A 45,994-nucleotide genomic window follows, 5' to 3' on the forward strand; every position below is an offset into this window, starting at 1 on the left:
CCCCTGCGTGACAGGCAGGTATTCTAACCAGCTGAACTACCGCTCCGTGGTGGGTGATACTGGGCTCGAACCAGTGACCCTCGCCTTGTAAGGGCGATGCTCTCCCAACTGAGCTAATCACCCAATTAAGCCGCTTGGCAGGCCTTTCGGCTTGTCGTTATCGCTGTGCTTAATTGATGTGGCGTATTATAGGTTGTTGGGAGAAGTTGTCAATTAAATTTATCTGTTTTTTACAAATTTTTGACAGATTTTAATTAACGGCATCTTTTAGAGCTTTACCAGCAGAGAATTTAGGAACTTTAGCCGCTGGAATTTGCATTTCAGCACCAGTTTGAGGGTTACGACCAGTACGTGCAGAACGCTCACCAACCTTAAAAGTACCGAAACCGATGATCGCTACAGAATCACCTTTGCTTAACGCACCAGTGATAGCAGAAACAGTCGCATCCAATGCACGAGCTGCATCAGCTTTTGTTAAACCAGCTTCTTCTGCAATTGCACTTACTAATTCAGATTTATTCATTTGTTTAATCTCCATGAGTACCATTTATTTTGTTTGATTCTAGCGCCAGTCAAGGGCTAGCAACATTTATAGCAATCCTTGCTTCACAGTGTCAAGTAAAAAACCGTGAATTTACGAATTAATGTCGTTTTGTGCCCTTTTCTGTCGTTTTAACCTTCTCGGTCCCCGAAAACGCCGCTATATCATTACTTTCCTTTATGGGGCTAGGTAAAGATTCTAATGCGGCTGCAAACACTTCTTCAACCCATTGAACCGGACGAATATCGAGCTGTTTTTTAACCTCTTCAGGAACGTCAGCCAAATCGCGAACATTATCATGTGGTATCAATACGGTTTTAATTCCGCCACGTAATGCCGCCAATAATTTTTCCTTAAGGCCACCGATTGGAAGCACTTCACCACGTAAAGTAATCTCACCGGTCATGGCAACATCTGCCCGAACCGGAATTTTAGTCAATACGGATGTAATGGCGGTACAAATCGCAATACCCGCACTCGGTCCGTCTTTTTTGATTGCACCCTCAGGAAAATGTAAATGCAGATCTAGATTCTCATAAAAATCTTCACTGAGACCCAAACTGGCAGAACGGCTACGAATCACACTCATGGCCGTATCTACGGACTCTTTCATGACACTGCCCAATTGACCGGTACTGGAGTATTTACCCTTACCAGGCATAGCCGTCGCTTCGATACGCAGCAGATCACCACCGACACGTGTCCAGGCCAAACCGGCCACCTGTCCGACACGGTTCATCTCATCCGCCAAACCGATGCGGTAACGTGCCACACCTAAATAAGACTCTAATTCATCCGGAGTAATGACAATCTTGCCGCTGACTTCTTCCGTCACCAATTTCTTAACCGCTTTACGGCAAATCTTAGCCAACTCACGTGCCAATAGACGTACGCCCGCTTCGCGCGTGTAGGTTTCGATAATGGCTTTAAGCGCCTCTTCGGTAATTTCGAGCTCACCGGCCTTTAAGCCATGATCCTTCTCAGCTCTCGGCAACAAGTGCTGACGAGCAATATTCAACTTCTCAGGCTCGGTATACCCTGAAAGGTTAATCACCTCCATACGGTCAAGCAACGCTTCCGGAATATCCATCGAGTTAGAAGTCGCAACAAACATCACATCCGACAAGTCATAATCGACTTCAAGATAGTGATCGTTAAAGGTACTGTTCTGTTCGGGATCCAAGACCTCCAACAAAGCACTGGCCGGATCACCGCGCATATCACTCGACATTTTATCGATCTCATCCAACAGGAATAGCGGATTTCTGGTGCCGGCCGTACTCATCTTTTGAATGATCTTACCCGGCAAGGCGCCGATATAAGTCTTACGGTGACCGCGAATCTCGGCTTCGTCACGCACACCGCCTAAAGACATACGTACGTATTTACGGTTCGTCGCTTCGGCAATAGAGCGTGCCAAAGAGGTTTTACCAACCCCCGGAGGCCCAACCAGACACAAAATAGGCCCTTTCATCTTACGTACACGCTTCTGAACGGCCAGATATTCGACAATACGCTCTTTAACCTTCTCCAAGCCGTAGTGTTGACTGTCTAGAATGTCCTCGGCCTTATGCAAGTCTTTGGAAACTCGGCTACGCTTTTTCCAAGGAATATCCAACAACCAATCCAGGTAGTTTCTCACCACGGTCGCTTCGGAAGACTGCGCAGGCATCATCTTAAGCTTCTTCAACTCGGCTTTCGCTTTGGTTTTCGCTTCTTCAGTTAAGCCGACTTCTTCAATCTTCTCTGAAATCTGATCGAATTCACTGACCGTCTCTTCATCATCACCGGCCAACTCACTGTGAATCGCCTTAATCTTTTCGTTTAGATAATACTCACGCTGAGTTTTATCCATCTGTTTCTTAATACGTGTCGTAATACGCTTTTCGGATTCCAACAACTCTCTTTCTGTTTCAACCACCGTCAACATTCTTTCCAGACGCTCGTTGACCGCCGCCAATTCCAACAAAGCCTGCTTTTCGCTGACTTTGAGATTCACATTAGCCGAAACCAGATCGACCAAACGATCTGCATCCTCTTCCTTCTTAACCGAACTGATGACTTCGGACGGAATCTTCTTCTTAAGTTCGCCGTATTTAACGAAACTGTCTTTCAATGCACGCATCAATACCACGGTATCGGCTTCGTTTTCTTCTACGGACATAAATTCGGAAATATCGCCCATCAGCACATTGGTTTCATGATTCAGACTTAATAATCTAAAACGCTGCACCCCTTCCACCAGCACCTTCACCGTGCCGTCCGGCAACTTTAGCAACTGCAAAATATTCGCCATCGTTCCGACGGAATATAAATCTTCCATACTCGGGACATCCAGTTCCGCACTTTTTTGCGTCACTAGAAAAATTTGCTTATCCCCTTCCATCGCTTCATTCAGTGCTTGAATCGATTTCTCACGCCCGACAAAAAGCGGCATCACGTTGCCGGGAAACACCACTACATCACGTAGCGGAAGCACTAATACATTCATTTTCATTGTTACTTGGTCGAGTTCCATGTTTTTCCTTCCTATAAAAGGGTAAGCACCAAAAAAAATACCCAGCCAAGCTGGGTATTTTTAAAAGATGTTTTTGCCGTTTGCTAATAGTAAATCGTTATTCACTAGAGGCTTTTTTAGGCTCATCTTCCTTAAACACCATCATTGGGGGTTTCTTACCTTGAATCACTGCTTTATTAATAACGACTTTCTCGACATTTTTCAAGCTTGGTAAGTCATACATTGTGTCTAGCAACAACTGCTCCATAATCGAACGTAATCCACGCGCACCGGTTTTACGCTCAATTGCAAGCTTGGCAATTTCCAATAAAGCATCTTTTCTGAACTGCAATTCAGCCCCTTCCAACTCGAACATTTTCTGGAACTGCTTCACCAATGCATTCTTAGGCTCGGTCAAAATTTGCACCAATGCCTCTTCATTCAACTCTTCCAAAGCGGAAATCATCGGCAAACGTCCGACAAATTCCGGAATCAAACCGAACTTGATCAAATCTTCCGGTTCGATACTCTGGAATTTCTCGGAAATCGTCTTCTTCTTATCCGCAGATTTCACTTCTGCCGCAAAGCCGATACCCAAATTGGTTTCCATGCGCTGATCGATGATCTTATCCAAACCTTCGAACGCCCCACCGACGATAAACAGAATCTTGGAAGTATCGACTTGGATCATGTCCTGATTCGGATGTTTACGCCCACCCTGAGGAGGAACTGATGCTTGGGTACCTTCGATCAACTTTAGCAATGCCTGCTGAACACCTTCACCGGAAACGTCACGGGTAATCGACGGATTTTCGGATTTTCGGGTAATCTTATCGATCTCATCGATATAGATGATACCGCGCTCGGCCTTTTCCGGATCGTTATCACAACGTTGCAGCAACTTAAGTACGATACTTTCAACGTCCTCACCAACGTAACCGGCTTCGGTCAAAGTTGTTGCATCGGCAATTGCAAAAGGAACGTCCAACAGACGCGCCAAGGTTTGCGCCAACAAAGTTTTACCCGAACCGGTCGGCCCGATTAAAAGGATGTTACTCTTAGTCAGTTCGACGTCGTCTTTAACATGAGAGTTCTGCAAACGTTTGTAGTGGTTATAAACCGCTACCGAAAGTACCTTCTTTGCGGAATGCTGCCCGATAACATAATCGTCCAAAATCTTGCTGATCTCGTGAGGCGTCGGCAAATTCTCAAGTTCGAAGTGCGATAACTCTTCGCCGCCGAACTCTTCTTGCAAAATATCATTACAAAGCTCGACACATTCATCACAGATATACACCGAAGGACCGGCTATGAGTTTACGAACCTCATCTTGCCCTTTTCCGCAAAATGAACAATATAATGTCTTTTCATCACTCATCAATCTAATCCTATCGTTGTGTCAATACTTGATCTACCAAACCATACTCAAGCGCTTGTTGCGCACTCATGAAATTATCACGATCCGTATCTTTTTCGATGGTTTTTAAGCTTTGACCGGTATGATCCGCCAAAGCTCTATTTAAGGTATCTTTGATTTTCATGATTTCCTGAGCGTGGATCTGGATATCACTCGCCTGCCCCTGGAACCCGCCTAAAGGCTGATGAATCATGACTCGTGAATTCGGCAACGCGTAACGCTTACCTTTAGCACCGGCGGAAAGTAAGAAAGACCCCATACTGGCTGCCTGACCGATACACATCGTACTGACATCCGGTTTAATGAAACGCATGGTGTCATAAATCGCCATACCTGCGGTCACACTTCCACCCGGAGAGTTAATGTATAAATGGATGTCTTTATCCGGATTCTCTGATTCCAAAAACAGCATCTGCGCCACAATCAAATTAGCCATATGGTCTTCGACCTGACCGACCATAAAAATAACGCGTTCTTTTAATAAACGAGAGTAAATATCGTAGGAACGCTCCCCGCGACTCGTTTGTTCAATAACCATTGGGATTAAAGCGTTTTGAACCAAATTACTATCCATTCTGTATACCATGCCTCGTTTATTTCAATTATTGATATTCTTTATGAGGTATCTTAGCCTTTTCTTAAGCAAAAAAAAACTTAACCCCGAAGACAAATTAAAAATTTCCCTCGGCAGGTTAAGTTTTCTTTACAGCCGGAACCGAAAAGTTCCGGCAAAACTTGCTCAAAAGTTCGATTAAGCAGCCGTATTAACGACTTCCTCAAATGACTTCTTCACTTCTTTCACTTTGGCTTCGGAAAGCACTTTCTCAGCAACCGCATTTTCAACGATAATCGCTTTGATTTCGTTTAGAGCCTGAGGATTCTGCTTATACCAGTTAACCACTTCAGAAGGATCTTCGTAAGAAGAAGCCTGTTCCTGGATGAATGCATCTACGTCGGCATCAGAAGCTTCGATGTTGTTGGCACGAATAACGTCACCCATGATCAAACCTAACTTAACGCGTTTTTCAGCATCTGCCTGGAAATGATCCGCAGAAATATTAACGTCTTCTGGCTTCATACCTTGCTGCTGCAATCTCTGAACCATGTTGTTCATCAAGTTTTGAACTTCCTGGTCAACCAATGCTTTAGGAAGTTGAACATCAACGATTTCCTGTAGTGCATCTAATGCAGAAGTACGGTTCTGGTTTTGAACGGCACGCGCCAACTCTTTTTCCATGTTGTCTTTGATTTCATTGCGAAGCGCTTCTTCAGTTCCTTCTTCGATACCGAAAGACTTAACAAACTCTTCATCGATCTCAGGAAGCTCTTTAGTCGAAACCGAGTGAACGGTAATGTCGAAAGTCGCAGTCTTACCTTTTAGCGCTTCTGCCTGATAATCTTCAGGGAATGTCACTTCAATCGTCTTTTCTTCGCCTTTCTTCATGCCGATGATACCGTCTTCAAAACCAGGAATCATACGACCGCTACCTAGTTCCAAAGGAACGTTTTCGGCAGAACCACCTTCAAAAACTTCTCCATCGATCTTACCGACGAAATCCATAATGACCTGCTCACCTTTCTTAGCTTTCTTAGCAGCGCTCTTAGAAGGTTTCCAAGCCATGCGCTGTTCGCGAAGGCGAGTAATCATGTCTTCTACGTCTTTGTCCGTTACTTCAGCAACGATTTTTTCAGCCTTGGCACCAGAAAACTCAGGAATAGTGATTTCCGGATAAACTTCGAAACGAGCAGTGAATGTAATTGAACCGTCTTTATCGTCCAACTCGTCAAACATTGGGTAACCAGCCACCTTCAAAGACTCTTGTGCAACCGCATCGTAGAATGTCTGCTGGATTTTCTCACCCATCACTTCCTGCTTAACCTGTGCACCGTGGCGTTTTTTGACAACGTTCAACGGCACTTTACCAGGACGAAAACCATCCATTTTCACGGTACGACGGATTTCGTTTAAACGCTTCTCGACTTGACTGTTTAATTCATCAGATGGGAATGTGACAGTAATTTTATGCTCAAGACCTTGTTCTGGCTTTTCTACAGTTACTTGCATGTTCTTTTCTCAAAGTTGGTTATTAAAATAAGCTACCGTGTATTCAAACACAGTAGCTAGAAATAAGGTGCAAAATTATACTTTTTTATTGGAAAAAATTAAAGAAAAACAAAGAAAAACAACAAGAAATATTTCTAAGCTCTTTGTCCGGCACAAAAAAAGTGCTAGAATTTTGATAATTTTTTTGTATAGACCAATTAGATATTTTTTAATTTTATATAAAAATATCTGCAAGATTCAAGGACATAACATGAATATTGAAAGAATCGTTTTACTCGTTGCCGGAACCATGGTGTTAGGCAGTGCCATTCTTAGTGTTTACCACACACCTGAATGGATCTACCTAACCGGTTTCGTGGGTGCCAACCTGGTATTTTCCGGCATCACCGGCTTCTGCCCGATGGTTAAAATCCTACGTAAATTTGGATTGAAACACGGTTTGGCGTTTACAAAGTAAGCATTTAAAACTTACTCGACACCAATAAAAAGGCCTGAACTTCAGGCCTTTTTTATTCTCCGAACATATTATTCAAGCTTCATCCTGCTCATCGAACTGTTTTGTAATCTGCTCGATCTGCTCCTGCAGCTCCAACCACTCCATTTCACTCTCTTCACTCAGTTTTTCATATTCGGCCTGCAGCTTGATCGCTTCGGTTAATTTAGCCTTATTTTCCGCCTCATAAAGCGAACTGTCTTCCATCAACTCATGCAGTTTAGCCAATTCGGCCTGCGCCCTATCCATTTGTTTTTCAACTTTCTTCAACGCTTGGTTATAAGGTTTCAACTGAACATCAAGTTGTTTACGACGTTGGGCATTTTGCTGTCGCTGCTGTTTTTTGTTCTGAACCGGTCTGTCGGATTTGCTCTTCAGCGCTTCCTGTGACTGCTTCAAGGTTTTCAGGCGTGTCTGCAGATAAGACTCCAAATCACCGTGATACAGCGTAATCTTACCTTCATGCACCCACCAGAATTGATCGGCGATACTCGCCAACAAATGCTTATCGTGCGTTACCAGAATCAATGCGCCGCCAAATTCCTGCAACGCCATATCCAACGCATCTCGAGTATCCATATCCAAATGGTTCGTCGGCTCGTCGAGGATAATCAGGTTCGGTTTTAGGTATACGATCATCGCAAGCGCAAGGCGCGCTTTCTCACCACCGGAAAAGGTTCTTACCGGCGTCAAAGTCTGCTCGTTTGAAAACCCGAACTGTCCTAAAAAGTCTCGTGCCTGCTGATCAGAGATTTCATCGCTCAGCGCCAACATGTGCTGCAAAGGACTGTGATCCAACTCCAGTGCCTCAAGCTGATGTTGAGCGAAGTAACCGATACTGACGCCCTTGCTCATCTGAATAAGACCCGAACTCGGCTTAACCTCACCTACCAACAACTTGATTAAAGTCGTCTTACCCGATCCGTTCACGCCCACCAATCCGATTCGATCGCCGGCACGCAACACCAGACTGGCATCCTCTAAAATGACCTTATCGCCATACCCGAAACTCACACCTTCCACTTTCACCATCGGATCGGGCTGGTGCTTCGGTTCGAAAAATTCGAAATGAAACGGATTGGTCGCCTGCACGGCCGCCACCTGCTCCATGCGCTCCAATGCTTTCACACGACTCTGTGCCTGCTTCGCTTTACTCGCCTTGGCTTTGAAGCGCTCGATGAACGTTTTAAGGTGCTGCATCTGCTGCTTTTGCTTTTCATGCAAGGCTTGCTGCTGCATCAATTGCTCGTTGCGCTGTCTTTCAAACGCCGCAAAGTTACCGGAATAGTAATTGATTTTTTGTTGTTGAATATGGGCAATACCTTGCACCACCTGATCCAGAAAGTCACGGTCGTGAGAAATGATCAGAACCGCACCCTGATAAGACTTAAGCCATTGAATCAACCAAGCGACCGCTTCGATATCCAAGTGGTTGGTCGGCTCGTCCAGCAGCAACAGGTCAGAACGCTGCATCAACGCGCGCCCCAACTTCAAACGAACCTGCCAACCACCGGAAAACGCCTGAATCGGCTTGGTAAGATCTTCAACGGAAAAGCCCAATCCGGCCAACAACTGCTGAGCTTTTTGAGACACTTCGTAGCCCGCGATTCGATCCATCTCATCATACGCCTTCACTAAGGCATCATGATCGCCCGATTCTTGGGCTTGATGAATTTTTTCAGTCAACAAAGCATATTGCGTATCACCGAAGCAGACATAATCCAAAGCACACAGATCGGAATCGGCCACTTCCTGTTCAACGTAACCGATCAACCAGTTTGCCGGAATCGAAATCTGACCGGCTTCCAAGGGTATTTCCCCCATAATCGCTTTAAACAACGTCGTTTTACCCACGCCGTTCTGACCGATCAGACCGATCTTTTGCCCGGGATGAATCGTTAAACTCGCATTTTCAAACAACGGCTTCAAGCCGGCACGAATCGACACACTTTGAATGGCTAACATGAAATCAAAATCCTATTCGACCAACTGCAACCGACCGTCTAACAAATTAAACTGACGATCCATTCGCTTAGCCAACTCCAAATCGTGCGTTACGATCAACAAAGCCGTCTGTAATTCCTGATTGAGTTCCAACATCAACTCAAACACCTGTTCGGCGGTTTCATGATCCAAATTCCCGGTCGGTTCGTCGGCCAGAATAATCGCCGGACGGGTAATCAACGCCCTGGCAATCGAAACTCGCTGACGCTCACCACCCGATAACTCGCCCGGCTTGTGATCAACTCGATCCGCCAAACCGACTCGTTTCAACAAAGCTTCCGCCTTTTGTTGAGCCGAACGCGGCGATTCCCGTCGAATTCGCAAAGGCACCATGACATTTTCCAACGCGGTCAATTCCGGCAACAGATGATGAAACTGGTAGATAAACCCCATATGACTATTGCGCATTTGACCGCGCTTAACCGCACTCAAACTTGAAAAAGGCTGCGACATCAAAGACACATCCCCTGCTGACGGCTGATCCAGCCCGGCCAATAGATGCAATAACGTGCTCTTACCCGAACCCGATGCACCGATAATTGCGGCCTTTTCGCCGGCTGCAATATTCAGATCGACGTGCGTAAGCACTTGAGTGGATATGGACCCTTCCTGATAGATTTTCTGTATTCCTTGCGCGGACAGTACCATCTTGTTTAATTCCTCACTCATAACGCAATGCCTCCGCAGGGTGAACCTTGGCGGCTTTTCTGGCCGGGTACAACGTAGCAAACAAGGTCAATAAAAACGCCAGTCCGGTTATATACCATACATCGCTCCATTCCAGCTTGGACGGAACTTGGCTGATGTAATACACATCCGCGGGGAAGAACTTAAAGCCAAGCAGGTTCTCGATAAACGGAACGATCACATCGATATTCAATGATAGCGCCACGCCGCTTAACAGACCCAAAATCGCACCGGTCAGACCGATCACCAGACCTTGAATAATAAAAATCGATTGGATGCTGTTCGGAGTCGCTCCCAACGTTCTCAATACCGCAATATCCCCCTGCTTATCGGTCACCACCATGACCATGGTGGAAACAATATTAAAGGCCGCCACCATAATAATCAGAGCCAGAACGATAAACATCATGCGCTTCTCCATCTCGATCGCCTTGAAGAAGTTCGCATGCTGTTGCGTCCAGTCGCGCACATACATCGGTCGATCCAAATGTTGGGCGATTTCATGGCGAACCGAATGTACGTCAAACATATTCTTAATTCGCAACTGCAAACCGCCGACTGCATCTTTATATTTGAAAACCTTCTGGGCGTCTTCGATATGAATGATCGCCAAGCCGCTGTCGTACTCGTGCATTCCGGCCTTAAACAGCCCTACAATGGTAAAACGTTTAATTCTAGGAACCATTCCCACGGGGGAAAACGTCCCCTGCGGTGCGATCAACGTCACCTTGTCGCCGACCGAAACACCGAGACTGCCCGCCAGTTCGGAACCTAGGATCATGCCGTACTCTTTAGGGTGCAGATCCGACAATTTTCCGAATAGCATTTTACTGTCGATATCGGCAACCTGATCTTCATAATCCGGATTGATACCGCGAATTGCGACTCCCTTGACTTCGTCGCCGCTGGTCAACATCCCCTGCTCCATAATATTGGGGGCAGCACCGACAACATCAGGCTGGGTGATGACGGTTTGATACAACTTCTCCCAGTCATACAGTCTTGAATCGCTTCCGGTCAAAGTCAAATGCGCCGTCATCCCAAGAATACGATCACGCAACTCCTGCTGAAAACCATTCATGATCGACAAAACCGTAATCAATGCCATCACACCTAAGGCGATACCGATAATGGAAGAAAGAGAGATAAACGAAATAAAACCGTTACGCCGTTTGGCTTTGGTATAACGCAGTCCTAAAAACAGTTCGTAAGGCAGTTTAAACATAATCAGTTCGCAGTTCCGTTTGATAGGGCTCAGTCATGATCGCCACGATGAACAGGGTTAAAGATAGGTAAGCTATAGTTGTATACAATAGCCGAAATTCTCATAATCAAGACAACTAAAATGGAGATGGTGATTGCCAATTCCTGACTCTCGATGTTTTGCATCAACAGGAGCAAAACACTTGCTCCCATAAAGGATGCGGTCGCATAAATCTCTTTACGGAAAATCAGCGGCACTTCGCCCACCAATACGTCGCGGATGACCCCGCCGGCTGCACCGGTCATAATCCCGGTCATAATCACGATCGGGTCGCTCAACCCCAAAGCCAGGGCTTTTTGAGCACCGATAACGGTAAACACCGCCAACCCCAACGCATCCAAAAACAATAGCAGTCGCATCGGCACGGGTCTGAAGCGCGCATAGAAAAACATAAACAGTGCAGATAAGACAATTACATAGATGTAAACAGGCTGGGTTAACCAGAAGACCGGCTGCCCCAAAATGACGTCACGCAAAGTACCGCCCCCAATGGCCGTGACCATTGCGATTACGATTGCACCGAACAGATCCAATTGCTTACGGCTTGCCGCCAAAAGGCCGGTAAACGCAAACACCACGGTTCCGAGCAGATCTAAATAATGTAGGGATAGGGCAAAACTCATGCGCGTATTATAAAGCAAATAAAAAAAAACACCCTCAAAGTTGAGGGTGCTTTACGGAAGAATCAAATAACTATTTCATTTGATTCTGTTTTTGGATAATCAACCGATTTTACTTATCGGATTTAAGACGGTTAATACCCAACATCTTCATGATGTATTTTTGGTAAATCGGTTCAGAGTTACCGGCTTTCATATTGCGGATGAAGTATTTTTCGAACGCAATTTTCGCCAAGTGTACCCACTTACCTTTTTTCGCCCAGGTCAGGTTACGCGGAGGAATCTGAGGTAAGGCAACAAACGCCGCACCCGAATCACCCATATCCGCCAAACACACCGTGTTCCAAGTCGGCTCTTCATGAGGTTCTTTACCTTCAAGATTCGCTTCGATGTTATGACAGATCGCCGTGACCATCGACTCGATCATCAAACCGGTTTTAGGCGTACCGCAAGGAACCGGACACTTAGTATCGACAGGAGGAATCGCAATCCCCACACCTAACGCATAAATATTGTGATAAGTCGGGTTACGGCTGAACTTGTCTACTTTTACAAAACCACGTGGGTTCACAAGAGGACCACCCATTTTCTCAGGATCCGAATCAACCATCTCTTGCAAGAATTTTGAGCCTTTGAACGCCGGCAACATCATAGAATATTTGAACGGTAGTTCGTGCTGGTTAATCACTTCGCCCTGATTGTTGTGCTCGTCCACATACATCATACCTTCTTCGATCTTGGTCACTTTCGCGTTACAGATCCAGTTGATGTGGCGCGCACGCATTTCAGATTCCATCAATCCTTTAGAATCACCGACACCGCCAAGACCCAAGTGACCGATATAAGGCTCAGCCGTAACGAATGTCATCGGAACCTGACTACGAATTTTACGCTTACGCAAATCCGTTTCCATGATCATGGCAAATTCATAAGCCGGACCGAAACAAGACGCCCCTTGAACGGCACCCACGATAATCGGCCCCGGATCCTTACAGAACTCTTCCCATTGCTCGTAGGCTTCCAATGCATGCGGCGTCGTACAAACCGAAACGGTGTTACCGCCGTGACTCTTAGGACCAAATCCTTCTACTTCATCAAAAGCCAAAGCCGGACCGGTCGACAGGATAAGATAGTCGTATTCCATTTCGGAACCATCGTCCAGAGTGATTTTGTTATTTTCCGGATCCAAACCAGTACAAGTCTGGTGATAAAACTCAATCCCTTTGCGAGTTAGATACGGTTCAAGTTTAAAAGAGATGTCTTCCGCCTTTCTCCAGCCCACTGCGACCCAAGGGTTCGAAGGGACGAAATTGAACTCGTCAATCGCATTAACTACTTTTACTGTGTGTCCTTTATCTAAATGCTTACGAATATCGTAAGACATTGGTAATCCACCTGTACTCGATCCAACCACAACCACTGTTGCCATGCTTCTTTCCTTTCTGATTTTTACGTTGTCTAGTTTCGCTATATATTTTGATTATATTTTTTATTTTCGTTATACATTCTTTTAATAGTAGTCAATTAAGCTTACTTATTGATAAGCACTACTTAACTACAGTTAGTGCATGATGGACTAAAGCCGGGCAAATTAAAAATAAAATTTACATATCACTTATATTAACTAAGTTAATTAATGAACAAATATTATCTTTATAGCCCTACTCGTTCGACAAAGTAACTGGGAAAAGCCTGCTAACGTGCCCGAGCAAGCAAATAAGACGGCAACAAAAAGAGGGTTACGAACGTTGCAATAATCAGAGACGACATTGTCATCAGACTGGCTTGTTGAATCAACGTTTGATCGCTAAACGATAAAACCAACAATCCCAACATCATAATCCAGCTGGTCATCCAGATAGGACGCCCCACACTGGCCATCGAGTAACGAACGGCCGATGCCGGATCGGAAAACACCCCCTGCTGCGCACGCACGTAACGTGAAAAGAAATGAATACCGTCATCTACAATCAGCCCCATAGGCATCATGATCAACAACAAAGAAAGAGACGAATACGGTACCAACAGCACAAACGCCAATATAGAACAGGTCAGCGCCAACAAATTCGCCAGCGTATTCAGCAAGGCCAACTTGATGCTTCCCCAAAACAGCGTAAACAGCACCAATAAAAAAACGACCATACCCAAAAGACTGTTCAATAAAGACAAAGCATCTTGCTGCCACCATAATAAACCGACAAACAATATCGCAAAGACGATCGAAATGCCCTTGGCCAACTTAGGAGAATCCTGAATCCATTGCGCGACAAACACGTAACCATAACGGTCATTGCTATTACCGACACGAAACTCGAGCAACCAAGTCAATAAAATTACCGGCAACAGGGTTAAAGTCGCGACATAACTCATCAACGCCCCGACGCCGACAATCCACGCCATTGCGCTTAACTGCGGTTCATACCAGGCAGCAAAAGCAAATCCGAGCATAGAGGTAAAATTCGACAGAAAAATCGGCGAATTGTTTAACTTCAACGCCTCAGCGACCGCATCAAATTGAAACAGTCCACGCGCCATCTCGCGAAGCAATGTACTTAAAATATGAATTAAATTGCTGGTCATGATCGTGACCAATACCACCAACCCGAGTACACTGCTTCCGTCCAAAGATTGATGCAACCAACCCAACGCGCCCAAACTCATCGCCAGAATATAAAGGCTCAGCCCCACTTGCAACAAAGCGGTCTTCAAGGAGTCCATGAACTTAGCCACGGCCGCCCCCATCAAAACGACACTGAAAACCAACAACCCCCAAGACTGCATCGAAACTTGCTGTTCAAGCCGAAATATTCCGCCGACGACCGCAAGGCTGAACAGTCCCCAAAGGACGGCAAACACCATTTTATTGTGAGCGATTATCTGCACCCAGTTGAAAGCCCAATTACCGTACATATCGTTCCTTATGTGTTTGTTTTGACGACTCGCCGCATGAAAAAAACCGTTCGCAAGCCACTCTATTGATGGAGAAACGCAATTCAGTCCCCACGTCCAAGACGGGTAGTTTAAAATATTGTGCTTTACTATTTTTACAGAATTGATTGTTAAACATGAAATCATCGAGACGTTTACTGGCTTTAGACCCGATTCCACTTAAAGGAAACCGTTCCCACTGGGCGGCCTTGAATCCTTCGGAACAATCTCTCACGATCGCCAATCAAAGTCTAAACTCGGAAGGCTTGGTCGTCGTACTTACCGCCGACTCGCAAACCGCTAGCCGTCTCATGGAAGAACTGAAGTTTTTCACCCAAGGCACACAGCCGTTATTGACGTTCCCCGAATGGGAAACCTTGCCTTACGATCAATTCTCGCCGCATCAAGACATCATTTCGGAACGTTTGAAAACGCTCTATCAACTGCCCGACACCCAGAGCGGTATCTTGATTTTACCGATCGCCACCTTGATGCAACGGGTCGTACCCCACGAATATATCCAAAAATTCACGTTTCTGTTGTCGGTCGGCGAACGCCTGAACATCGAATCGTTTGCCCAAAAGCTTGAATCCGGCGGTTACCAACGTGTCAGTCAGGTTATGGAACACGGCGAATTCGCCATCCGCGGTTCGATCGTCGATCTCTATCCTATGGGAAGTAAACTCCCCTACCGCATCGATCTATTCGACGACGAGATCGAATCCATCCGCAGCTTCGATCCGGAAACCCAACGCTCCATCGGACAGATCGAAAACATTCAGCTGCTTCCGGCCAAAGAATACAACTTCACCCAGGAAGGCATCGACCTGTTCCGCCAGAAGTTCAGACAGGCGTTCGGAGATGACAGCCGTACTTCGCAACTCTATCAAGCCGTCAGTGATTCCAATACCGTCAGCGGACTCGAATATTACCTGCCGTTATTCCATGAGCAGTTAACCTCGTTATTCGATTACCTGCCTGAAAACACCCTCTTCTTCGATTTCGAGCAAGTTGAAACGACACTCGACCAAGTTCGCCACGATTACGAAGAACGCTACGAAATCGGCCAACACAACCCCGATTACCCGATTTTAAAACCGGATGAACTCATCCTCTCAAAAACCGAGTTTCTGTCCGCACTCAAACCGTACCACCGTATTAGCCTGCAAACCGAAAAAACCGACAAGACCACGACGGAATTCGACACGCTCAATCTGCCGCCACTCAACGTACAGACTGACAGCGAATACCCGCTGGCGCGTTTAAACGCTTTTTGCGACCAATACCAAGGTCGGGTGATTTACAGTGCCGAAAGTACCGGGCGACGCGAAACCCTGATGACCTTACTGGGCAAACACAAGCAACACCCGGAAATCGTTCACAACTGGTCGGAAGCGCTTGAATCCAAACAGCCGTACAGCATTGTCGTCAGCCCGTTGGAATACTCGATTCATACGCCGGAACTCAGCGTCATCTGCGAAGCGCAGATTTTCGGGCAAACCGTCGTTCAAAAACGTCGCCGCAAACGTAAACACAGCGATTTCGACGCCGCCATTAACAACCTGATCGAACTCGACATCGGCAGCCCGATCGTGCATATCGATCACGGTGTCGGTCGTTACCAAGGATTGGAAACACTCGAAATCCAAGGCGAATCCCGAGAGTTTCTGATGATCGAATACGCCGGCGAAGCCAAGTTGTATGTACCGGTCACCTCCTTACACCTGATCAGCCGTTATACCGGCGCCACACCGGAAAGTGCACCTCTGCATAAACTCGGCAGCGACAAATGGGAAAAAGCCAAACGCAAGGCGGCGGAAAAAGTGCACGACGTCGCGGCGGAACTGCTCGACATCTACGCACAACGCGAAGCGCGTCCGGGTTATGCATTCCAGACTCCGGAAGAGGCTTACCAACGCTTCGCCGCCAGTTTCCCGTTTGAAGAAACGCCGGATCAACAGCAGGCCATTGAAGCGGTTATTCACGACATGCACTCCAGCCGCCCGATGGATCGCCTGGTATGCGGTGACGTCGGTTTCGGTAAAACCGAAGTCGCCATGCGTGCCGCTTTTGTCGCCGCTTACGACGGTAAACAGGTTGCCATGCTGGTGCCAACAACCCTTTTGGCGCAACAGCATCTTGAAAACTTCCGCAACCGTTTCTCGGATTGGCCGGTGCGTATCGAAGTGTTATCCCGCTTTCAAACCGCTAAAGAGCAGAAACAGGTATTGGCTGATTTGGAAGCCGGCAAAGTCGACATCATCATCGGAACCCACAAACTGATTCAAAAAGACGTCAAATACGCCAATATCGGCTTGATTATCATCGACGAAGAACACCGATTCGGCGTTCGTCAGAAAGAACAGCTGAAGAAGTTGCGAACCGAAGTCGACGTCCTTACCATGACCGCCACTCCGATTCCTCGAACGTTAAACATGGCGATGAACGACCTGCGCGACCTGTCCATCATCGCCACACCGCCTGCCAAACGTCTGGCAGTACAGACTTTCGTTCAGGAATGGAACGAAGATACCGTTCGCGAAGCCTGTCTTCGTGAGATTCGTCGCGGCGGTCAGATCTACCTGCTTTATAACAACGTCGACAAAATCGAACGTATGGTCGAAGAGATGCAGGCACTGATTCCAGAAGCCAAGGTGGATTACGCTCACGGCCAGATGAACGAACGCGAACTGGAAACGGTGATGGAAAACTTCTACCACCGCCGCTTCAACATTCTGGTTTGTACGACAATTATCGAGACCGGGATCGACATCCCGACCGCCAACACCATTCTGATTCACCGTGCCGATAAATTCGGGCTGGCGCAATTGCACCAGTTACGCGGACGCGTCGGGCGTTCCCACCATAAGGCTTACGCATACCTGTTTACCGCAGGCAAGGCACTCTTGACCAGCGATGCCGAAAAACGCCTGACCGCCATCGCCAAACACGACACGCTCGGTGCCGGTTTTATGCTGGCCAGCCACGACCTAGAAATTCGAGGTGCGGGAGAACTGTTGGGCGACGGTCAATCCGGCCAGATTCAGGAGATTGGTTTCGGTCTTTACAGCGAACTATTGGACCGTGCCGTCAAAGCCCTTAAGTCCGGCAAACAACCGGAACTTAACACCACTTTGCATACCGGCTCGGAAGTCGATCTCGGTGTACCCGCACTCATTCCAGAAGATTACTTGCCGGACATCCATACCCGTTTAGTGTTCTACAAGCGCATCGCCAGCGCGCAGTCTGAAAATGCGCTACGCGAACTTGAAGTGGAAATGATCGACCGTTTCGGCCTGTTGCCGCAACAAGTCAAAAACCTGTTTGCGGTCACCCAGATTAAACTGGTTATCGAACCGATCGGCATCATCAAACTCGATGCGTCGGAAGCGATGATTCGAGTGCAATTCAACCAGCAACCTAATATCGACCCGATGAAACTGATTAAACTGATTCAGGCCTACCCTAAAAACTACCAACTAAAAGGCCAGACCGAATTGAAGTTTTTCGATACAATGCCAACAATGGAATCCAGAATTTCCGCAATCGAATTGATGATTAAATCGATCAAAAGCGAATAAAATACGATGACTTTTTTTAACCTTTTAGATTCAACAGGCCTGCTCAAAATGCAAAACCGCTTGGTTAAATTCCTAAACGTTTCTCTCATTACTGTACTGTTCATGTTCAACGGCCTCTTTTCAACCGCTCAAGCCGACGAAGAGACCCCGAACTACTCCATAGAAGTCATCATCTTCGAAACTTTCGCATTGAAAAGCTGGACAGAAGAATATTGGCCGGAAGAGATCGAAACCCCCGATATCGAAAATGCGTTGGATTTACAAGGCCTGCTTAACGGCAGCGTCGACAGCGGCAAGCTGAACGTCAAAGCACAAGCGAACGAACTTCAAGCCGAAGCGGCCAAGCTGACCCCTCAAAAAGGTTATCGAATCCTATACCACCAAACTTGGTCGCAAGATACTTTTGACGATCAAACCATGCCTAAGCTAATAATCGACAACAGTAACCAGGATGGTGCCGGTTCTCTGGTTAACGGTACCGTCAAACTGTATAAGAGCCGTTACGCCCACGTTGATTTCGACTTGGAATTTGAACGCAGAATTCCCGACCGTGTAAAAGAAGACTTTATTCAAAATCAAAAATTGACCGGGCCGGAAGACATCGTTCCCGAAACCTGGCATTTCAAAATTAAGGAATCGCGCAAGATCAGACCGAATCAGTTGCACTACATCGATCATCCGATGTTCGGCATTCTGGTTCAAATGCGCTATAACGGACCGGCCTCAAGCAGCACTCCGAACTGACCTTAAACAACTCAATAAAAAAGCCCTTAACGGGCTTTTTTCTTTTAGGGGTCAGGAAACGCCGATAAAACGTTATTTCTATGGTTTACAACGGTATATGTCGAAAACCATCTGACCGTCTTTTACCGGCGCACGCGGAACAATAGTATCGCCCCCCATTACCGCTGCTTCATTCTTAGCCAAAATAATCAGCTCTTCGGTCATCTTTTCCGCATCACGTTCGATAAAACCGATCTTATCCTTTACCAAAGAGCGCGTGTAACCCAACTTCTTACACATCGTCACTTCTTCGTAACCACGTAACACCACCTGATTTCCCTCTTCTGTGACTTTCACCCAGCTACACGCCGTCAAACTGACCGCTGCAATCAATAGCAATACGCTTCGAACAAACATAACCTCTCCTTATCGGTTTAAAAACACCCGTCAATACGATTAGAATAACAACCTTATTTAACATGACATTTAATCACGATGCAAAAACCTTACGCCCAATCCAGTGAAGAGAACAAACAAGTCATCCTTGAAGCCATTCAGCCCTTGTTAAAAAATCGACAAGACGTGCTTGAAATAGGCAGCGGAACCGGACAACATGCCGTTTATTTTGGCAAACAAATGCCACACTTGATCTGGCAAACTTCGGAACTTGCGGAAAACCATCCCGGCATCCTGCTTTGGCTTGAAGAGGCGGGACTAGACAATGTCCTCCCGCCGTTGGCACTAAACGTTTCCGGAAACGACTGGCCGGAAAAAACCTATGATGCACTCTTCACGGCCAACACATTTCACATCATGGGCCGTCAAAATGTCAGCGACTTATTTGCAAACATTTCAAACCTACTCAATTCACAAGGCTTAGTGCTGGTTTACGGTCCGTTCAACTTTAACGGCGATTTCACCAGCGACAGCAACCGACAATTCGACCAATTTCTGAAAAACCGCGACCCGAACAGCGGTATCAAGGATTTCGAATGGCTAAACGAGCTGGCTGCCGATGCCGGATTGATGTTCAAGCAAGATATTGCCATGCCGCAGAATAACCGCATTCTTTGCTGGCAAAAACCTTAAGAGAAAAGGGGCAGGCATGGCTCGTTGGTTTATTCTCGCCGGAATCGCGCTCATCGGAATCGGCTTGATTCTCCACTTCACGCCTTGGATGTTCAATTGGTTCGGTCGACTGCCCGGCGATATTAACGTCCAAACCGAAAACAGCCGAATTTTCATTCCGATTACCTCAATGATTATCATCAGTCTCGTACTGACGGTCATCATCAACCTATTCAAACACTAGGCGCAAACACTTAGCGCGATCTGGACGAAAATAATCAAAATACCCACGTCATCGTCACGGATGCGAAATGAAAACTCTCTTCAGGTTGAAGACGGTACACCTGACCGATGGCATTACCGCTCAATGTCATCGCAAAATCACCGTAAGAAAATCCAATTCCGTACTCTACTGCAGGAATCCAATGATAACGGTTGAGGATCGGTTTATCATCCCCCAAGATCCGACCGTCGATCAACGCACTGTAGGCTAAATAACTAACCCCGATACTCCCAAAATAAAAATAACCTAACGTGGGCGATTCAGAGCGGACATAACTCAGTTGATTATTCAAAAATACCGGATCGATGTTTTTCTTTCTAATCAATCCCGCACCTAAATACGCCTGAGTATTCGGACTACCGACTTTTAACCAAGCGGATTGATATAAGGACCAATCGTTCGACTTCCATTTCACGGCGCTCCAGTCCACATTCAACTGCGCAGTGGGCTGATCCGGCAAGTGATGATCCCAACCGTCTACCTTTGAATTACCGATAAGTTTGTGCAAATCATCTTGAAGATACCTACCGGGACTATTCGGCCCTAACCAACCGAAACTCAGACCCACGGAAGTATTGTATTGCTTTGATCGGTAAAAACGACGCAAATCGACATGCGTCCAGGCTTCGTTAAGAACATGAACAATACGGTCGTTTTCCGCCAATTTGGTTAAAGTAAACGCTTCGACGGAGAGTTCGATCTGGTCGCTAAAAGGGATTAAATTAAACGGGGTAAGGAAGTCATCGACTCCCTTAAATATCGATCGGTTGAATTCGAATTCATCTCGGCTTAATTTGAATTTGAAGCCGCCGGTATACTCACGATCGGTTCCATAGAGCAGATCGTTATCGACATGAACAGTCAACCATGACGGTTGAGCGGCAACCCCCTGCGAAGAACTCCACAAGACCACCGCCAACAAAAGCCGCTTTTTGTCATGAAAAGCAACACGACTTAGTATTTTATGAAAAACGGCTCTCATATCCGTCAACCGCCTTAAATTAAGACTTCAACGGCTTGACGTTCAGCAAAGATACAAACAGTGACAGGACGATTGTACCGAAAGCGAAACAGAACATTCCCTGTACCGACACCAATAGCCAGGTGGTTACGTTTGCCGGGTCAAATGGTCCCGAAAGCGTAAAATGGATATTCACGGCCTCAATAAAACCGATTAAATGCAGACCGCCAAGCAGATAATCCGGCACTTCCTCAAACACACCGATGATCTGATATACGGTCGAGAACAACAACATCGCCGTGAAGTAATTGATGATTGCCAATACAATCACCCTGCCGGTCGCGGAAATGGCCGGACCTTCCGTGATTTTGCAGATACCGAATAGAATGACCCCGACCTCTTTATTAATGATTCCGAGAATACGAAACATCGCCAAAACCGCAATCCAGACAGGCAGATGAAAAAAGAAGGTGGAAACCAATAAAGCCCCCGACAGCAATAACCAACCGACCACATACATTTCGGACATATTCAGACGTTTGTCCCTCAAAGCCTGCCATTCAATGGAATTTGGAAGGTAATTGAATTCAAGTTGCTTAAAGTGTCTATCCACCCAATAATAAGGCGATAGCGCATAAACAAATCGAATTAAATTTTTCACCGTTTCGGTAATGTTCACAACCTCTCCTTTAAAAGGTTATCTGTTCAGTTTTCTGCTCAGTTATCTATCAGCTTAATACAATCCGGTCGCCTTTCCATAACAGTGGCAACCCGTTTAATTTACTTTCTTTAACTTGCGGTTCGTTGAGGCCGTGCCCCAATATATATCGCCCGCATCCCAGCCATGGAAGCACCTCTTCAAAACCGGCGTGCCATTGATTCGGCTTAGGCCTGGCGTCCATAATAAACACTTCGGCCCGATCCAATCGATCGTAAAGCTCCGGTTCCAAAGACGTATCACCGCTATAGGCCAACAGTGGCGTACCGTTACGGCTGATCATAAATCCGCAACTGAATTCAGAATGGTGTCCGGGATAAAAAACGATCTCCAAACCGTAGTCCAGCTCGACCGTTTCGGCTGTCTGCGGCGATTTCCAATCCGCCAGTTCTTCCGCACTGATTGACTGCAAATGCTCTGCAATCCTATGCTGTTTAAGGCGTTTAGCCACTTCGTTGTGGGAAATTACCTCAATTTTCCGACCTTGAGCCTGTTCCACTCGTAACACCACCGGCAACTCGCCGGCATGATCACTGTGATTATGAGTAATAATCACTCGCCCGGGAAAGCCGCCGAAGTTCGCCAAAACCTGCTGCCCGACGCCCAAACCCAAATCAACCAGACAAAAAGGTTCGCCGTCGACCAACAGCATGAAACTGCTACTCGGCAAGGCGTTATAGACTGCAGAATCTCCTGCACCGCTGCCCAGCACTAAAATTTCAAGTTTAACATTCTTCAAGTTATTGATTACTCGATTAAATATTCACTTCAACCCTTCTAATAATATAGAAGAGTTTTATCATAAATTACGCGAATTCGTCACGAATTCAAGACTATTTATGACGCAGATCGTTTCAAGACCGCCTATTTTAGACAACAACGCCGCTTTAAACACAAAAATTTAAACACAGCCATACATAAAAAAACCCGCTTATTTGCGGGCTCTAAATAGATTAAGACCGAATCAACTCAAAGCATTTCCAATCTATCTTCAAATTTTTCGAGTGCCTCAACCACACAAGCTTCGTCCTTTTCACCGCCCAGAGCGCCGCTTACACCAATCGCACCGATGCGTACCCCGCCACTGACGATCGGAACCGCACCCACCATCATCAATACACCGTTCACATGGTTTAGCTCAGGTCGGATATCACCACGCATTTCACGAAACTGGCCGGACTTAAGCCCAGACATGATTGTTGCGTTGGCCTTCTCTTCGGCGATCTGTAAGGTAAATTTTGAGGCATAATCATCGCGCAATGCCACACGCTGATTACCATGACGATCGACGACAACCGCACTCACGGAAAACCCGTTTTGACGGCAGGCAATAATCGCTTCGCTTGCAATATCGCGCGCTAATTCCATGCCGATATTCTTCTCTTGCAACACGTCTTCCGCTTGCGCGGAAAAAGCCAAAGATCCCATCAAAATCGCCAACCCAACCTGCTTCAATCCAGTCATCGTTTCATCTCCACTTTGCGCTTAATTAAATGAATCATTTTCATTTTAAATCAGAAATAGATTTTATCGAATAAACTATACACCATTGAACTTAAACCGCGTCATCGATACCGACTTACATTTTACACTCCGCCCCGTTAGCCGTTGATCAATAACCATACTTATTCCCAGTATATTTGTATGGCTCCAACATGTTAGTATTTGCATTTCATTTAAGAACTTCTCGACCGGTGCCTTACAAGCCGTTCGTCTAACGTTTTATCACTTCATAGGGGACAACCATGGAACACTCTTATCCGCATTTATTTTCTCCGCTGAAACTCGGGGCTATAGAACTACCCAATCGCATCGTCATGGCCCCTTTAACCCGAGCGCGAGCCGGAATCGAACACCTTCCGAACGACTTAATGGCCGAACACTATTCTCAGCGTGCCAGCGGCGGTCTACTCATTGCCGAGGCGACTATGGCCATGGAAGGCTGCAGTGCTTTTTGGAAAGAACCTGGAATTTACTCCAAAGAACAGATCGACGGCTGGAAAAAAGTCACCGATGCGGTTCATGCCAAAAGCGGACGTATCTTCCTGCAAATATGGCACGGCGGCCGCGCCTGTCACCCTGCACTGAATGATGGCAAGGTCCCTGTCGCGCCTAGCGCCATCGCCATCGAAGACGAAGTCCACACTCCGGAAGGTAAGCTGCCATACACCGTACCGCGCGAACTGGCTCTGGAAGAAATCCCGACCATCATCGAGGGGTTCAAACAAGCCGCAATCAATGCCAAAGAAGCCGGTTTCGACGGTGTCGAAGTTCACGGTGCAAACGGTTATCTATTGGATCAATTCCTGCGCGACGGCAGCAATAAACGTACTGACGCTTACGGCGGACCGATCGAAAACCGCGCTCGATTGATGCTGGAAGTACTTGAGGTGGTGTGTGATGTTTGGGGTAGCGACCGAGTGGGATTGCGAATCTCTCCCGTAAACAGCTTCAATAGTATGCGCGACAGTGATCCTTTGACTTTGAGCAAATGGGTAAGTGAAAAACTAAACGAATTTGATTTGGCTTACCTACACGTCATGCGCAGTGACTTTTTCGGGGTACAGAAAGAGGATGTGCTCTCTGTATGCGAACAGAACTACCAAGGTAACCTGATCGGAAACATGGGCTATACAGCCGAAGAAGCCGAAGCGGCAATTGCCGGCGGTGACCTGGAAGCCGTTGCTTTCGGTGTCCCTTATCTTGCCAATCCGGATTTACCGGAACGCCTTAAAGCAGGTGCGCCGCTGAACGAAGCGGATCCTAATACGTTCTACACAGAAGGACCGGAAGGTTATAACGATTATCCGTTTATGGACAAATAAACCTTTCAAGCCATTAAGACGGCCGATGCTTTTAAGTGTCTGCCGTTTTGTTCACACGAAGCCGGACAGGCCAGTCCGGTTTTTAGACTCTGATAAAACTCGATTGATTATCGAGACCCTGCCCCTTTCACCACCAAGTAGAGCGCAAACGCCAACTCGGCGATCAACGGAATCAGATAAACCGGTTCCATCACGGCCGAATAGTCCGGCAACACGAAACGTACAAAGCTACCTGCCAGATAGACCACGCCTGCAGCAATCAGACCGTAACCCAGCCAGCTTGGAAAATAGCCGGACTTGATCAACAAATACCCCAAAATCAGGTTGGAAAGCCCGAAGAACACCAAGCCCAGATCGTAACCGTGGCTGTGTAGATCCAGAAACAATGACGCCAAAGCATGCAGTTGCGCCGGTTCAAAACCGCCTACATAAACAGTTCCGTTCAACAGTAAGGCCGCTGCATAGTAATTGATCAGGTTAAAGCCGAGAATCGATGCCTGTGTCAGCCGGAACGCCGCCGCCATCAAAGCCAACGTATTGCTGACCGGTTTGAATAGAACATAAAAAAGTACTGCGATGGCCACGTCGCTCAACAGCATGATTGAGTCGGCGACAAAACCGAAACGGAACAGCGAATCAGACGCTAGAATATTCGATGCCGTCGCCATGGCATCACCCTCGACAATCAGGCTGGAGCGAATGAAAACTTCACTGCCGATACCGCAGACGATGATAACCAGATACAACCAGCCCGCGACTCTCGCATAAGACGATAAGGATCCTACATTGATGTTTTGTCCCGACATTCCAATTCGCTCCAATTATCTTTAGGTTGTACTAAAATAAAATGAAACTCATTGAAAAACAACAAAATATATAATCAATACCATGCAAAACCCAAACAGACGAAAGAGGATGTTATGAATACGCGAGTACAACCGGCCAAGCCTTCAGGCATCAAAGCCCTATTGCTCGATCTTAGCGGCGTTCTCTACGAGGGAGACAACCGCATACCCGGTGCCGACACAACCTTGCAATGGTTGCGGAATCAAGGCTATGTGGTGCGTTTCGTCACCAATACGGCCACCGAATCGCATAGGCAGATTCTAAATAAACTCAAAGACATGGGACTGGACATTCAAGAGCCGGAGCTCTTTACCGCTCCGCAAGCCGCCAAGAATTACCTAACCGCGCACAATATGAGACCTTATTGCATCCTGCATCCCAACCTGGAAGAGGAATTCTCCGACCTATGCGGTGGCGAACCCGACTGCGTGCTGCTTGGCGATGCACAGGACGGATTGAGTTACGCCAACCTCAACCAGGCTTTCAGGTTTCTGGAACAAGGCATGCCGCTTTTCGGCATCGGCAAGAACAAATATTTCATGAACCACGACGGCTTGAAACTGGATGCCGGCGCTTTCCTGCACGCCCTTGAATGGGCCAGCGGCACCGAAGCCGTCATCATGGGCAAACCCGATGCTCACTTCTTTGCCGAAGCGGTGCGTTCGACCGGCTTTGAAATGCATGAATGCCTCATGGTCGGCGACGATGTCGAAAGCGACGTACAAGGCGCCGTCAACGCTGGCCTGTATGCGAGCTTGGTGAGAACCGGAAAATTCAAGGAAGCGGATCAACAGAAGTTGCCCGAACAAGCCTACTTGATCGATTCGATCAAAGCCCTACCCGACTTACTCACTTCTTAATCCTTTATATTTTAAGCCGAACAAGCCTGTTCGGTTCTGAAGCATTCGCGAACTTAAGTTCTAGGTATTCCTTTGAAATCGCCCCGCTTCCAGCGCCACGCATACAGCACCATCAATCCGGCGATATTGGAATACCAGACCCAAGGATTGCTCCAGGCAACACCGTCGTAAATCACATCGGAAACCGGCCAGAAAAGTTGTGTCGGAAAGAATTCCGCCGTATGGAACGGAATATCCAACAAAATATGAAACGGCCACGCCAGCATGACGAAGGCAATCTCCTTACGCCAGAGGGCCACCAGACCGATGATTGCAAAAGCGACGATCAGACTGTGGGAGATGTTGTAGTTGATACTTACCCAATCGGGAATGACGGCAAGATCGGGCTTGCCGAATTCAAAGCCGTTGGCAACTACCTGAGCGGGAAGCCACAAACCGAACGACACCAAATCGGGCAAAGCCCCGAAGAACATCGCCAGCATAAAGGTGCCGCGCCTGCCGAACAGGCCGCCACCCCACAAGGTATGACTCAAGGTATCCATACATACCCACCGGTTAGACCGGAATGACTTTCCCCGAACTTTCCGAAGACTTGAGAACCACGGCCTGAGCGGCAATGACTTCTTTACCGTTGAACGTCAAAGCCGGAGACCCGTACAGTTCATACCCTTCCTCAAGCAGCTTGGATATTCTCTCGCAAAAGGTCGAATCGTCCGGACCGGTGATCAGTTTGTAACCCATTTGTTTTTCCATAGAGTTTGATTCCTTATCTATTATTTTGATGATTATCGTTTCGACTCAAGCATGACCAACCTGGATTAAGCGACGGCTTGCAATATATTGTTCGCCCCGCACTCAACCAAAGGTAATAAACGGGAGTCCTGAACCGCTGCAGTTCTATGCCCCATTCCTGCCAGGTATTCTTCGTGCGATGCAAATGCCACAAAACTTTCGAGCGAACTCTGCTTGATCAACATCACCAGATCCCAATGCTCGTCTTCAGGCCCGATGAAAAACGGGCCGCCATCGCCTAAAAACGTCACTTCGCCGCCGCTCTGTTTCAAAAACGGCATCGTATGGTCTATGTACTTCTGAAACGCCTCCCTGCCGGAAATCGGCAGCAGTGGCGCAATCTCCGGACAGGCCGAATAATCGGCAATATCCCGAAATCTTAGCATATTCAGCATAATCACTTCACCCGAAAGGTGACGCCTGAACAAAGCCGCACCCGACGCTTGAGTGGGTTCGATATAGGTCTTTTCCATCTTTTAAAACACCTTTGAATACAGTTCGATTATTTTCGATTTCTGAGACTCGCTTAAACCACCTACCAGTTCCTTGGAAACCTGCTCAAAACTTGCCTTGGCGTCCTGATAAAGTTGTTGGCCTGACTTGGACAGTTTTACCAGACTCTGTCGGGCATCACGCGGATTCACCACTTTTTCGATGACGCCGTTCTTTTCCATCGGTGCAATCAGCCTGGTAATACCGGACGCGCTCATGCCCATCGATTCGGCCAACTCAATCCGAGTCGTTGCCTCACACCCAGAATTCGCAAGATAATCCATAACCAGATATTCGGTGAAACTGATGCCATGGATACTCAAACGGCCACCTACCCGCTTGGATAAATTGGACGCCAGCAGTGCATTTTTGATGACCAGAGTGGCATCAAGAGATTCATTAGACATGAATTTTCCTTAAAATATATTTGACTAATCAAGTATATTTCAAGTTTAACTCAAATACAAACATAAAATTCAGGCACAAAAAAACCCGCTAAAAAGCGGGTAACAAACTCATGATATGGTTTTATCAATCAAACTAACGAGCTTTAAAGGTACCGGCCTGAAGTTAGTGAGAGACAAACAAAGCCGGAACTACCCGTTTACACACCGTACGCCGCCCCTGAAGATAGGTATTACTGCGTACTTGATGTGTGCGTGCAGAATAACAGAGAAAGAAACCAAAAACAACTCTCTCATCAAATTAATCGGCGTTTTAAACGGATGAAATAATGATTCGGCCTGTTTATGCTAAAATCCCCCCTTTTACTAGTAACTCAAAAGGACGACAGCAATGTCAGAAAAATATACTACTTCGGCTGATATCGTCAGCTACAGCCTTGGACGTCAAATGGGCGACCAGTTCGCGGCCGATCCTTTCGAAGGCATCAACCCAAGTGCGATTGCCGAAGGTGTAATCGACTCACTAACAGGCAAGCCAAGTTCGGTCAGCCAAGAAGCTTTGCAGCAGGCTTTCCAAGAAATCAACGACATCATGCAGGCTAAAGAAGCCGAAAAAGCGCAAAAAGCGGCGGCTGAAGGCGAAGCTTTCTTGGCTGAAAACGCTAAAAAAGAAGGTGTTGTCGTGACTGAATCCGGCCTTCAGTACGAAATCATCGAAGAAGGAACTGGCGAAAAACCGGGAGCGGAATCTGTCGTCTCAACCCACTATCACGGTACTTTGATCGACGGTACGGTTTTCGATAGTTCGGTAGAACGCGGCCAGCCGGCTCAATTCCCTGTCAACCGCGTTATCGCCGGTTGGACCGAAGCGCTTCAAATGATGCCGACCGGTTCGAAATGGCGTTTGTACATCCCGCATAACCTGGCTTACGGCCCACAAGGTTCCGGCGGTAAAATCGCGCCTTACTCCGCATTGGTTTTTGATGTAGAGCTTTTGGAAATCGTTTCCTAATAAAGCGCCATACCTATGCAGAGTTCTATTTATGGGCTCTGCGTTATTGCCGGCAATCCACTTTTTAATCTATTTCCTGCCAGTTCAGACCCATAAAACTTACCTTTCAAAAAATCACCTACTCTTTTATTTATTCATTACTTCCGTTCATTCAGACCTTAAGGTAACTTTTAGTCTACTTCCCATATTCCAATACATTATTTACCTTTTAGAGCCCTTAATTTCACTCTCCTTTTTTATTCAAATTGACGAAGACAACAATCAATCCTTTTCATCCAATTTTAAATCCCTCTTAATTTAATAGGTAACATTACTAACTTAATGGTATTATACTCTACCAACTAAGTAATGAATCGAGGGGTTGGTCGTTTATAACGACCATAATGTACAGAATCCGATGCACTTAAATTTGCCCATATTCTTAAGATCGATTCAGACTTGACCCTGTATTAAGTTTTCCAATCACAATGGTGTGATCATTATGTTTATATTTAAAAGCTTGTTTTCCAGAGTGCTCTCAATCATGGCGACTTTATTATTATTGCTCGTGATATTGAATACTCTTTATACCAATGGCGCCTTCAATAGTTTGGTCTCAAAGATGTCCGGCGACATCAATCAACTTACCGAAAAAAACTTAGAAGAAGATCTCAATCGACAACTGATCTACAGTGCCCGCATAACCAATGCAACTTACGACGGCCTGATACTGAATGTAAAATTGATTTACCATCTCATCGAATACATGATGCCTCTGGAGAATTTCGAATTTACCGGGGAACAAATTGAAACGGCAGGTAAAATGCTGCCTTTGATTAGCTTCAACGGCGAAGCGTTAAACAAAAACTTTAGGGTTGTCGACGAATTCACCAAAATGTCTGGAGGCAGTGTCGCTACGGTTTTCGCACGTGACGGGGAAGATTTTGTTCGTATTACCACCTCGCTTAAAAAAGAAGATGGCAGCCGTGCGTTTGGTACTAGCTTAAGCCGCACTCACCCCGCTTATCAAATGTTGAAGGATGGAAAAACCTATACCGGTTTAGCTACTTTATTCGGCAAAAAGTATATGACGTACTATGAGCCGATCGTTAGAAACGGACAAACGGTCGCAATCTTGTTCGTCGGTTACGACGCCAGTAAAGAATTTGAAAATATCGCCGAGCAATTGAAATCGATCACGATCGGTAAAACCGGTTATTTATTTGCCGTAAACGGCAAAGGCGATGCCGTTGTCCACCCCTCTTTAGAAGGTAAAAACCTCAAGCAAGAGCAGGATGCGAACGGTGTCAACTTCATACAAGAACAGCTGAAACAAGCCAATCCCGATCATGCCACTTTCTTGCACTACAAAGACAAAGGTAGTTCAACCGATAATCTTGCAGCCTTTATCAGTGTGCCAAATTTCGGCTGGATTCTTTCTTCGGTCGTTCATCCAGCCGAATTTACCGCCGAGTTTGAAAAAACGAAATCCGGACTTGAAAACGCCCTGATGACAGTGGAATATTATTCTATTGCCTTGCTATTCATTGCCGGCCTATTCACGTTTATCATCAGTTATTTTGTACTTAAAAATTCATTAAAATCCTTAAGTAAGCTATCCGCAACCATGAAACAAATCGTTTCCACAGGCAGCTTATCGCAACGTGCTCCAATAAATGGCGTTACGGAAGCCAACTTGGTTGCTGCAGAATTCAATTCGTTACTGCAAAGCATCGACCAATCCATTACCGAGGCCAATAAAGTGGTTGGCGCCATCGCCAATGCTGACTTTACCCAACGTATGAACGGTCAATTTGCTGGCGATCTAAACACTCTAAAGCTCGGTGTTAACGGTTCTGCCGAATCCGTATCATTTATGATGGGTGAACTTGAAAAAGTCATGCGCGGTTTGAATAACGGTAAATTCGACGTACGCATGGACACGAAAGTTCCCCAAGCATTCCGAAACTTAGTGGAAACGGCTTTAAGCAGTATTGATTCGATTATTTCCGACATTAATCAAGTCATGTTACGCATGAACGACGGCGACTTTAGTGCGCGAGTTAATGCGGAAGCCCGCGGTGATATGCTGTCGATGAAAATGTGTGTTAACGAATCGATGGAACGTCTTTCTATCGCCATGGATGGCATCACTAAACTAGTCATTGATCAATCAAACGGGGATTTAACCAAAACCCTTGATGCAGAACTACGCGGACAACTTAAAGACCTACAACAGGCAATTAACAGCTCAGCTACGAAACTCAACGAGATCGTCACGCAAGCGGTTAATGCGGCATCGATTGTAAACGACGCTTCCAACCAAGTCTCTCAAGGAGCGGCAGACCTATCATCACGCGTACAGCAACAAGCCATAGCCTTAGAAAAAACAACGTCGAATATGAACCAGATGACGACAGCCGTTCAAGCCAACAGCCAAAACGCCAGAAAAGTCGCCGACTTAACCATCGACGTTCAACATAAAGCCAACAACGGTGTTCAAGTTATGCAGAATACGGTTGGCGCTATGCAGTCAATCCGAGAATCAAGCGATCAAATAGCAGACATTGTTACTCTGATCGATTCAATTGCTTTCCAGACTAATTTATTGGCCTTAAATGCTGCGGTTGAAGCGGCACGCGCCGGCGAGCACGGTCGCGGCTTTGCCGTAGTTGCCTCAGAAGTACGCGCATTGGCAGGTAAGTCCGCCGATGCAGCAAAAGACATTAAAACCTTAATTGACGATAGCGTTAATCGTATCCATAACGGAACCAATCTCGTCGACGAATCCGGCGAAATGTTAAGCGATATAGCGACATCCATTGAACATGTTGTCCAAATGGCAGAAGAAATCTCTTATGCTTCAAACGAACAGAATGAAGGGATTAATCAAGTCAATCAGGCCATTTCAAATATTGAACGTATGACCCAAGAAAATGCAGGACTAGTCGAACAGACTACTTCTGCTGCTGGAAGCCTAAACAGTGAAGCCAACCAACTTCGTTCCAGCATGAATTTCTTCAAGATCGATCATCATTGAACGCCCAGGCACTAACATTGTAGGATCGCATTCTAAAAAATAAAAAAGCAGGGTTAATTTAAGTGACCCTGCTTTTTTTATTCTTCTCAACGCAGCCACTTCAAATGTTCATACATCAGTAAAAATCATTTTTAACCCGGTTTCCCGGCACGCCTTCAACAAACGTTCCGCCGTTTTCTCATCGGATAAAGATCCGGCCAGTGCGACACCGCCCACCATCAATGCCGACAATACCAATGCCTGATCGCTGTAGGAAGGGTTGGACATCAATTTATCCATATAAAGCACAAACCTTTTATAGACCTTGGTGTAACTGTCTCTTACGCAATCGTTCTTGTTGGCAACGTCAGTCGCTAGAAATGCCAGCGGGCACGACGGGTGCTCCGGTTTAAGGTGATCCATATCGAGATAAGCCTCTACCAGATGGGACAAGAGCGCTAAATCACTTTCCGAATTATCGGGCATTTTATAGGCAACACTCATACGAGAAGCGGTCTGGATCGCTTCTGCGTACAGCGCCTCTTTGGAATCAAAGTGAGCATAAAAACCGCCGTGGGTCAGACCTGCATTTTCCATCACGTCACCAATAGAAACCTGATCAAACCCTTTACTGGTAAACAGTTGAGCGGCACTCTCCAGAATTCTCCGGCGCGTTTGCAATCGTTTTTCAGCCGGCCAAGCCATAATGTCTGTCTCCCCTCTCTAAAATATTATCTTGAACATATTGTGATCCCATCTAGCATGAATAGGCAAATAAATTCCAATTCAACAAAGGATGTAACATGACTAAAGAGATGATTCTGTACCCGCTTCTGGCAATAGTGATACTGACTTTTTTCGTCGGTTTTTTATTACTGAGACTCCGCTTTAAAGCTGTAAAACAAGACAGTTTAAACCCACGCCACTTTCTTCTTAATAAAGGTGGAAAAGCACCTGAATACATGGTTAAAACAGAACAACACTACCTGAACCTGTTTGAACTTCCAGTTTTGTTTTATCTACTGGTAGTCGCACTTTACGTAACCCAACGGGTCGATATGGTTCAACTGGTGTTGGCGTGGGTATTCGTATTCAGCCGCGTAATTCACACCGCGATTCATCTCACGATCAACCGACTGGTATGGCGAATGCGGGCTTTCGTCAGTGGCGCAGTATTGCTGCTGCTAGCTTGGATTTATTTCGGATGGAACCTGATCACTTCACCGTAAAAAAGTTCAATGAAGCATAAAAGAAAAAACCCGCGGAATGCGGGTTAATCATGGAGGAAAACAGATAGGCCTGTTCGGATTCTTGCTCCTTAGAAACCGGAGGCTTTCTGATTAGAATGTAAGCTCTAGCAACCTAGGGTCGGTACGAACACCACTAAGTCTTGATATATAGATTAATGATTTCCCCACCAGATTACCAATCAAAATAATTTTTATTAGAACTTAATAAACAGTTGATATAAAAAGAAAAACAAAACACCTAGAAAGCCCTTTAAGTCATAGGGTTCTTCATTTTTAACTAACCGGTAAACGCTTCAGTTGATGATAAGTATTCCTTTTCATCCACCGTATTTTCCCGCCCCAAAATTGCGTTCCGGTGAGGGAAACGTCCGAACCTGCGAATAAGTTCACGATGATGACGGGCAAACCGTAAATTACCCTCTAATTCAGACGCCCCGAACAGGCGTACCGATTCTTCCTGGTCGTCCAGATTTTCACTGTGCATCAAAGGCATATACAAGAAAGCGCGGCGCTCGGCAGACAATTGAAGATCCAGTCCGTTGGCGACCGAATACTTGCTCACCGCCACCGCCTTCTCTTCCGTGGCAAAACTTTTCGCTTCGCCTCTAAACATATTCAACGGAAATTGATCTAAAACAATACACAATGCCAAACAGCCCTCCGCAGTCTGTTTCCAATCGTCCAATTCACCGTTTGCCGCCTTTTCCCACAACGATTCATAACGAGCACGAATCTGCGCATCAATCCCGGGCGTGGAACGAAACCAGTGTTTGGGCATCGGGGGTGTATACCAATAATCGATAATCTCAGTGGCAGTCGTCATTTACATTTATCTCAAAATATTCAGGCATGGAATTAAACTTACTCGAAAACCCGGCCTAACGTGAAATTAATCCCGATTTTTATTATAAAAACCGGGTATAAAAAAACCGAGTACGATTGACTCGGTTTTAGCATGTATTCTTAAAGACCTATGGGGCTGTCGGAAATTATTAACGTACCGTTCTCTTCGTCGATTGCGTCTTGATTACCACACTCCCGCCGCCGTCCCGAACAAGCGGCATTGAGTCATCCCAAACACACGCTTGATTACGCCCCGCTGCTTTAGCTGCGTACAATGCGGTGTCAACGCGGTTAATTGTTTCCTCAATACTGACATTCGGGTCCAGCGCGGTAATCCCAAACGAGGCGGTGACCGTAATCTCTATTGATTCGTCCTCGCCGATTGCAACCTTAGTGAATCCGTTGCGTATGCGTTGGACTATATCCTGAACATACTGCAGAGTCGTATTAGGAAAGGAAATCAGGAATTCCTCACCTCCATAACGATACACACTGTCATAAGTTCTCAGGTTCTGCTTAATGTAATGTACCCAAGCGACAAGCACCTGATCGCCGGCAGGATGACCATAAATGTCATTGACCCTCTTAAAATGATCCAGATCCATAAGTACGATGCTACATTTCTGAACATCACGTTTAACGAATTCATGCAACTCACGCAACCTGGTAAGCATACTGATGCGGTTCTCGGCCCCCGTCAATGCATCTCGGTTATAGAGTTGCTCTTCCAGATCTTTCTTGAGTGAGAATATTTCCAAATGAAGCATGTCGAGGGAGTGCGAGAAACTATCAAAATTTTTGGTACAGTTTTCACCCTCGTCTTCCATAGCGATCAGTAACTGTGCTCCAACCTCATGCATTCGGCGGTGTGCGACTTCAATCGCCACGAACGCAGGATGACTGTTAAGTGCTTCAGGTCGATTGCTTTCGTCGTAATACCACTGGCCAAAAAGACAATGACGATGTGCATCCTTTGCTACGTCGCACTCATTATAGGGAAGTTGGCAGATAACGGTACGGTTGACCTCCTTGAGCCACAGATCATGATTATGAATCGCCTGATCCAATTGTTGTAATGTTGCAATCAGCTCTGACTTTTCAACTCTATACATCGGTACTGCCCCAAGGGTTTTAGAATGATTACCGCACATCCTAAATTAGACAGAATACGTATGTCAATCATTGTTAACATTAAGATTTCATTTAAAAATTTGCGTTATGTCTTACTCACATCTTGCATATGAAAAGAGACATTTCGTTATTCATGGATTAACGCAAATGAAAACCCATCCAGGGGAAATACAGAAGGCATACGGATCAGACAATTACGACTTGGTTCTTACCGTTTTTCTTGGCCGCATACAACGCGCTGTCCACACGCTGCAAAGTATCTTTGCTATTTTTGTCAGTAGGTTTGAAGGCAGTAACTCCGATACTGGCAGTGACAAGGGTGTCATCAACACAAAAGCGTTGAAGTCCCTGTTTGAAATTCTCCACCAGCCTATCGGAGAATTGAACAGCTTGTTCCAAATCGGTACCGGGCAGAACGATGATGAACTCGTCTCCGCCATAACGGCATATAAGATCGGTTTTTCTCAACAGGAACTGGCAAATGCTGGCAATCGTACGGATGGCTTCGTCTCCGACATGGTGGCCGAATCGATCATTGATCTGTTTCAGGTTATCCAGATCAAACATCAAAACAGAAGTCGGGATTAAGTGCCTTGAAAAGGCTTCGAAATGCAGTGAGAGTTCATGATCCAGCCTTCTCCTGTTATAGACGCTAGTTAGCTGATCGGTGTCGCTCAACTCGCGAAGTTTAACCTCCAGCTTGTGACGTTCGGAAATATTGCTCGCCACCCATAAAACGACTTCCTCGTCGTCGACTAGAAAATCCAACGCCTGAATACGTCCCTCAAACCAAAGTGGTTCTTGCGGTCCTTCATCCGGCAACCCCTTCACATCCTTGTTACTGAGTTCGTACTCCTCTATTAACAATTTTTTGGATTGCAAAGCCTCTTCAATTTTTCCGATAAACCAATTCGCTTTTTCCGCTTCGATCAAATCGGCAATATACAATCCGACCAAACCGCTTCCGTCATGGTAATAGCGGTTATCGCGGCCACCGAAAACGGCCACGTATTTACCGCTTTTTGAAAATACAAAAGCCGGATCGGGCAAGGCATTTAGAACCGCAGGCATCTGCTCAAGAGTAATCATGGATACTTTCTTTGAAATTGATTTGCGGAATTTAAAAATGGTGTCAAAACGTTTGATCACGCCCGACCAACCAAAATAAAAATTCAATTACTATCAATCAGTTACCGCTAACAATTAAAGCATGGTCAACGGTTAAATCAACTAATTACAAAAGCAATAATAACACGAATTGTTTACATTCATTATCAATTTGTTCTTTTGCCTTTACCCTCTTTTGGGTAGTAAACAATCAATTTCAGTGCCTACTTGGGCTAGTCAATCTATAGATATTTCCCGAATCGGTTCCCACATAAATCCGTCCGGTAACATCAACGGCCAAGCTGCGAATGCGTTGGTGCAGGTCTTGCAAATACCGGTGTTCACCGATCGCCAGAAGCTGGCCGTTCAAAGTGATTCGGTTAAGATGCTGAAGCTTCAAGGCACCGGTTAAAAGATTACTCTCCCAGTCCGGGAATTCCCGACCGTGATACACCATCAAGTCGCAGGGGGCGATGGAGGGAATGTAAACCTTAACCGGTTCTTCCATACCCTGCTTATGCTTCACACCCACGTCAGTGCTGGAAAAGTATTCCTTACCCTGGGAAACAATCGGCCAGCCGTAGTTCTTGCCTTTCTGGATAAGGTTGATTTCGTCACCGCCTTGCGGACCGTGTTCAATCTCCCAAAGCCGGTCGGTTTTCTGATCGTAATACAGACCTTGCGGATTGCGATGACCGTAACTCCAGATTTCATCACGTGCTTTTGAATTGCCCACAAACGGATTGTCTTTCGGCACACTGCCATCCATATTCAAACGAATGACCGATCCGGCGTGATTAGTTAAATTCTGGGCGTTTGAACGCTCGCCGCGATCTCCAATCGAAAAAAACACATGGCCTTTGCCGTCGAACGCAATGCGACTGCCGAAATGAATATTCCTGAAACTGGCGGAATCGCTGACCAGCAGATCCTGCCAATCGATCAGTGAGGTTTTTTGAAGTTTGGCTCTCGCCAAAGTGGTCTGTGCTTGAAGCAAATCCGGCTTGCTGTAAGTGAAGTAAATCCAGCCCGTTTCGGCATAGTTCGGAGGAATCGCCACATCCAACAAACCGCCCTGACCTTCCGCATGCACTTCCGGCACGCCGGAAATCCAAGTCACCCGGTTGTTGGACAAATCCAACAGGCCGACCCTGCCTTCTCTCTGCGTGAAAATGATCCTGTCGGCATCGACAAAATCCATGCCCCAAACCACGCCCAGATTTCCGGCGAGTTTCTCGATATTGAACGGCTGCTTGCTGGCGAATACAGGCTGAGTTAAGAAAATGAAAAGTAAAAGAAAAGACTGAACGAAACGCATGACTCACTCCTTTAATAAGAGGCTCTTTATCATCCTAACATTTTGAAAACTAACAAGAACGTAAATAATAAAGAGCAAGTGATACGTCGAATTGGAAAGTCACAACAAGGTTAATTCAACGCAGTGTAAGTCTCTTTCAGGCTGATATAGAGTTCGTCACCGGAAAAGCTCGGCATTCGTGCGATGATTTCAAACATCACCACATTGTCTTCCTTACCGTTCCATTCTTTAATGTAGGTGCCCTCTTTATAGCCGTGATCTTGTCTGAATTTATTCAGGACGTTCTTCGCCATATAGATTTGATAAAGCTGCTCGAAATCCAGTTCGGCCACTTTGCAGGAATTAAAAAACGCTTCCGCCAACGCCGACAAATACTCGCCCGAAACGGTCTCTCTCTGCAAAGCGATGGACATCATCATTTCATGGATACGAACCTGCTCGATCACAGTCAGCTTATCCAGTTGAAATTCAGGTTCTCCACTGTCCATCAAAGCCTTGCTCAACAACTCCGCCGCCTGTTCCTGCTCAAAATGCTCCAGCGCAAGACTTAAAAGGAAGTGCCAGATATCCACCAGTTCGACACGTACATTTTCCATGTCCGTTTGAGCATCCACACTCTTCCAATGCTTCCACGGATAACTGTCAATCAACTCTGCGGATTCCATCACGATACAACGACGCCAATCAATTTCCTTACCCAACAGCGTCACGCCGGAACGCCAATCGGTTCCATTGGTCGCTTCGTTGAGTGCGTTTTGCATAGAAAGCATTTCATTGATCGAGTCTTGAATGTTCATAGGTATCCTCATTTCTTTTATCATCAAAAACCAAACAGAATGATAGCACACGCGCAATAAAAAACCCGCTTAACCAAACGGCTAAACGGGTTCTAATTTTACGTCTACTGATAGACTTTACCGTCTCTACAACCGATTTACAGAACGGTAATAACCTCTTCTTCCGGCAAACGGGATTTAGGCAACTTGGCGTTAAAGTCGTCCTCGTCACGATAGCCTAAAGCCACTAGTGCCACGGCGGAAAGACCTTTCTCAATCAAACCGAACTCGTCGTTCAACACATCTTTATCTATCCCTTCGATCGGAACGGCGTCAACGCCCAATACACCAGCACCCAACAAGATCGTACCCATATTCAGATAAACTTGATTTTCCATCCAGCTTTGAGTGTCGTTATGCTCTTTTCTATGCAGATCGGCAAAAAAGCCACGAACTTTTTTCGTCAGTTCCTTGCTTTCCGGCTGAGGGAAACGGCCGTCCTTGTCTTCGTTATCAATCAGGTGTTCTAGATAATCGTCACTCATATCGGTTTTAACGCAGAATAGAATGACGTGAGAAGCATCCAATACTTTGGCTTCGTTAGCGTTATATGCGCCTTGCGTTCCTTTGGTCAGGCGTTTTTTAGCTTCCGGGTTATCCGCAATGATGAAATGCCAAGGCTGTGAATTCACACTGGAAGGACTCAAACGCAACAACGCCTTAATCTGTGCAAATACATCGTCGGGAATGCGTTTGCTGCTGTCGAACTTTTTAGTCGCGTAACGGTTTTGGGCAATCTCTACTAAATTCATCAAGAACTCCTATCTCATATCGGTTTTATAGTAAAAGGGTATGATAGAGGAGTTGCGGTGCTTCTAGAATATGGTTTAACCAAAAATCGAAAAAAATTAATCCGAATCCGGTGCCAACTCCGCCATTCAACCACCTGCCTGGTTACAGTTGCCCTTAACCTTATACATGGATTGATCGGCAATTCGAATCAACTCCTGAACCTCTTTTGCATCTTGCGGATACAAGCTGACACCAATACTGGCTGAAACATTCAGCACCAAGTCCTCAAAAACAATTTCCGGTTCGAGAGTCTGATAAATCTTGTCGATAACCGCTTGCACATGATCATTATTCTTTAAGTCTTTGATTACCGCCAAAAACTCGTCTCCCGACAAACGTCCGACTAAATCGTTTTGCCTTAATGCCTGTTGGATTCTTACCGCACTCACTCTAAGAACTTCATCTCCGACCAAATGTCCGCAAGTATCGTTAATGTCTTTAAACTTATTCAAGTCGATAAACAGAATCGCCAATTGTGTTTCATGCCGTTTGGCATCGGCCATCGCGTCTTTCAACAAGCTCAAAACCAAAGCGCGATTCGGCAAACCGGTCAGATCGTCGTAATGCGCTGCATGGTAAAGCCTTTCTTCCAACGCTTTTTCTGTCGTGATATCCCTAGCCATACAGATCACGCGTTGTTGATTTTCATATTCGCTTTCAAACGGCATATTGGACCATTTACAGAGTAGCGCTTGGCCGTCTTTACGGATATTTTGGTTTTCAAAATGGGTAATGACGCCGTTTTGCCAAGTCGACGCGATCAACTTTTCAATTGAAGCAATCTCTTCTTTAGGAAGGATCAAATCGTAAGCACTCTGCTTAATCGCTTCTTTAGCGCTGTATTGAAAGGTATTCTCCGCTTCGAGATTCCAGTTATATATGACCCCTTTTTGGTCGATTTCCATCAAACTGACCGGCGCATTTAAAAACAAAGATTCATACTGTTTTCTACGAATATTAGCCAAGTGATATTGGCGATAAAAAATGCCCGCCAGCAACATCACCACCAATAAAATTCCAATCGCCCAATAAAACCGCAGTTTCAATTCTTGATAGGCACGGTCATTATTCGGTTGATAGAGCATGCCATCGACATCAAACTTTTCGGGTAACACACCCAATTGATTGTAAGTATAGGCAATGTGCTGCCAGCGCCCGGGATTGAAATAACCGATTTCAACCAGATCCGGCTCCATAACATCTCGCATTTTTTCAGCTTCATAACGAAGATGCTCGCGGGTCTTACGCTGGGAATACTTAGACAAAATCAGATCGATGATTTCTTCAGGATGCTGCATCGCATATTTCCATCCCTCAATAGAGGCTTTGCGAAAAGCTTCAACCAACTCAGGATTACGATCAATCATATCCTGCGTGGTAAACAGATTATCGCCGTAAAAATCGATGCTGCTCGCTATCGGGCGGAAAAGTTGATAATCAATGCCTTTACTATCAAAATCAAAGGTCTCGTCCGTAGTGTAGATCGACATCGCTTTGACTTTACCGTCGATCAGGTCTTGAGTGTGATGGGTATGCTCAACCAACTTGAGTCGATCGAAGTCAATGCCTTCATTTCTAAGGTATGCAAACAGTTCGGCCGAATTCGGTTCGATCATCATCTTCTGAGTTGCCAGCTGATGAATATTGGAGATGCCGGAAGATTTCAACGTCGCTAAAGCCAAAGGAGAGTGTTGCATGATCGCCGCCAACACTACCACGGGTTCGCCCAAGTAATAATTCAGCAACACTTCACTGGTACCCACGCCAAATTCGGCCTCATCATTCAGTACCGCTTGAATCGAATCTTTGCCCACGCCCGCTTCAAGCAACGTGACATTCAGACCGGCGTCTCGGTAATAGCCTTTTTCCAGCGCTGCGTAATAACCGGCGAACTGGAATTGGTGATGCCATTTCAACTGTAATTTTACCGGGGTTAACCCTGCTGGAGAGGCCAAAACCCAAGCAGCTGCCCCCCAGCCAATCAGTATCAGGGGAAGGGTCAGCTTAAAGAGACGCGTCACAGTCACACTCGCCAATATCTTCATTCCAAATATCCGGCCGCAGTTCAATAAAGCGAGCCATTAAATCAATACAACGCGAATCATTCAGTTCAATCACCTTGACTCCTGCTTCGCGCAACCAGTCCAAATGGCCGGAAAAATTAGTCGATTCACCGATCACAACCGTGCCGATATTAAATTGACGAATCAAGCCGGAGCAGTACCAGCAAGGCGCAAGCGTGGTTACAAGAATTTTATTACGGTAGTTTTTTTGACGGCCGGCTTTACGAAACGCATCGGTCTCACCGTGAATCGACGGATCGTCTTCCTGAACACGGCGGTTTCGCCCTACACTTAACAAAGTGCCGTCAACGTCGAATAAAGCGGCCCCGACCGGAACACCTCCTTCATCAAAGCCGATCTTAGCCTGTTCCAACGCCGGCTCAAGTAAAGAAGAAAAATCCATGAATTGATTCACTATCCAGAAATTACAAATTTATAAGAAACGATTAAGTAAATAAGCCTATATTAAGACACAAAGCACTTAGATAATCAAATTTGTAACACTAAAAATAAGGTTGTACAAAACGGTTTTTCGCCCCCCAAAAGGACGCATAAAACCAGAACCTTACTTAGACTCTTAACATCTCAAACCACAAAAAATACGGGCGACAAGTGAAGTTGCTTTATAATCTGGCCTAACATTCTCTCCCATGATTTCCCTCAATTTGCGTATGCCGCACGTTGATTGTTCCCGACCCGAGGTTTTACATGTCATTTTCTAAACTTGGATTAAGCGATCCTATTTTAAAAGCCGTTTCCGAGCTGGGCTATAAAACCCCGACGGAGATTCAGAAACAAGCCATACCTATCATTTTATCGGGCAAGGATTTAATGGCTGCGGCGCAGACGGGAACGGGAAAAACCGCCAGTTTTGTTTTGCCCCTGCTGGAAAAAATCAAAGACTATGACGAACTACGCGGCCGATCTGTTCGCGCACTGATTCTGGCTCCGACGCGTGAACTGGCAGTGCAGGTGGAAGCCAATATCGTCGAATATGCAAAGTACCTGAATATCAGCTCGCTGGCGGTCTATGGCGGTGTGGATATGGAAGCGCAAAAGCAACGTCTGTCTCAAGGCGTCGACATTCTGGTCGCCACGCCGGGAAGATTGTTGGATTTGGCCTACCAGCGCGCCCTATTCTTTGATGACCTTGAATTTTTGATATTGGATGAAGCCGACAGAATGTTGGATATGGGCTTTATAGACGACATCAATAAAATCATCGATCGCCTGCCGGGAGACCGTCAAAGTTTGCTGTTTTCCGCCACCCTGACGGACGATGTCCGCTACCTGGCCGATACCGTCTACGACGATGCCGCTGAAATATCCGTTTCACCTAAAAAGAAAACCACGCCTAAAATCGAACAGTGGTTGATTACCGTCGATAAAGACACCAAGTCCTCACTTTTGAGTCATTTGATCAAGGAACAAGAGTGGGATCAGGCACTGATTTTTGTCGAGAAAAAACACTCCGCCGCCAAGTTGGTGGAACAGCTCGGAAAGCGCGGCATTATCGCCGACTCGATTCACGCCGGTCGAAGTCAAGCCTCTCGTGAAAAGGTCTGGAATGAATTCAAAACGGGCAAATTACAATTCTTAGTCGCAACAGGCATTGCCGCGCGTGGTCTAGACATTAATAACCTAAGCCGAGTGGTCAATTACGACCTGCCTTATCCTGCCGAGGATTATATCCATCGAATCGGCCGTACAGGCCGTGCAGGCAAAACGGGCGAAGCCATCTCTTTTGTCTCCAAAGACGACTTTAAAAACCTATGCGCCATCGAAAGCCTGCTAGGTCATATCATCGAACGCCGGGAAATCGAAGGCTTCCCGGTCAGAAAAGCAGTACCTATTTCAATTCTGAACTACCACCATCGATAACATACCGGCATAAAAAAGCCTGCATCTTAGGCAGGCTTATTTCACTCTCCGAGACTCTCTAATTTCAACGTAAACCCGTTAAATCCGGCCGTGTCGATTTAGACTAGATGCTCGGTTATCAAGGTATTCATAAAGTTCTCGTCAAAGCTGGAACTCAGCACGTCGTCAATCCAAACCGGCTGAGGCTGGTAGCCTTCAAACATAGCAAACCCAACTTTATATTCGTCGCCGAAACGCGCCAGCATGAACTTGAACTTATTGCCGTTGCTATTGTTCTGCATTACGCAGGAACCGTTGTCTTCAACCTCGAACTTAATCGAGGCCTGTCCATTCTCTTGCACATACTTTTCTATTTCAGACGTAACCAGTTTGTGTAATTCGTCATAAGTTTCGATCACAGTCATCTCCCGCAATACATAATTTAACGGGATTTATTATCGGTTATTTGCGGAGAAATCTGAGAGAGATTCAAGTGGAAATGCCTATGCAACCCATAGGAGTTATCAATACATTAGAGGGTTGCCAGAGCCTATACCCTTTAACAACCCTCGCATTGAAACTCGTGAAAACCACTAATCAGGCCAGACGCGATTGGATGGCATGGCGGTGATTGTTTTCGATTCGGAAACCACAGTCGAAGCAGGTTTGGTTGCAGACTTAACTTCCGATGCAGTTTTGTCTGCTGGCGTAGCCTTTGCGCGGCGTACGCTATTGGCCAGCTTTGAACCGGTGGTGCTTCTTGGTTTTGCGGTTGTCATAAAACCTCCTCGATGATTTCATCTATTTCTTGTGCCGCTGTTTCTCCGCGCTTGCCTATGCAATAAACGCTCAGCCCTTCAATGGCCGCATTACGGTAGATTGCACGGCGACGAACGCCGCCTTGCAAAGCGGGAATATCAAATTCGTCCAATGCCTCTTTCATGGCGGTAGATAAAGCACTCCTTGGCTCCAACTGATTCACCACAATATAAGGTTTGAGAGATCGATTACGGATTCTGGCGTGCTCAATCGCATCCGTAATTCGGATACTCGCCCATAAATCCACAGGAGACGGTAAAACGGGAATCAACACCGATTCAGACACACTCAAAGCGGACTGCATCACCCCGGTTTCAAGCGTGGGTGGACAGTCGATCACAATAAAATCGTAATCATCGGCAAAACGCCCCACTTCGCGTGACAACTGCCCGCCTACCGAAATCACCGAAACCGGAAACGGCTTGTCATCCGAAGACGATCTGCTCCAATGACTGGCAGAACCCTGTGGATCCGCATCGATCAACAACGCCCGACCCCGTTGCGCCAACCCCGCGGCAAAATTCATGCTCAGAGTCGTTTTACCCGTTCCGCCCTTTTGGTTAGCAATAGAAAAAATACGTGCAGACATCAACCTTCCAAACTATTAAAAATCCAAGAGTTTAAAAGATTTAAGTATTGCAGATTCAGAGAGGTTTAAAGGAGTTCTTCCAGTTGAATTTCGAATCGTTCGGCAGCGAAAATGGGGAAAGAGCCTATGAATTTAAAAATGGGATGAAGCTAAAAGCTACGATTTAATATCAGTCTAGGTTAGGTAGGTTTGAATGATAAATCACTCTCTCTTATAAGCCATTTCTCTCTTTTGGATAAGTTCAAGCAATGGTTCACTTGGACCTTTGAAATATATATCAATAACTTGACTCATATTTACAGCCTTTGCTTTATTCGACGAAGAATCATATATAAACAAAAAATTGTTCGTACCACCTATCACAGCAACTGATTTTAATTCCTTATCTTTTAACTTAATATCAACCTCTACATACGCTCCATGTTTTATTAAATCTGCTTGATTCAATGCATAGTATGTAGGGAATACAAATGACAGTACGATGATGGTAACTGTGACTAATAGCCTCAGGTGTGAAGTTATATAATTTCTTTGACTTGCCTCAGCAACTTTTTTCTCAGCCTTACGAAAAATTGCTATGGCTACAACTATTAAAATGATAAAAAATGGAAATCCGAAAAGTTCAACATCCCCCAACAAAAATCGAAAATAGTCACTTAAGTCAAAATAAGAGGATGCGGATATGTTAAATGCTTCATAAAATATTAACGTTGATAAAAATCCAACAGAATACACATAAAGTGTAGAGATTACGGTTATTAACCACCAATGTTGTTTAATCCAATCTTTATCAATACCAAATTCTAATTCTTTCATAAACTTAACTTCAATTTTAAACGAGATCTCAAGAGCTTAAACTCACTTGAATTTAGTATATTTCATCATTCTCAAATACTAATTATTCATGTTAGTCATACGAGTAAGCAAAACGCCAAGTAACCAAAATACCCTTCTCTTTTGGAAAAAAATCTTATTTGATCTCTACTACGTCGTTTCGATTCTTGGTCTGCGTATAATTTATAGGAGGGTATTCAAAATGGTTCTGAAAATACCACCATAGAAGTAGACCTTCAGCCTCTTTAAGTGTCTTGCCATATTTTCTATAGTCACAGACCCCGATAGTAATTGGACCATAGTTGTCAATTATTGCCGCATACTTCTGACTATTGGCTTTTGAGGTTGCATGGAGCTTTGCTTCTTTAAACCGTCTCGCTTTAAAACTACCTTTTGTTTGGCCAATATAAAGAATATTGCTCTGACCAAGTAAGCGGGGAACAGGCTTTTGACTTAAAAAAACGTAAAGTACC

General features: G+C 45.8%; 46 protein-coding genes and 1 tRNA gene. 11 read left to right on the forward strand and 36 right to left on the reverse strand.

Annotated features, from left to right (window positions below):
* Positions 1-47 precede the first annotated feature (47 nt).
* From ABY044_RS09020 to tig, 6 genes are all read right to left on the reverse strand, one after another.
* Positions 48-123 (reverse strand) — tRNA-Val (locus ABY044_RS09020).
* Positions 124-250: 127 nt separating this feature from the next.
* Positions 251-523 carry an HU family DNA-binding protein gene (locus ABY044_RS09025; protein WP_279418671.1) on the reverse strand — a complete coding sequence of 91 codons (273 nt, stop codon included), beginning with the start codon at positions 521-523 and terminating at the stop codon, positions 251-253.
* A gap of 118 nt (positions 524-641) precedes the next feature.
* Positions 642-3,059 (reverse strand): endopeptidase La, encoded by a 2,418-nt coding sequence (lon, locus tag ABY044_RS09030; RefSeq protein WP_373020039.1) that lies wholly within the window; start codon positions 3,057-3,059, stop codon positions 642-644.
* A 97-nt stretch (positions 3,060-3,156) separates the two neighbouring features.
* Entirely contained in the window at positions 3,157-4,416 is a 1,260-nt protein-coding gene (gene clpX / locus ABY044_RS09035; protein ID WP_373020040.1) for an ATP-dependent Clp protease ATP-binding subunit ClpX, read from the reverse strand.
* A gap of 10 nt (positions 4,417-4,426) precedes the next feature.
* Positions 4,427-5,029, reverse strand: a complete 603-nt coding sequence (gene clpP, locus ABY044_RS09040; RefSeq protein WP_373020042.1) for an ATP-dependent Clp endopeptidase proteolytic subunit ClpP — start codon at positions 5,027-5,029, stop codon at positions 4,427-4,429.
* 177 nt (positions 5,030-5,206) lie between these two features.
* The gene (gene tig / locus ABY044_RS09045; protein ID WP_373020044.1) at positions 5,207-6,520 is read right to left on the reverse strand and encodes a trigger factor; all 1,314 of its coding nucleotides are present in this window, start codon (positions 6,518-6,520) and stop codon (positions 5,207-5,209) included.
* Positions 6,521-6,770: 250 nt separating this feature from the next.
* Here tig and ABY044_RS09050 point away from each other — a divergent pair, with 250 nt between their 5' ends.
* Positions 6,771-6,977 (forward strand): DUF2892 domain-containing protein, encoded by a 207-nt coding sequence (locus ABY044_RS09050; RefSeq protein ID WP_373020046.1) that lies wholly within the window; start codon positions 6,771-6,773, stop codon positions 6,975-6,977.
* Positions 6,978-7,049: 72 nt separating this feature from the next.
* Here ABY044_RS09050 and abc-f read toward each other — a convergent pair whose 3' ends face one another.
* The 6 genes from abc-f to ABY044_RS09080 form a co-directional block, all read right to left on the reverse strand.
* Positions 7,050-8,978, reverse strand: a complete 1,929-nt coding sequence (abc-f, locus tag ABY044_RS09055) for a ribosomal protection-like ABC-F family protein (RefSeq protein WP_373020048.1) — start codon at positions 8,976-8,978, stop codon at positions 7,050-7,052.
* Positions 8,979-8,990: 12 nt separating this feature from the next.
* Positions 8,991-9,686, reverse strand: coding sequence for a lipoprotein-releasing ABC transporter ATP-binding protein LolD (lolD, locus tag ABY044_RS09060; protein ID WP_373020050.1), 696 nt, complete (start codon positions 9,684-9,686; stop codon positions 8,991-8,993).
* Positions 9,679-10,929: a lipoprotein-releasing ABC transporter permease subunit gene (locus tag ABY044_RS09065; protein WP_373020052.1), complete on the reverse strand. Its 1,251-nt coding sequence runs from the start codon at positions 10,927-10,929 to the stop codon at positions 9,679-9,681. Before ABY044_RS09065 ends, lolD begins: the two co-directional genes overlap by 8 nt.
* 29 nt (positions 10,930-10,958) lie before the next feature.
* Positions 10,959-11,609 (reverse strand): trimeric intracellular cation channel family protein, encoded by a 651-nt coding sequence (locus ABY044_RS09070; RefSeq protein ID WP_373020054.1) that lies wholly within the window; start codon positions 11,607-11,609, stop codon positions 10,959-10,961.
* Between the two features lie 91 nt (positions 11,610-11,700).
* Positions 11,701-13,017, reverse strand: coding sequence for an NAD(P)/FAD-dependent oxidoreductase (locus tag ABY044_RS09075; RefSeq protein ID WP_373020055.1), 1,317 nt, complete (start codon positions 13,015-13,017; stop codon positions 11,701-11,703).
* 266 nt (positions 13,018-13,283) lie between these two features.
* Positions 13,284-14,498, reverse strand: coding sequence for a hypothetical protein (locus ABY044_RS09080; RefSeq protein ID WP_373020057.1), 1,215 nt, complete (start codon positions 14,496-14,498; stop codon positions 13,284-13,286).
* Between the two features lie 155 nt (positions 14,499-14,653).
* Here ABY044_RS09080 and mfd point away from each other — a divergent pair, with 155 nt between their 5' ends.
* A complete protein-coding gene (gene mfd, locus ABY044_RS09085) occupies positions 14,654-18,097 on the forward strand; it encodes a transcription-repair coupling factor (RefSeq protein WP_373020059.1) in 3,444 nt (1,147 codons plus the stop codon).
* A gap of 48 nt (positions 18,098-18,145) precedes the next feature.
* A complete protein-coding gene (locus ABY044_RS09090; RefSeq protein ID WP_373020061.1) occupies positions 18,146-18,841 on the forward strand; it encodes a CsiV family protein in 696 nt (231 codons plus the stop codon).
* 78 nt (positions 18,842-18,919) lie between these two features.
* Here ABY044_RS09090 and ABY044_RS09095 read toward each other — a convergent pair whose 3' ends face one another.
* A complete protein-coding gene (locus ABY044_RS09095; protein ID WP_373020063.1) occupies positions 18,920-19,237 on the reverse strand; it encodes a DUF4156 domain-containing protein in 318 nt (105 codons plus the stop codon).
* A gap of 78 nt (positions 19,238-19,315) precedes the next feature.
* Between ABY044_RS09095 and ABY044_RS09100 the strand changes: the two genes are divergently transcribed.
* Positions 19,316-19,909 carry a DUF938 domain-containing protein gene (locus ABY044_RS09100; protein WP_373020064.1) on the forward strand — a complete coding sequence of 198 codons (594 nt, stop codon included), beginning with the start codon at positions 19,316-19,318 and terminating at the stop codon, positions 19,907-19,909.
* Between the two features lie 16 nt (positions 19,910-19,925).
* Positions 19,926-20,132 carry a DUF2905 domain-containing protein gene (locus ABY044_RS09105; protein WP_373020065.1) on the forward strand — a complete coding sequence of 69 codons (207 nt, stop codon included), beginning with the start codon at positions 19,926-19,928 and terminating at the stop codon, positions 20,130-20,132.
* Between the two features lie 34 nt (positions 20,133-20,166).
* On the opposite strand, the gene ABY044_RS09110 is transcribed toward ABY044_RS09105, so the two are convergent.
* The 4 genes from ABY044_RS09110 to ABY044_RS09125 form a co-directional block, all read right to left on the reverse strand.
* Positions 20,167-21,153 (reverse strand): lipid A-modifier LpxR family protein, encoded by a 987-nt coding sequence (locus tag ABY044_RS09110; RefSeq protein ID WP_373020066.1) that lies wholly within the window; start codon positions 21,151-21,153, stop codon positions 20,167-20,169.
* Between the two features lie 19 nt (positions 21,154-21,172).
* On the reverse strand, positions 21,173-21,811 hold the full coding sequence (locus ABY044_RS09115) for a hypothetical protein (protein ID WP_373020068.1): 639 nt from the start codon (positions 21,809-21,811) through the stop codon (positions 21,173-21,175).
* A gap of 49 nt (positions 21,812-21,860) precedes the next feature.
* Positions 21,861-22,589: an MBL fold metallo-hydrolase gene (locus ABY044_RS09120; protein WP_373020070.1), complete on the reverse strand. Its 729-nt coding sequence runs from the start codon at positions 22,587-22,589 to the stop codon at positions 21,861-21,863.
* A gap of 230 nt (positions 22,590-22,819) precedes the next feature.
* Positions 22,820-23,314 carry a heme-binding protein gene (locus ABY044_RS09125; RefSeq protein ID WP_373020072.1) on the reverse strand — a complete coding sequence of 165 codons (495 nt, stop codon included), beginning with the start codon at positions 23,312-23,314 and terminating at the stop codon, positions 22,820-22,822.
* 281 nt (positions 23,315-23,595) lie between these two features.
* Here ABY044_RS09125 and ABY044_RS09130 point away from each other — a divergent pair, with 281 nt between their 5' ends.
* Positions 23,596-24,675, forward strand: a complete 1,080-nt coding sequence (locus ABY044_RS09130; RefSeq protein WP_373020074.1) for an alkene reductase — start codon at positions 23,596-23,598, stop codon at positions 24,673-24,675.
* A gap of 107 nt (positions 24,676-24,782) precedes the next feature.
* On the opposite strand, the gene ABY044_RS09135 is transcribed toward ABY044_RS09130, so the two are convergent.
* On the reverse strand, positions 24,783-25,481 hold the full coding sequence (locus ABY044_RS09135; RefSeq protein ID WP_373020076.1) for a DUF4386 domain-containing protein: 699 nt from the start codon (positions 25,479-25,481) through the stop codon (positions 24,783-24,785).
* Between the two features lie 114 nt (positions 25,482-25,595).
* On the opposite strand from ABY044_RS09135, the gene ABY044_RS09140 reads away from it, so the two are divergent.
* Positions 25,596-26,381, forward strand: a complete 786-nt coding sequence (locus ABY044_RS09140) for a TIGR01458 family HAD-type hydrolase (protein ID WP_373020078.1) — start codon at positions 25,596-25,598, stop codon at positions 26,379-26,381.
* Positions 26,382-26,434: 53 nt separating this feature from the next.
* Here the strand turns inward: ABY044_RS09140 and ABY044_RS09145 are convergent, their stop codons facing one another.
* The 4 genes from ABY044_RS09145 to ABY044_RS09160 all read right to left on the reverse strand — a co-directional run bounded on the left by ABY044_RS09145 (position 26,435) and on the right by ABY044_RS09160 (position 28,072).
* Positions 26,435-26,923, reverse strand: coding sequence for a hypothetical protein (locus ABY044_RS09145; RefSeq protein ID WP_373020079.1), 489 nt, complete (start codon positions 26,921-26,923; stop codon positions 26,435-26,437).
* Between the two features lie 13 nt (positions 26,924-26,936).
* On the reverse strand, positions 26,937-27,134 hold the full coding sequence (locus ABY044_RS09150) for a DUF1737 domain-containing protein (RefSeq protein WP_373020080.1): 198 nt from the start codon (positions 27,132-27,134) through the stop codon (positions 26,937-26,939).
* A 65-nt stretch (positions 27,135-27,199) separates the two neighbouring features.
* Positions 27,200-27,646, reverse strand: a complete 447-nt coding sequence (locus ABY044_RS09155; protein WP_373020082.1) for a DUF1330 domain-containing protein — start codon at positions 27,644-27,646, stop codon at positions 27,200-27,202.
* 3 nt (positions 27,647-27,649) lie between these two features.
* Complete coding sequence (locus tag ABY044_RS09160) at positions 27,650-28,072, reverse strand: MarR family winged helix-turn-helix transcriptional regulator (protein WP_373020084.1); 423 nt, start codon at positions 28,070-28,072, stop codon at positions 27,650-27,652.
* Between the two features lie 388 nt (positions 28,073-28,460).
* Between ABY044_RS09160 and ABY044_RS09165 the strand changes: the two genes are divergently transcribed.
* Positions 28,461-29,081: an FKBP-type peptidyl-prolyl cis-trans isomerase gene (locus tag ABY044_RS09165; RefSeq protein ID WP_373020086.1), complete on the forward strand. Its 621-nt coding sequence runs from the start codon at positions 28,461-28,463 to the stop codon at positions 29,079-29,081.
* A gap of 481 nt (positions 29,082-29,562) precedes the next feature.
* Entirely contained in the window at positions 29,563-32,100 is a 2,538-nt protein-coding gene (locus tag ABY044_RS09170; protein WP_373020088.1) for a methyl-accepting chemotaxis protein, read from the forward strand.
* 108 nt (positions 32,101-32,208) lie between these two features.
* On the opposite strand, the gene ABY044_RS09175 is transcribed toward ABY044_RS09170, so the two are convergent.
* Positions 32,209-32,784, reverse strand: coding sequence for a TetR/AcrR family transcriptional regulator (locus ABY044_RS09175; protein WP_373020089.1), 576 nt, complete (start codon positions 32,782-32,784; stop codon positions 32,209-32,211).
* A 98-nt stretch (positions 32,785-32,882) separates the two neighbouring features.
* Here ABY044_RS09175 and ABY044_RS09180 point away from each other — a divergent pair, with 98 nt between their 5' ends.
* Entirely contained in the window at positions 32,883-33,308 is a 426-nt protein-coding gene (locus ABY044_RS09180; protein ID WP_373020091.1) for an MAPEG family protein, read from the forward strand.
* Positions 33,309-33,606: 298 nt separating this feature from the next.
* Here ABY044_RS09180 and ABY044_RS09185 read toward each other — a convergent pair whose 3' ends face one another.
* From ABY044_RS09185 to ABY044_RS09220, 8 genes are all read right to left on the reverse strand, one after another.
* Complete coding sequence (locus tag ABY044_RS09185; RefSeq protein ID WP_373020093.1) at positions 33,607-34,152, reverse strand: DUF924 family protein; 546 nt, start codon at positions 34,150-34,152, stop codon at positions 33,607-33,609.
* A 169-nt stretch (positions 34,153-34,321) separates the two neighbouring features.
* Positions 34,322-35,323 (reverse strand): diguanylate cyclase, encoded by a 1,002-nt coding sequence (locus ABY044_RS09190; RefSeq protein ID WP_373020095.1) that lies wholly within the window; start codon positions 35,321-35,323, stop codon positions 34,322-34,324.
* Positions 35,324-35,489: 166 nt separating this feature from the next.
* Entirely contained in the window at positions 35,490-36,392 is a 903-nt protein-coding gene (locus ABY044_RS09195; protein ID WP_373020097.1) for a GGDEF domain-containing protein, read from the reverse strand.
* 235 nt (positions 36,393-36,627) lie between these two features.
* Complete coding sequence (locus ABY044_RS09200) at positions 36,628-37,728, reverse strand: PQQ-dependent sugar dehydrogenase (protein WP_373020098.1); 1,101 nt, start codon at positions 37,726-37,728, stop codon at positions 36,628-36,630.
* A gap of 110 nt (positions 37,729-37,838) precedes the next feature.
* The gene (locus tag ABY044_RS09205; protein WP_373020099.1) at positions 37,839-38,525 is read right to left on the reverse strand and encodes a dUTP diphosphatase; all 687 of its coding nucleotides are present in this window, start codon (positions 38,523-38,525) and stop codon (positions 37,839-37,841) included.
* A gap of 137 nt (positions 38,526-38,662) precedes the next feature.
* Positions 38,663-39,316, reverse strand: coding sequence for an oxygen-insensitive NAD(P)H nitroreductase (nfsB, locus tag ABY044_RS09210; RefSeq protein WP_373020101.1), 654 nt, complete (start codon positions 39,314-39,316; stop codon positions 38,663-38,665).
* A gap of 126 nt (positions 39,317-39,442) precedes the next feature.
* Positions 39,443-41,401, reverse strand: a complete 1,959-nt coding sequence (locus ABY044_RS09215) for an ABC transporter substrate-binding protein (RefSeq protein WP_373020103.1) — start codon at positions 41,399-41,401, stop codon at positions 39,443-39,445.
* Positions 41,361-41,822, reverse strand: coding sequence for a nucleoside deaminase (locus ABY044_RS09220; RefSeq protein WP_373020105.1), 462 nt, complete (start codon positions 41,820-41,822; stop codon positions 41,361-41,363). Before ABY044_RS09220 ends, ABY044_RS09215 begins: the two co-directional genes overlap by 41 nt.
* Positions 41,823-42,127: 305 nt before the next feature.
* On the opposite strand from ABY044_RS09220, the gene ABY044_RS09225 reads away from it, so the two are divergent.
* Positions 42,128-43,300, forward strand: a complete 1,173-nt coding sequence (locus ABY044_RS09225) for a DEAD/DEAH box helicase (protein ID WP_373020107.1) — start codon at positions 42,128-42,130, stop codon at positions 43,298-43,300.
* Positions 43,301-43,398: 98 nt separating this feature from the next.
* Here the strand turns inward: ABY044_RS09225 and ABY044_RS09230 are convergent, their stop codons facing one another.
* The 5 genes from ABY044_RS09230 to ABY044_RS09250 all read right to left on the reverse strand — a co-directional run.
* On the reverse strand, positions 43,399-43,698 hold the full coding sequence (locus ABY044_RS09230) for a hypothetical protein (RefSeq protein ID WP_373020108.1): 300 nt from the start codon (positions 43,696-43,698) through the stop codon (positions 43,399-43,401).
* A 174-nt stretch (positions 43,699-43,872) separates the two neighbouring features.
* On the reverse strand, positions 43,873-44,058 hold the full coding sequence (locus ABY044_RS09235) for a hypothetical protein (RefSeq protein ID WP_373020110.1): 186 nt from the start codon (positions 44,056-44,058) through the stop codon (positions 43,873-43,875).
* Complete coding sequence (gene parA / locus ABY044_RS09240) at positions 44,055-44,687, reverse strand: ParA family partition ATPase (protein ID WP_373020112.1); 633 nt, start codon at positions 44,685-44,687, stop codon at positions 44,055-44,057. Before parA ends, ABY044_RS09235 begins: the two co-directional genes overlap by 4 nt.
* A 201-nt stretch (positions 44,688-44,888) precedes the next feature.
* Entirely contained in the window at positions 44,889-45,503 is a 615-nt protein-coding gene (locus tag ABY044_RS09245) for a hypothetical protein (RefSeq protein ID WP_373020113.1), read from the reverse strand.
* A gap of 154 nt (positions 45,504-45,657) precedes the next feature.
* The coding region (locus ABY044_RS09250) for a hypothetical protein (RefSeq protein WP_373020114.1) at positions 45,658-45,994 on the reverse strand (337 nt) is incomplete at its 5' end.

The sequence above is a fragment of the Thiomicrorhabdus sp. genome (assembly GCF_041583835.1).
Lineage (GTDB): Bacteria > Pseudomonadota > Gammaproteobacteria > Thiomicrospirales > Thiomicrospiraceae > Thiomicrorhabdus.

What these genes read in the sequence shown, in the direction of transcription:
- ABY044_RS09025 (WP_279418671.1), bottom strand. Translation starts at nt 523, where the DNA reads ATGAATAAATCTGAATTAGTAAGTGCAATTGCAGAAGAAGCTGGTTTA.
- lon (WP_373020039.1), bottom strand. Translation starts at nt 3,059, where the DNA reads ATGGAACTCGACCAAGTAACAATGAAAATGAATGTATTAGTGCTTCCG.
- clpX (WP_373020040.1), bottom strand. Translation starts at nt 4,416, where the DNA reads ATGAGTGATGAAAAGACATTATATTGTTCATTTTGCGGAAAAGGGCAA.
- clpP (WP_373020042.1), bottom strand. Translation starts at nt 5,029, where the DNA reads ATGGATAGTAATTTGGTTCAAAACGCTTTAATCCCAATGGTTATTGAA.
- tig (WP_373020044.1), bottom strand. Translation starts at nt 6,520, where the DNA reads ATGCAAGTAACTGTAGAAAAGCCAGAACAAGGTCTTGAGCATAAAATT.
- ABY044_RS09050 (WP_373020046.1), top strand. Translation starts at nt 6,771, where the DNA reads ATGAATATTGAAAGAATCGTTTTACTCGTTGCCGGAACCATGGTGTTA.
- abc-f (WP_373020048.1), bottom strand. Translation starts at nt 8,978, where the DNA reads ATGTTAGCCATTCAAAGTGTGTCGATTCGTGCCGGCTTGAAGCCGTTG.
- lolD (WP_373020050.1), bottom strand. Translation starts at nt 9,686, where the DNA reads ATGAGTGAGGAATTAAACAAGATGGTACTGTCCGCGCAAGGAATACAG.
- ABY044_RS09065 (WP_373020052.1), bottom strand. Translation starts at nt 10,929, where the DNA reads ATGTTTAAACTGCCTTACGAACTGTTTTTAGGACTGCGTTATACCAAA.
- ABY044_RS09075 (WP_373020055.1), bottom strand. Translation starts at nt 13,017, where the DNA reads ATGGCAACAGTGGTTGTGGTTGGATCGAGTACAGGTGGATTACCAATG.
- ABY044_RS09080 (WP_373020057.1), bottom strand. Translation starts at nt 14,498, where the DNA reads ATGTACGGTAATTGGGCTTTCAACTGGGTGCAGATAATCGCTCACAAT.
- mfd (WP_373020059.1), top strand. Translation starts at nt 14,654, where the DNA reads ATGAAATCATCGAGACGTTTACTGGCTTTAGACCCGATTCCACTTAAA.
- ABY044_RS09090 (WP_373020061.1), top strand. Translation starts at nt 18,146, where the DNA reads ATGCAAAACCGCTTGGTTAAATTCCTAAACGTTTCTCTCATTACTGTA.
- ABY044_RS09095 (WP_373020063.1), bottom strand. Translation starts at nt 19,237, where the DNA reads ATGTTTGTTCGAAGCGTATTGCTATTGATTGCAGCGGTCAGTTTGACG.
- ABY044_RS09100 (WP_373020064.1), top strand. Translation starts at nt 19,316, where the DNA reads ATGCAAAAACCTTACGCCCAATCCAGTGAAGAGAACAAACAAGTCATC.
- ABY044_RS09105 (WP_373020065.1), top strand. Translation starts at nt 19,926, where the DNA reads ATGGCTCGTTGGTTTATTCTCGCCGGAATCGCGCTCATCGGAATCGGC.
- ABY044_RS09110 (WP_373020066.1), bottom strand. Translation starts at nt 21,153, where the DNA reads ATGAGAGCCGTTTTTCATAAAATACTAAGTCGTGTTGCTTTTCATGAC.
- ABY044_RS09125 (WP_373020072.1), bottom strand. Translation starts at nt 23,314, where the DNA reads ATGACTGGATTGAAGCAGGTTGGGTTGGCGATTTTGATGGGATCTTTG.
- ABY044_RS09130 (WP_373020074.1), top strand. Translation starts at nt 23,596, where the DNA reads ATGGAACACTCTTATCCGCATTTATTTTCTCCGCTGAAACTCGGGGCT.
- ABY044_RS09135 (WP_373020076.1), bottom strand. Translation starts at nt 25,481, where the DNA reads ATGTCGGGACAAAACATCAATGTAGGATCCTTATCGTCTTATGCGAGA.
- ABY044_RS09140 (WP_373020078.1), top strand. Translation starts at nt 25,596, where the DNA reads ATGAATACGCGAGTACAACCGGCCAAGCCTTCAGGCATCAAAGCCCTA.
- ABY044_RS09145 (WP_373020079.1), bottom strand. Translation starts at nt 26,923, where the DNA reads ATGGATACCTTGAGTCATACCTTGTGGGGTGGCGGCCTGTTCGGCAGG.
- ABY044_RS09150 (WP_373020080.1), bottom strand. Translation starts at nt 27,134, where the DNA reads ATGGAAAAACAAATGGGTTACAAACTGATCACCGGTCCGGACGATTCG.
- ABY044_RS09155 (WP_373020082.1), bottom strand. Translation starts at nt 27,646, where the DNA reads ATGGAAAAGACCTATATCGAACCCACTCAAGCGTCGGGTGCGGCTTTG.
- ABY044_RS09160 (WP_373020084.1), bottom strand. Translation starts at nt 28,072, where the DNA reads ATGTCTAATGAATCTCTTGATGCCACTCTGGTCATCAAAAATGCACTG.
- ABY044_RS09165 (WP_373020086.1), top strand. Translation starts at nt 28,461, where the DNA reads ATGTCAGAAAAATATACTACTTCGGCTGATATCGTCAGCTACAGCCTT.
- ABY044_RS09170 (WP_373020088.1), top strand. Translation starts at nt 29,563, where the DNA reads ATGTTTATATTTAAAAGCTTGTTTTCCAGAGTGCTCTCAATCATGGCG.
- ABY044_RS09175 (WP_373020089.1), bottom strand. Translation starts at nt 32,784, where the DNA reads ATGGCTTGGCCGGCTGAAAAACGATTGCAAACGCGCCGGAGAATTCTG.
- ABY044_RS09180 (WP_373020091.1), top strand. Translation starts at nt 32,883, where the DNA reads ATGACTAAAGAGATGATTCTGTACCCGCTTCTGGCAATAGTGATACTG.
- ABY044_RS09185 (WP_373020093.1), bottom strand. Translation starts at nt 34,152, where the DNA reads ATGACGACTGCCACTGAGATTATCGATTATTGGTATACACCCCCGATG.
- ABY044_RS09190 (WP_373020095.1), bottom strand. Translation starts at nt 35,323, where the DNA reads ATGTGCGGTAATCATTCTAAAACCCTTGGGGCAGTACCGATGTATAGA.
- ABY044_RS09195 (WP_373020097.1), bottom strand. Translation starts at nt 36,392, where the DNA reads ATGATTACTCTTGAGCAGATGCCTGCGGTTCTAAATGCCTTGCCCGAT.
- ABY044_RS09200 (WP_373020098.1), bottom strand. Translation starts at nt 37,728, where the DNA reads ATGCGTTTCGTTCAGTCTTTTCTTTTACTTTTCATTTTCTTAACTCAG.
- ABY044_RS09205 (WP_373020099.1), bottom strand. Translation starts at nt 38,525, where the DNA reads ATGAACATTCAAGACTCGATCAATGAAATGCTTTCTATGCAAAACGCA.
- nfsB (WP_373020101.1), bottom strand. Translation starts at nt 39,316, where the DNA reads ATGAATTTAGTAGAGATTGCCCAAAACCGTTACGCGACTAAAAAGTTC.
- ABY044_RS09215 (WP_373020103.1), bottom strand. Translation starts at nt 41,401, where the DNA reads ATGAAGATATTGGCGAGTGTGACTGTGACGCGTCTCTTTAAGCTGACC.
- ABY044_RS09220 (WP_373020105.1), bottom strand. Translation starts at nt 41,822, where the DNA reads ATGGATTTTTCTTCTTTACTTGAGCCGGCGTTGGAACAGGCTAAGATC.
- ABY044_RS09225 (WP_373020107.1), top strand. Translation starts at nt 42,128, where the DNA reads ATGTCATTTTCTAAACTTGGATTAAGCGATCCTATTTTAAAAGCCGTT.
- ABY044_RS09235 (WP_373020110.1), bottom strand. Translation starts at nt 44,058, where the DNA reads ATGACAACCGCAAAACCAAGAAGCACCACCGGTTCAAAGCTGGCCAAT.
- parA (WP_373020112.1), bottom strand. Translation starts at nt 44,687, where the DNA reads ATGTCTGCACGTATTTTTTCTATTGCTAACCAAAAGGGCGGAACGGGT.
- ABY044_RS09245 (WP_373020113.1), bottom strand. Translation starts at nt 45,503, where the DNA reads ATGAAAGAATTAGAATTTGGTATTGATAAAGATTGGATTAAACAACAT.